Origin of the sequence: Streptomyces sp. NPDC001137, assembly GCF_040298885.1 — a bacterium.
GTDB lineage: Bacteria > Actinomycetota > Actinomycetes > Streptomycetales > Streptomycetaceae > Streptomyces.
Window position 1 is genome coordinate 1 of record NZ_JBEPBA010000012.1, and the last position, 57671, is coordinate 57671.

The following is a 57671-nucleotide window of genomic DNA, read 5'->3' on the forward strand; positions in this document are numbered from 1 at the left end:
TCCGCGCGCCGCCCGCCCGCCCCCCCCCGCCCCGCCGGCGCCGGGGGGCCGCCCCCCCCCCCCCGCCGCGGGCCGCCATGACCGGACCTCCCGGGGCCCGCTCAGCGGATCGTCCGGCCGGCGTCCGCGTGCACGGTGGCTCCGACGACCGCGGAGGCCCGGTGGCTGAGGAGCCAGGCCGCCGTCTCGGCGATCTCCGCCGGGTCCGCCGTCCGCGGCGACGACGCGGCGGCGCCGCGCAGCAGATCCTCGGCGCCGCGCAGCAGTTCACCGGTGCCGCCGCCCCGCTGGAGCCAGTCGTCGATCATCTCGGCGCGCATGGAGCCGGGGACGACCGCGTTGATACGGACACCCCGCGGGGCGTACTCGGCCGCCGCCGACATGGTCAGTCCGAGGACGGCATGGTCGGCGGCCCTGGCGATCGCCGGTGCGGGAGCACCGGCCGGCTCGGCGGGGCTGACGCTGTTCACGATGGCGCCGCCGTGCGGCAGCATCGCGCGGATCTGGTGCCGCACGCAGTTCCACACCCCGCGCACGTTGGCGTCCATGACCAGGTCGTAGAGCTCGTCCGCCATCACGTGCAGTGCGGTGGGGGCGGCGGCGGCACCGTTGACGTTGAAGGCGACATCCAGCCGCCCGAAGGCGGAGAGCGTATGGTCCACCGCGTCGGCCACCTCGGCACTGTGCGCAACATCGACCGCCAGGTACTCGGCCGCGAACCCCTCCTCCTGCAACTCGCGGGCGAGCGCGTCCAGTTTGTCCTGGTGCCGGCCCACCAGCATGACCGTCGCACCTTCGCGACAGAACACGCGTGCGGCCGCGGTTCCTATAGCAGTTCCCGCCCCACTGATGAAGGCACATTTGCCTGCGAGAAGGCCTTGCTGCGTCATGATCTCAAACTACCGGAGGAGTGCATTCCATTAATGTCCCGGACCCTCACTGGCCTGTTCCCTCCCTGGTCATCCAGGTTTTTCACCGGAATTTCGCCGACCGGACGCCTTTCCCGGTCGGACCCTCGACTTGATGCACGTGGCCGAAAAAGCATGCCCGCTTCTCGCCGGAAAAGGATGAACACATGACACCGAGCCGCGTTCTGATCACCGGCGCCACCGGCTTCATCGGCTCCCGGGTGACCGGGGCGCTCGCGTCCGGCGACGGCTCCCCTCCCCGGCTCGCGCTGCGGCTGCTCGTCCACCGTTCCCGGCCCGAACTGCCCGGCGCCGACCGGGTGGAGGTGCGCCGGGGCAGCCTGAGCGACCCCGCCTCGCTGCACGGCCTGTGCGACGGTGTCGACACCGTGCTGCACCTGGCCGCACAGATCGGCGGCGGCCCCGAGCAGTGCCGCGCGGTCAACGACACCGGCACCGCGGCGCTGCTCGCCGAGGCCGAACGCAGCGGCACGGTACGGCGGTTCGTCCAGCTGGGCACCACGGCGGTGTACCGCGACGGCGCCCACCGGGGCGCGGCGGAAGGCGAGCTGCCGCTCGGCCCGGCCTCCCCCACCAGCATCGCCCGCCTCGCCGGCGAGGAGCGGGTGCTGGCCGCGGGCGGGCTGGTGCTGCGCCCGCATCTGGTGTACGGCCGCGGTGACGCGTGGGTGGTACCGGCCGTGGCCCGGTTCATGAACCGGCTGCCGCACTGGGTGGACGGCGGCCGGGCCCGCATGTCGGTGATCGGCGTCCACGACCTGGCCCGGGTGATCGCCGCCCTCGCCCTGCGGCCGAGCCTCCCGCGCGGCCAGGTCCTCCATGCAGCCCGCCCCGAACCGGTCACCGGGAAGGAGCTGTTCACCGCCACCGCCCGAGCGATAGGCCTGCCGCTCCCGGCCGGCGAGGTGTCGTACGCCGAGGCCCTCGCCTGGGCCGGCACGGAGCGGGACCCCGGCTGGCGGCGGTGTCTGTCGCTGCTGACGGTGGATCACTGGTACGACAGCTCCCGGCTCTGGCGGCTGCTGGACGCGCCTCCCGAGAGGGCCTTCGCCGACGACTTCGCCGCGGACGCCGACTGGTACCGCGCCCGCCTCGCCGGGATCAGTGGCCCCACACGTACTGTCTCCGGGGCGCGATCCGCAGGATGACGCGCGGCGAGCCGATGTCCTCGGGCGGGTAGGGACGGCCGGTGTACCGCACGGCGAGCTCGTCGATATGGGCGCGGGCCGCGTCGCCCGTCGTCTCGCCCACCACCCGGCCGCGGACCTCCACGTACCGGTAGGGGTTGTCGCGCTGCCAGATCATCAGCGTGGCCCGCGGGTCGCGGCGCAGGTTGCGTACCTTCTGCCGCTCCACCTCGCTGTTGACGAGCAGATGGTCGCCGTCGGCGGCCACCCAGACGATCTGCGTCTGCGGGGTGCCGTCCGGCATCAGCGTGGTGAGCGCCGCGAAGTGGGGCCCGTCCGCCAGTGCGCGGACCTCCTCACGCAGGACGGCGGTGTCGGTGGTCAACGTGGTGCTCCTTCCGTCTGTTCGGGGTGGGACGGTGCGTCAGCCGCATGCCGTGCGTGCTCCTCGGAGAAACGCGCACGCAGCTGCGCGCGCTTCGGCTTGCCGGTGGGGGTGCGGGGAATGTCCGCGGGATCGAGCGGTACGACGTGGTGGACGTCGAGCCCGAACCGCGCGCCGACCGCCGTACGAATGCGTCGTACGGCCGCGGCGGTGTCGGTCCCGTCGGCGAGCGCGCAGAAGACGGCGAGGGCCCCGCCCTCGACGATGCACGCCACGGCCGACGAGGCCGCGACGCCCGCCGTCCCCTCGACGAGCAGCTCGATCTCGTGCCCGTGGCACACCAGGTCGCCCTGCCGGATCAGGTCGTCGGAGCTGCCGGTGACGGTGAGCACGCGGTCCTCGACGAAGGCCATGTCACCGGTCCGGAACCAGCCGTCCGCGGTGAACGCCTGCCGGGTCGGCTCCTCTTCGCCTGCGTACCCGCGGCTCACCGTGGGCCCGCTGACCTGCAGATGGCCGAGCCGGCCCACGGGTAGCACCCGGTCCTGCTCGTCGACCACCCGCACCGCGACCCCGGGATGGGGCACACCCACCGGCACGTAGCGGGCGTCCTCGTCGAGCAGCCGGGCGTCGAGGCGGTGGTCGACGACGCCCGAGGACGTCTCCGACATGCCCCAGCCGGGCCGCATCACGGTCGCCGCCAGTCCGTGCGGGGCCAGGTTCGCCACGAACCGCCGAATCGTGCGTGCCTTCACGGGGGCGCCGCCGTTCATGACGTACGCCACGCAGCCCAGGTCCCAGCTGCGCCCCGACTCGGCCTCGACCCGTGAACTGACCAGGTCGAAGGCGGAGTTGGCGGCCCAGACGGCATTCACCCGGTGCCGGTCGATGACATCCAGCCAGCGCAGCGGGTCGGCGAGGACCCACTCCTTGTCCGCGTGGATCTGGGTGGCCGCCGCGAACACGTCCCGCACATGGAACATCACCAGCCCGCTGACGTGGTCCAGCGGCATCCAGTTGAGCGTGACGCACCGCTCGCCCACCCCGTTGGCCAGCGCCGTGCCCGCGGACCGACTCAGGATGTTGTCGTGGCTGAGCATCACGGCCTTGGGGGTGCCGGTACTGCCCGCGGTCAGGACGAGGACGGCGATGTCGTGGCGGCCACCGGGTGTGGGCGTGGCGTCGACGGGTCCGCCGCCAAGGGCGTCCACGGGGCCGATCCAGCGCGCCCGGGGAGCGCCCAGCAGGGCGCCCGTGGCCGCATCGGTGATGATCCACGGCCGGTGCATGGCCTCCCAGGCCGCCTCCAGGACACCCGGTCCTCCCTGCGCCGCGACCGGCACGGGCACGAACCCGCCCAGCACACAGGCCCAGAAGGCGGCCAGCAGTTCCCGCACCCGGCCCAGCTGCAACAGCACCCGCTCACCGGGACGCACTCCGGCCCGGCGCATTCCGCCGAGGACCCGTGAGGCCTCGTTGGACAACTCGCCGTAGGTGCACCAGGATTCGCGTCCGGCCGAGTCGATGTGACAGATCGCCGGATCACTGCGCCGCAGTGCGGCTCGTTGCAGGGCTTCTGCCAGATTGGCCAGTGAGGGCTCGGGCAGCGGCGCTCCGACAAGCACCGAGGCCTCACCGACCGGCTGACGGGACATGGTCTGCGGGAACCCCAACGGAGGTACTCCTTGGACTCGTACGGCGACTACTTGCGGAGTGCGCCCCGTACCGCTGACACGAAGGCGAACAGCATGGTGACCGCGGAGATGCCGGTGACGACGTACAGCCCGGAGTGGTAGCTGTCGAGCCGGTGCGCCGCGGACGCCCCGTCACCGGCCATCGTCGCCGTCACCGCGGCCAGCACGACCGCGGCACCGACCTGGTAGCCGGTCTGCAGGATCCCCGCCGCGGCACCCTGCTCGGACTCGTCGACCCCACTGGTCGCCTGCACATACGCACCGGTGAAGGAGAACGGGAACGCAACCCCGATCAGCAGCATGGTCGGCAGGATCACTCCGGCGTACCCGGACGCCGTACCGATCCGCCAGAACAGCAGATACGCCGCGGTGTAGGCGACGAAACCGGCGAAGATCATCCACGCGGGTCCGAAGCGCCCGACCAGCTTCCCGGCGCGCGGCGCGATCGTGGCGATGAGCAGCCCGCAGGGCAGGAAGGCCAGCGCCATCTGCAGCGGGGACCAGCCGCGCAGCGACTGCATGTACAGGGCGCCGATGAACTGGAAGCTCATGTACGTGCCCAGGATGGCCGCGGCCGCCAGGGCGGCGCCGACCAGGGCGCGGTTGGTGAGCAGCCCGAGCCGGATCAGCGGCTCGGCGGTGCGCTGCTCGATGCTCACGAACAGGGCGGCCAGGACGGCGGCCACGGCGAAGCCGCCGATGGTGCGGGCGCTGCTCCAGCCGGCTTCGGGCGCCTGGACGATGGTGAACACCAGCAGCAGCATGGCGAGGGTGACGGTGACGGCGCCCCCGACGTCGTACGTGCCCTTGCCACGGGCGCGGGCGGGGTCGCGGGGCACCAGGGCGAGCGCGCCGAACAGCACGCCGAGGGCCACGGGCACGGGGAGCAGGAAGGTCCAGCGCCAGCCGATCTCGGTGAGCAGGCCGCCGCAGACGAGACCCATGGAGAAGCCGGCCGCGCCGCACGCGGTGTAGATGCTGACGGCCCGGTTGCGCTGGGCGCCCTCCGGGAACGTCGACATGATGATCGCGAGGCCTGCCGGGGCGGTGAAGGCCGCGCTGACGCCCATCACGAAGCGTGCGGCGATGACCAGGGTGCCGTCGCTCGCGAGCCCGCCTGCCAGGGAGGCGGCGGCGAAGACGGTGACGGCGACGAGCAGCACCTTGCGCCGGCCGAGCAGGTCCGCCATCCGGCCGCCGAGCAGCAGGAAGCCGCCGAAGCCGAGTACGTAGGAGCTGACGACCCACTGCACGGCCGAGGTGGACATGCCCAGTGAGGACTGGATCGGCGGGACGGCGATGCCGACCATCGCGTTGTCGAGCGCGTCCAGGAACATCGCGCCGCACAGCACGATCAGCGTGCCCCAGAGGCGGGCGCCCCAGGCGGAGCCGGTCCGGGTGGGCGCCTGTGCGGCGACGGGTTCGGTGGTGTCGTCGTTGATGAGGGGTGGTTCGGTTGACGTAGCCATGAGAGCTGGTCCTCTTGATCGGTGGGGTGGGCAGTGGTGCGACGGCCGTCGGGAGCCCGGTCCTAGGCGACGACGCCCACGCTGTAGGCGTTGTGCGGTTCGCCGCCCAGCAGATGGGCGCCGGCGGACTGGACGACCTGGTCCTGGGCGATGACGTGCTGGCACATCGTGTTGAGGTCGCGCAGCGAGCGGTCGAGCACGGAGGGCCGGTAGACCGCGGCGGTCGCCACCAGGTCGAAGAGCGAGGCGACGACGGAGCGGGCGGTGCGGAAGGCGCCCACCCGGGCCAGCACGGTGGCCACCTGCTCGTCCCGGGTGGGGACGTCGCCGGCCTCGAGGATCTCCCACTGCTCACGCAGGCTGCCGTAGACGGCGTACCGGGCGGCGGACAGGTCCATCTCGGCCTGCGCGACGGTCGTCTGGACGCGGTAGCTGTCGCTCCACGGCGTCTGCGTGGTGCGGTCGATGCGGGTCGCGGCCAGCTGTCGTACGTGGTCGATCGCGGCGCGGGCGACCCCGAGCGGCACGCCGGGCATGTTGCGCAGGACGGCGTCGGGGGTGGCGGCGGCGCCGGTGACGCGGGGCGCGGCGAAGCTGAAGGTGTACTCCTCGGGGACGTACAGGTTCTCGGTGCGGTAGTCCCTGCTGCCGGAGCCGGCCAGCCCGGTGGTGTACCAGGTGTCCTGGATCTCGAAGTCCTCGACGGGCGCGACGACGATCCGCCAGTTGCCGGGTGCCCCGGGCGGGCCGGGCTCCAGTTCGCCGCCGCGGGTGACCAGGACGCCGCCGACGACCCAGGTGCTGTGCGTGATGCCGCTGCCGAAGTGCCACTGACCGGTGACCCGGTAGCCGCCGGGCACCCGCTCGGCGCGTCCCATCGGCATGATCGCCCCGGCGGTGACCGCGTCCGGGTCGGCCAGCAGCCGGCGGGCGACGTCCTCGGGGAGGAAGCCCGCGTAGATCGGGGTGTCCATGCCGATCATGGCGCACCAGGCGGCGGACGCGTCACCGGCGGCGAGAGCCTCGATGACCTCCGTCTGCTGCATGGGATCGAGGTCGGGACCTCCCCACGCCTTCGGGACGGCCATGCGGAAGACGCCGGTCCCGCGCAGCAGTTCGACGACGTCCGGCGGCAGCTGCCGGTTGTTCTCGATGTCCTCGGCGCGCTCCCGCAGCCGGGGCGCGACGGCGCGGGCTCGCGCCAGGATCTCCTCCGCGGTCGGGGAGTCGTCCTGCACCTTCCGTGTGACGGAGGTGGTTCCCAGGGCTTCTATCAGGGTCATGCGGTGCTCTCCCAGCGTCCGGTGTGTGCAGGCAGGGGCAAGGCGGGGGGGGTGGGGGGCGGGCTCAGGCGTAGCGGCCCGGGGCGATGACGTGGTGGGGGTCGACGGCGTCCTTCAGCAGCCGGGCGAAGGCCCGCGCCCCGGTGCCCGCCGACAGCCGGTCGGCCCAGTCGGCGTGCTCGATGCCGAGGCGGTAGGGAATGAATCCCTCGGCCACGAAGAGCTCGTGGAGCCGGTCCAGCGCCCGGTGCGCCCGCTCGGCCTCGTCCTCGGCGCGGGCGAACTTCATCGTCACCACGCAGTCGACGACGTCGGGGCCCAGTGCGTTGAGTGTGACCCCGCAGCGCACCCCGGTTTCGACGCGCACCTGCTCGACCAGCTCGTCGACCCGCGCCAGCGCCGGCCCGGTGAACGGCACCAGCGGCAGGAAGAACAGAAAGCCGCCTTCCTCGTCCAGCCGTGCGGCGGGCCGGCCCATCTTGGCCTCGAACAGCACGTCGGCCGGGTCCGGATCACCGCAGTACGCGCGCTCGACGCGGACGGCGATGTCATGGTTGGGGGCGTCCGGGTCCCGGGCGTCACGGTCCGAAACGGCGCTGAACAGCCCGGAGTTGGCGGCCTCGGTGGCCACGATGCCGCTGAGCGCGTCGACGGCCTCGGCGGTCCCGTCCACACAGACGTGGACCAGGTACTGTCCCGCCGGGCTGTCGTAGGCCTTGGCCGCGGCCTCGTTGTAGATCTTCACCACGCCACGGCTCAGCCCCTGGCTCACCCAGCGCTGCACCTCGGCGGTGGCCGCCTCCACCTTGTCCGGGGTGAAGTTGAGCCGGACCACGCGCAGCGCCTCCGGCCGCGGCAGCAGCCGCACGGTGGCGGCGGTGACCACGCCGAGGCTGGACTGCACGAACAGCTGCACCAGCGAGGGCCCGAGGCCGTGGGAGTAGACCGGGGTCCGCCGGTCCCGCTGCGGCCACCACCCCACCCGTATCAACTCACCGCTGGGCAGGACGACTTCGAGACCCGTCAGGTCCTCGACCCGCTGGTGACGCAGTCCCACACCGCGGTCCAGGGCGTTGCCGACGACGCTGGTGTGTGCGGAGGACACCGTCACGTTCAGCATCCGCTCGCTGCCCTCCAGGAGGTGGGCGAGCCGGGCCTGGGTGACGCCGGGCTCCAGGACGGCCCAGCCCTGCGCGACGTCGATGTCGCGGATCTGGTCGAGCCCGGACAGGTCGAGCACGACGGCGCCGTCCTGTGCGGGCTCACGGGAGCCGAGGCCCCAGTTGCCGCCGGTGCTGAAGGTGTGCAGCCGGGCCGAGGTCCGCCCGTCGGCGAAGAGCTCGACCACGCGCCGCACTTCCTCCGCGGTCTGCGGACGGACGACGCCGAAGACGGTCCGCGGGCGGTACAGGCTGACGTTCGGGCCGAGCGGGGTTCCCTCCGCGGCCTCGCCGGGGTACGTGACCCGGTCCGCGCCCACCACCTGGGCCGCCTTGTCCAGCACGGCCCCGAGGTCATCGGACACGAACACCTCGTGCCCGGCGGTCGCTTCGGGAAGGACGGTCATCGCAGCACCTCGAGTTCCTTCGTCAGGGGCGGTCTCTGGCGGCCCGGGCTCGGTGCTCGCCAGGCGCCGCTTCCAAGCTAGGAAGAAGGAGTCGTCCGCTTTCCCGCGATCGCGCACGCGCATTGCGCAGTTCGCGCACACCTGAGGCTCCGCCGGTCGCCGCCCGGCCCGCTCCCGCCGCAAAAGTCTGAGTTAACGCGGGTAACACCGCAGGTCAGCGTAGTAAGCGCATACCGACCGGCCAGTTTGGTGAAAACCCCGCGCGGCCGGAGACCGCCGAGTAGCGTGCGTGGCTCCGCACGCCCCCCAACCTCCCTGCGGTCCCCCGCACAGGACCCGAGCCACGCAAGGAGCACCGGGATGTCCTACGACCGGTCCCCGTCGTACCCGTACCGCCATGCACCGCAGAACACGTCCCAGCCGTACGAGGCCACCTACCCGTGGATGCCGCCCTCCCCGCCGCCCGAACCGGCCGGACGGCGCCGCCCTGCCGAGGCCCCTCTCGGCCACCACAGCGACCTGCGGATCCTGCGCAGCGCGCACCGCTGGCAGCGGCGCACCGCCACCCTCACCGCCCTCGGCTACTTCACGCTCTTCCTGATCCTGTCGGCGTTCGCCCCGTCGTTCATGACGACCACCGTCACCGACGGACTGCCGACCGGGCTGCTGCTCGCCCTGCTCCAGATACCCGTCACCTGGCTGGCGATCGCGCTGTACGAGCACACGGCCCGCCGCTACGTCGACCCGATCGCGGAACGCATCCGCAAGCAGGCCGAGCTGGACGCCAAGCGGGAGGCCGCACGATGACCGGGTTCAGCGGAAGCGCCCAGGCCATGTCCCTGGTCGCCTTCTCCACCGTCGCCGCGATCACCCTGCTGCTGTGCGTGATGACCGGCCCGGACGGCGACGACCTCGACGAGTTCTACACCGGCTACGGCTCCCTCTCCCCCATGCGCAACGGCCTCGCGATCGCCGGCGACTACATCTCCGCGGCGAGCGTGCTCGGCACGGGCGGCGTGATCGCCCTGTGCGGCTACGACGGGATCGCGCTCGCCCTGAGCACCGCCCTGTCGCTGATGCTGCTGATGTTCCTGCTGGCCGAACCCCTGCGCAACGCGGGCCGGTTCACCATGGGCGACGCGCTGACCCGCCGTATGCCGGGCCGCAGCGTCCGAATCGCCGCCTGTGTGGTGACCATCGCCGCGCTGCTGCCGCTGATGCTGGTCCAACTGGCGGGCACCGGGCAGCTGTTGGCGTTCATCCTCGGCTTCTCCGGCGACTCGCTGAAGACCGGCTGCATCATCGGGCTCGGCGCCCTGATGATCAGCTACGCGGCGATCGGCGGTATGAAGGGCACCGCCCTCATCCAGATCATGAAGATCGTGATGCTGCTCGGCTCCGGCGCCGTGGTCGCCCTGCTGGTGCTGCAGCGCTTCGACTGGGATCCGGGAGCGCTGTTCAACGCCGCGGCCGCCCAGAGCGGCGTCGGCACCGCCTTCCTGCACTCCGGCGTCGAGTTCGCGGGCAGCGCCAACCCCCGCCTGGACATGATCACTTCGGAGCTCACCATCGTCCTCGGCGGCGCCTGCCTGCCGCACGTCACCATGCGCATGTACACCGCGCGCAGCGCCCGTCAGGTGCGCCGCTCGATGTCCTGGGCGGTGTCGTCGGTGGTGCTGTTCGTCCTCATCATGACGGTCGTCGGATTCGGCGCCACGGCCCTGATCGGACGGGCGGCGATCGCGCAGGCCGACCCCCAGGGCAACACGGCGTACCTGCTCGGCTCACGGGCGGCGTTCGGCGCGAACGTGTCGACGTCGGAGACGTTCCTGTTCACCACGGTCACCACGGCGATCTTCCTGACCCTGCTCGCCTCGGTCGCCGGGATGATCCTCGCCTGCGCCAACTCCCTCGCCCACGACGTCTTCGCCACCCGTGTGCAGGAGATGTCGGAGCGCCGCGAGATGCTGCTGGCCCGCCTCTCCGCCCTCGCGGTGGGCGTCCCGGCGATCCTGCTGGCCACCCTGGTCCAGCACCACAGCCTGCAACCCCTGGTGACCCTGTCCTTCTGCGTGGGCGCCTCCGCGATCGCCCCCGCCCTGGTCTACAGCCTCTTCTGGCGCCGCTACACCCGCATGGGCCTGCTGTGCACGCTGATCGGCGGCACGCTCGCGGTCCTGCTGATCATGCCGGGCACCAACCTGGTCTCCGGCTCCCCCGTCTCCGCCTTCCCCGGCGCGGACTTCAACTGGTTCCCGTTCACCACCACCGGCCTGGTGACGATCCCCCTGGGCTTCGCCTTCGGCTGGCTCGGCACGGTGGCCTCCGGCCGCCGGGCCTCGGAGGAACAGCGCCGCCAGTACGAGGCGGTCGAGGGGTGGATCCTGGCGGGGGCGGTCCGCAGAAGCGGGTGACGGCCCGCGGCACGCGGGCGGCGCCGGCCGTGGTCGGCGGGACGGAGGCGCGGCCTGTGCCGGGCGCCCCCGTCCCGCCCGTCACTCCCCCGACGCCGAACCCGTCAACGCCGTAAGGCTGTTGCGTACGTTGTCCATCTGCACCTGCATCTCGTCCGACTGCTCGCTGTGCTGCTGGAGCACCTGCTCGGTCTCCCGGGCGATCTGCTCCTCCTGCCGGCGCGCCGCCGCGAGGATCTCCGCGACGCGCGCGTTCGCCTCCTCCTGGCAGCGGTGGGCGTACTCCTCCGCGTCCATGAACTCCCGCCGCGCCTCGGCCAGCTCGGCCTCCGCCCGGGCCATCAGCCCGGCGGCGTGCGCATCGATCGCCGCCGCACGCTCGGCCTCGTCCCGCTCCACCTCGTCCCACCGCTCGGCGAACTCCTTGGCCTGCTCGGCCAGTTTCACGGTGGCGCGCTGCCGTGCCTCCCTGAGCAGGGACAGCACCTCGCCCCGGCCCTCCTTCAGCGCCTGCCGGGCACCGATGCGGATCTCGTCGGCCTCGGCGCGCGCCACCAGCAGCCGCTGACCGGCGTGTTCCTCGGCGGCGGCGCGTACGGACTCCGCGTGCGCCTCGGCGGCACCGAGCACACTGCTCGCGTGCGCCCGGGCGGCCTCCACCAGGCGCTGCGCCTCCTGCCGGGCCCGCTCCCGCACGGCCGCCGCCTCGTCCTGCACATGCTGGAAGAGGTCCCGGGCGCCCTCCCCGAGCGCCTCGTACGTCTGCGGGGACAGCTGCGCCACGGTCTCCTTCAGCAGCGCGGCCTCCGCCTCCATGTCCTTGGCGAGGACGGTGAGCCGGGCCGCCCGCTCCCAGGCGGCATCCCGGTCCAGGGAGAGCGCCTCGGCGAACACCTCGACCTGTTCGGGACAGTAGCCACGCCCCCGTACGGCCCCGAAGCCATGGGGCGAGATCGGTGTGCTGCTCATCCTGGAACCCCTCTCCGCCGAACTCTCCGCCGTACGGGCGCGCAATGATGATTTCGCGCACATCTTGATATATCGGGCAGAAGTGTTCATAACGCGACACTCCGTAGGCGGATTGCGATCGGAGTACGAACGCAAAAGGGCCGGGCCGGTCACAACGACCGGCCCGGCCCCACAGCAAGCAGCCCGGGTTCTCAGCGGTGGCGCATCACAGCAGCCCGTCCCACATCTGCTCCAGCAGCACCGACCACCAGCTCTCCGGCGAACCGAGCGCCGCCGGGTCCAGGGAGGCCAGCTGAGCCTGGAAGTCGACGGTCCAACGGCCCGCCTGCTCCTGGTTCAGCCCGAACCGCAAGCGCCACATCCGGCCCAGCAGCGCCAGACACCGCTGGAACTCCGGCAGCCCCGTGTTCACGAACTGCGGCGGCACCGGCGCACCACCGGGCCCCGCCTCCACCGGCACGGCCACGATGTTCGCGGTGCCGTACTGCACACACACCGCCCGCCCGAAGTCGCTGCCCATGACGAGATACGAGCCCGCGTCCGAGGCCGGCTGCACACCGCGCTCCTGCGCGAGCTCGGCGAGCGTCGGCACCGGCCGCCCCGGCTGGGCCTGCGCCCAGAAGAACGGACCCATGTCCGTCGGCAGCCCCGCCGCCACCAGCGAGTGCGCCACCACCGGCGGCACACCCTGCCGGGACACGGCGGCCTGCTCGAACCGGAACACGCCCGGCCCGAACGCACCCGCCAGCTCCTGCCCCACCGCCTCCGGCGGAATCGGCGGCGCCGCCTGCACCGGCGGCAACGGCGCACGCACCGGCGCAGGACGGGCCGGCCCGTCCGCCACCTGATGCAACTCACCCTGGTGCGCCAGCAGTTGCTGCATGCCCTGCTGCCGGCTCGCGTGATCCGTCCCGTACGGCGCGATGGACGTGATCCGCGCCTGCGGCCACTGCTCCCGGATCATCCGCGCACAGTACGCACCCGGCAGCTCGCACGACTCCAGCTCCGTGTGCAGCTCCAGCACCTGGTCCGGCGGCACGTTCATCCCGCGCAGCTCATGGAAGATCTGCCACTCCGGATGCGGCACACCAGGCGCCGACCGCCGGATCAACTGCTGCTCGGACCCGTCCTGCGCCCGGTACCGAAGCACCGCCTGATAACCGGGACCGACCGTGGGCTGCCCCTGCGGCTGCGGATAGCCGTACGCGGGCGGCGGCGCGGTCGGCTGCGGGGCGCCCGGAGCCATACCGGGGCCACTGGGGGCCGGCGGCGGGGGCGCACCGGGTGCGCCCACCGGAGGCCCGGCCAGCACGGTCTCCGCATGGTGCACGGCACCTCGACCACCGGCAGAACCGGGAGCACCGGGGCCGCCGGGACCTCCCGGAGCGCCAGGGGGCGGCGGGGTGCCGGGGGCCACGGGTGCATTCGGAGCTCCCGGCGGCTGCGGGAAGCCGGGAGCACCGGGAGCACCGGGTGGCTGGGGGAAGCCGGGGCCGGCCGGAGCACCGGAAGGCTGAGAACCACCCGGACCACCAGGAGCACCGGGTGGCTGGGGGAAGCCGGGGCCACCCTGAGCACCGGGGCCCACCGGGGGCTGCCCGGCGCGAGAGCCACCCCCAGCGCCGGAAGGCTGAGAACCACCAGGAGCACCGGGAGGCTGCGGGAAGCCAGGGCCGCCCGGACCACCGGGGCCCACCGGAGGCTGCGGGGCACCCGAACCACCCGGAGCACCGGAAGGCTGGGAACCACTGGGGCCACCAGGAGCACCGGGGGGCTGGGGGAAGCCGGGGCCGCCCGGACCACCGGGGCCCACCGGGGGCTGCCCGGCGCCGGAAGGCTGAGAACCACCAGGAGCACCGGGAGGCTGCGGGAAGCCGGGGCCGCCCGGAGCGCCGGAAGGCTGCGGGAAACCAGGGGCCCCCGGAGCACCCGGAGGCTGGGGCACGCCAGGCCCCCCGGGAGCGCCGGCGGTACTTGGCGCCTGCGGAATACCAGGCGCACCGGGAGCACCCGGAGCCGCAGGAGGCTGGGGCGGGGCACTCATACCGGGAGCACCCGGAGGGAAGGGGGCGCCCGGAGGCTGCGGAGCGCCGGGAGGTCCCGGAGGCTGCGGCGCACCCGCGCCCGGAGCACCAGGTGCGCCCGGACGCTGTGGCGTCCCCGGCCCCATCCGGCTGGGGTCGGCGAGCATCGTGGCGGCTTGGTGGACGTCGGCCGAAGGTGTACCGCCGGGCGCGTTCGGCGCGCCGGGCGGGTGGGGGACGCCCGGAGGAGTCGGTGCGCCCGGCGGATTCGGGGCACCCCCCGGAGCCCCGGGCGCCGCACCCTCGGGCCCCTCGGGACCGAGCGCCGACACCAGCTGCGTCGGAACGTACCCGCCCGCACCGGGCCCCGGCGGAGGCGGAGGCGCGCTCGGCGGAGGCGGCGTGGACGAACCCCGGCGCGGCCCAGCCGCCTTGCTCGTCGCGGCGTCGGCAATGTCCCCGGCGTTCGGCGCGAGCGGCCGCCCGGGGGCACCCGGCGCCTGCGGATAGCCGTACGACGGAGGGGCCGGCGGCGGAGGCGGCGACGCTTGCGCCGCCGCAGCCTGCGGATAGCCGTACCCCGGCGCCCCCGGAGGCTGCGCGCCCGCGCCCTGCGGATACCCATAACCCGGAGGCGGCGGAGGCGTACCGTCCTGAGCCCCCGGCTCATCCAGCGCCCGCTCCTGCGTCGTCCGCGGAAGCCCGCTGCCGCCCGCCATCAGCGCCGTCTCGGCGTCCGGCGGTGTCTCCTCGCCCGCATCGTTCAACGGCGGCGCGAACACGGTCGCCGGCAGCGGGACGGAAAGATCCTCACCGCCACCGTTGGTGTCCGTCCCGGCCCAGGGAGTCGCCCCCGCGGGCGAACCCGCCGCACCCGACGCGTCACCCGCCCCGGCCTCCGGCCACCGAGCACCGTCACCCGACGAAACAGCCGCACCACCCCGCCGATCCGCGATCCCCAACTTGTCCGCCGCCTCCTGCAACCACTCCGGAGGACTCAGCAGAAACGACGTCTGATTCAGATCCACCCGCGCCGACGCCGCCGGCACCGGCTCCGCAGCCTCGTCCCGCCGCCCGTACTCCTCCTCGTACCGGCGAATCACCTCACCCACCGGCAACGACGGCCACAACGTCGCCTCACCGCTGTCCCGGGCGATCACCAGCCGCTGCAGACCCCCGTCCGAACGCGGCCCCTCCGCCCGGTCCTCGGCCCACACCACGAACCCGAGCCCGAACTCCCGCACCCGCACCTCACGATGCTGATACGCCGGCACATCCCCGTTGATCCACTCCTCGGCGCGCTCCTGCGCCTGCGCGAAGGTCACCATCGCAACGCTCACTCCCCCACCGAAGAGACGGAAGAGACCGGAACGGAATGCGCGAACCCGCCGTCCACCATCAGATTCGCCACCGTCTCCAACTCCGGCGGATTACCCGCAAGCCGCGCCAAGAACGCGTCGAAGTCCTCACCGCACGGCAGCAACAACCGCTCCACCCGATCCGCCGGCGCCCACGAAGGATCCACGTCCCGCGCGTCGTCATACGCACAGAACCACACCGAACCGAGCCGCTCGCCCTTCACCTTCACCGCCAGCAAACCGCCCTGCACAAACCCAACACCCAAGTAATCCTTGGTCAGATGGTCACGCAGACACTTGTTGACGTAGACCAGATCATTGACCGCCGCCTCGTCCCGCACCGTGAAGAACGGCTGGTCGACCAGCAACCCCAGCTCGGCATCCAGCGCCGCACCCACCGGCGCACACCCACCCGCAGCCTTCAGAAACGAACGGTACGCACCCGGCAGCCGATACCCGAGGTCCTCCTCGACCCCCTGCACCTGCGACTCCGTCACCGCCACACCCGACTTCGGCAACCCGAAATGCGCCGGCCGCGTCTCCTGCAACGGCCGCGTCCCCCGCTTGCCCTGATCCACCGCCGCCGTCGCGATCCCACCGTGATGCCGCAGCAACGCCTTCACCTCGACCGGCACCAACTCCAGCCGCCGCGAACCCACCACGTGATGCCACGTCCAGCCATGCGGCGTCGCCACCGCAGGCACCGTGTCCCACAGCTCATGACCCGAGGCGGCAAGAGCCGCGTTCGCCGACACGTAGTCCGTCAGCCGCAACTCGTCGACACCGAAACCCTCCGGCGGCTCCGCGATCTCCGCAGCAGCACGCGCGTAGGGCGAGAAATCGGGGTAACCACGCTCATCCACACGTACCCCTCTCGGGTGACGTGCCGCCCGGACCGGATCCGGGAAATGCACGACCTGCCCGGCATAGGCCGCGTTCGGCGGCGCGGCTTGCTGCCCGAGCCGACCTGTCGTCATGGCGCTTGCCCCCTGCGGCGTTCGTTACGGACCGCGATGACCGCCATCGGCCAACCCGCCCCGTATCTCCTGTACAACCCTCTCCACACGTCGGCCGCGTGGATCGCGGTGCCGACAGCCTATGCGGTACGACCGCACCGGTCACCGGGCACCGGCCAGCCGCCCTCCGCTTCCGTGACCAGCCGTCACCCCGCCGTGACAGCCCGCCCAAACCCGGGCGTGTCGCACCGCCCCAGCTTCCGCAGCAGCCACGGCATTTGGCACTCTGTGACCTCCGGGGAGGCTCGGGAGGGGATGACGATCATGAACGCCACGCAGGCCGGACCACACACGGCACCGCACACAGGGCCGTCCGGCGACCCCCGCATCGGCTGGAGCGCCACCGAAACCCCCCACGCCCCCACCCTCCTCCACCGCCGCGACGGCATACTCCCCACCATCGCCGCCGCCCTCTCCGTCCGCGGCGCCACCCTCACCGGCACCGCCGCCCGCGGCGACCAGCCCCCACCCCTGCACCCACTCGTCCAGGACTTCCTCGACACCCTCCCCAGCGCCGGGCGCGACCGCTTCACCGGCCGCTGCGCCGAAACCATCCTCATCTCCCGCCACATAGCCGCCGCCGACGCCGCCCGCAGCAAACGCGCCACCCGCAAACCCATGACCCACGGCGAAGCCCGCAAAGCCCTCAAACAGGCCAAACTCACCGCCCGCCGCATCCGCGAGGACGGCGACCCCCTCCACGGCAGCTTCGCCACCCCCTGCCGCGCCTGCACCGCCCTCAGCGCCCACTACGGCGTCCGCATCGTCGACCCCGCAGCAACAGACGACTGACCCCCACCACCACATGTAAAGACGCACAAGAAAAACGGCCCCGCGCCGAACCCCGACTTCAGCGAACTCGACGATCGAAGGGCAGATGCACCCCGACCGCACCTCCACCACCCGCTTCCCCGTCCCCGTCGACGCCGCCCTCCGCGCCGCCGGCTGGCAACCCGGACGCTGGGACATAAAACAGGCCGAGATCTGGGCCGACGCCCTCCGCGACCACACCTCACCCGCAGGCCACCGCCACGCCGTCTTCCCCGCCGCCGTAGAAGCCTGGGCAGAATTCGGCGGCCTCCACATCACCCCCACCGGACCCGGCCGCCAGATCGCCCCCGCAGCCCTCCACCTCGACCCCCTGCACGGCCTCCACATGGCCCGCACCCTCAGCGACCTCGGCCGCGCCCTCGACACCGAAGTCAGCCCCCTCGGCACCGAGACAGAGACCCACTCCCTCCTCGCCGTCGACACCGAAGGCCGCATCTACGCCCTCGATCACACAGGCGACTGGTACCTCGGCCCCGACATCGACCAAGCCCTCGGCGGCCTCATCTCAGGCATCGAACCAGTACGACTGACAGCGGGCTGAACCCGGAAACGCCCCGCAGCCGCTACGCCGCCGGAATCACCGCCGACACCCGGAAACCCCCCGCATCCGTCGGCCCCGACACAAACACCCCACCCAGCGCGGTCACCCGCTCCTTCATCCCCACAAGACCGTTCCCCCCGGACGGCAACCGCGCCGACGACGCCGAAGCCACCTCCGGCGGCGGCTCGTTCTCCACCTGCATCGCGATCTCCGACACCCGATGCGCAAGCCGCACATGCGTCTTCGCACCCGCCGCATGCTTGTGGACGTTCGTCAACGCCTCCTGCACCACGCGATACGCCGTCTGCTCCACCTCAGCGGCATACGACCGCACATCCCCCTCGACGGACAGATCCACCACCATCCCCGCAGCCGCCGACTGCCCGACGAGCTCCTCCAACTCCTCCAGACAGGGCCCCTCCCCCTCATCCACAGCCCTCGAAGCCGCCACAGCAGCAGCCACCCCCACCGCCACAAGCGGCACGGCCTGCTCACTCCGCCGCGCCCCGTCCCCGCTCCGCAGCACCCCGAGCATCTCCCGCAACTCGGTCAACGCCTGCCGCCCCATATCCCCCACCAGCGCCGCATTCCTGACGGCCTTCTCGGGGTCCTTACGGGCAACGGCCTGCAACGCAGCGGCATGCACAACCATCAGACTCACCCGGTGGGCGACCACATCATGCATCTCCCGCGCAATCCGAGTCCGCTCCTCGTTCCGCGCCCACTCGGCCCGCTCCTCAGCCCGCTCGGCCAGCAGCTGCAACTCACGCTCAAGACTGTCCGCCCGCTCCCGCAAGCTCTCCATCAGCCGCCGCCGAGCCCCCACGTAAAGCCCGAGCAGCAGAGGCGGCGCGGTCATCCCGATCGCCGTCGTGATCGCAGCGAACGGAACGAACCAGTCCCCCAGATCCCACGTCCCCCGCGCCATGTCCTGCCGCACCCGCACGAACATCACGATCAACATGCCGACGAGCGACATCCCCGCCAACGACCCGATGATCCGCCGCGGCAACTCGGAAGCGGCGAGCGTGTAGAGCCCGACGATCCCCATCAGATAGCCCATCTGGGCCGGGGTAATGGCGATCGACACCAGCACCACAGCAATCGGCCACTGCCGCCTCACCAGCAGCGCCGAGCCCGCCAACACCCCGAAAACAACCCCCGCGGCCACCGGAATCCCCGCGTCCCGAGCAAACCGAACACCCTCGAACGCACACTCCACCGCGGACGCCACCGCCAGGCCGACATCCAAGGCCGCACTACGCCACCTGGCCCACCACCACGGCCCTCCCCGGGCCGCCGCGTGCACTTCCCCCGTCGTGGTCATGCCTCCAGCCTACGGGCGTCCGCGCCCCGTTTTCCGGCGAGTTTTCGTGATGGGTCTACACCACACTCCGTAACCGAACGTAAGCGAAACAGACCGATATCCCTCGAACTGCTGAATCGCACATTGTTCGCCCCCGGAACCCCGGATTCCGCCCGGACGGTATGCCCATGGCACATTCACATGGCAAATACGCCGACTTCGAGGGACTGCGGGAGCGGGCGGTCGCGCTGCGGCGCGCAGGGCTCAGCCGCCGCCAGATCCGCGACCGCCTGCACGTCGACAACAACGACATCCTCAACCGCCTCCTGGAGGGCGAGCCCCCTCCGGAATGGACGAAGCGCCCGAACGCCAAGGACGACCTGCGGGACAGGGCACGGGAGCTCCGGCTCCAGGGCTGGACGTACGACCAGATCCAGGTTGAGTTGGGGTGCTCGAAGAGTTCGATCTCACTGTGGGTACGGGATCTGCCGAGGCCGGAGCGCAAGCGGACCCCCGAGGAGGCTTCAGCCATCGCCAGGCGCGGCTGGGAAGCAACGTTGCAACGACGCGACGAGGAGCGCCAACACGCGAAGGCGGCCGCTAAACAAGCCGTCGGTGACATGTCCGACCGGGAGGTGTTCCTGGCGGGCGTGACCCTCTACTGGGCGGAGGGCGCCAAGGACAAGTCATACAGTCGCCGCGAGCGGCTGCACTTCATCAACAGCGACCCGAACGTGATCACCTTCTTCATGCGCTGGCTCGACGTCCTCGGCGTGGAGCGCGAGCGCCTGCGCTTCAGAGTCAGCATCCACGAGTCGGCCAACACGACAGAGGCCGAGGAGTTCTGGGCCGCACTGGTGGGCGTGGAGCCTTCCACGTTCCAGACGGCCACCCTCAAGAAGCACAACCCGAAGACGAACCGAAAGAACACCTCGGAGGCATACCGCGGTTGCCTGATCATCTACGTGCTCCAGAGTGCTGACTTGTATCGTCGCATGGAGGGCGCCTGGTACGGCATAGTAGGAGCCGCCACTCGACGACCTGACTAAATGTCCGGTTTGGTCGAGAATGTTCCCCCGTGGTGTAATTGGCAGCACTGTGGCTTTTGGTGCCATCTGTCCGGGTTCGAGTCCTGGCGGGGGAGCTTAACCAAGTTCGGGTCCTGACTGGTGACAACACCGTCAGGGCCCGCTCCCATGTCCCCCAAGAAACGCCCCGGTATCCTGCGGATGTCCCCACTCACTCCACAGCCGAAGGGCAACCCCGTGAGCGCCATTCGCCCGGCAGCCGTCGTCGTTCTCGCAGCGGGTGAGGGCACCCGTATGAAGTCGGCCACACCCAAGGTCCTGCACGAGATCTGTGGCCGCAGCCTCGTGGGGCATGTGCTCGCCGCCGCCCGTGAGTTGGACCCGGAGAACCTCGTCGTCGTGGTCGGGCACGCCCGCGAGAAGGTCACCGCGCACCTCGCCGAGACCGACCCCGCCGTACGCACCACGGTGCAGGCCGAGCAGAACGGCACGGGGCACGCCGTACGCATCGCCCTGGAGGAGCTCGGCGGCAGTGTCGACGGCACGGTCGTCGTCGTGTGCGGCGACACCCCCCTGCTCACCGGTGAAACGCTCCGGCAGCTCACCGCGACCCACTCCGCCGACTCGAACGCCGTGACCGTGCTGACCGCCGAGGTCCCGGACGCCACCGGCTACGGCCGGATCATCCGCGACGAGGCGACAGGTGCCGTCACCGAGATCGTCGAGCACAAGGACGCCACCGAGACGCAGCGCGCGATCCGTGAGATCAACTCCGGTGTGTTCGCGTTCGACGGTCTGCTGCTGGCGGACGCTCTGAAGAAGGTGCGTACGGACAACAGCCAGGGCGAGGAGTACCTGACCGACGTCCTCGGGATCCTCCGCGAGGCGGGTCACCGTGTCGGGGCGTCCGTCGCGGGTGATCACCATGAGATCGCCGGGATCAACAACCGTGTGCAGCTGAGCGAGGCGCGTCGCATCCTCAACGACCGGCTGCTGACCAGCGCCATGCTCGCCGGCGTCACCGTGATCGACCCCGCGACCACCTGGGTCGACGTCACCGTCACGTTCGAGCAGGACGCCGTCGTCCACCCGGGTACGCAGCTGCACGGCTCCACGCATCTCGGTGAGGGTGCGGAGGTCGGGCCCAACACTCGTCTCACCGACACCCGGGTGGACGCCGGGGCGCGTGTCGACAACACGGTGGCCGACAGTGCTCACATCGGGCCGCAGGCGAAGGTGGGCCCGTTCGCCTATCTCCGTCCGGGGACCCGGCTGGGTGCGAAGGGCAAGATCGGTACGTACGTCGAGACGAAGAACGCCACCATCGGCGAGGGGACCAAGATCCCTCACCTCTCCTATGTCGGTGACGCGACGATCGGTGACTACACCAACATCGGTGCCGCCAGCGTGTTCGTGAACTACGACGGTCAGGAGAAGCACCACTCGACGGTCGGGTCGCATTGCAGGACGGGTGCGGACAATATGTTTGTGGCTCCTGTCACTGTCGGGGACGGCTCGTACACCGCTGCGGGGTCTGTGATCACGAAGGATGTGCCGCCCGGTTCGTTGGCTGTGGCCCGTGGTCAGCAGCGGAATATCGAGGGTTGGGTGGTTCGTAAGCGTCCGGGGAGCGCGGCGGCGCAGGCGGCTGAGGCGGCGTCTCGGCAGGTCGAGAGCGAAGGCTGACCGGAAACGGGTGCGCCGGAGTCGGCGTACCGTGATAAGTGCACACCCAGTTGAGACACCTCTGAGGAGACAGCTGTGACCGGGATCAAGACGACCGGCGAGAAGAAGATGATGTTCTTCTCCGGCCGCGCCCACCCCGAGCTTGCCGAGGAGGTCGCCCAGCAGCTGGGGGTCGGCGTCGTCCCGACGAAGGCATTCGACTTCGCGAACGGTGAGATCTACGTCCGCTATCAGGAGTCGGCGCGTGGCGCGGACTGCTTTGTGATCCAGAGCCACACGGCTCCGATCAACCAGTGGATCATGGAGCAGTTGATCATGATTGATGCGCTGAAGCGGGCTTCGGCGCGGTCCATCACGGTCATCGTGCCGTTCTACGGTTATGCGCGGCAGGACAAGAAGCACCGTGGTCGTGAGCCGATCTCGGCGCGGCTGGTGGCTGATCTGATGAAGACGGCGGGTGCGGACCGCATTCTGACCGTGGATCTGCACACGGACCAGATTCAGGGCTTCTTCGACGGGCCTGTGGACCACCTGTTCGCGCTTCCGCTGCTTGCGGACTATGTGGGTGAGAAGGTCGACCGGGCCAAGCTCACCGTGGTCTCGCCTGACGCCGGGCGTGTGCGCGTGGCTGACCGCTGGTGCGACCGACTGGGCGCTCCGCTCGCCATCGTGCACAAGCGCCGGGACAAGGACGTCGCGAACCAGGTCACCGTCCACGAGGTCGTGGGTGAGGTGAAGGGTCGGGTGTGTGTCCTGGTCGACGACATGATCGACACGGGTGGCACCATCTGTGCGGCCGCGGACGCGCTGTTCGCGCACGGTGCGGAGGATGTCATCGTGACCGCGACTCACGGTGTGCTGTCCGGGCCTGCGGCGGACCGTCTGAAGAACTCGCGGGTGAGTGAGTTCGTGTTCACGAACACGCTGCCGACGCCGGCTGAGCTGGGCCGGGATCTGGACAAGATCACGGTGTTGTCGATTGCGCCGACGATTGCGAGTGCGGTGCGTGAGGTGTTCGAGGATGGTTCGGTGACGAGCCTGTTCGACGAGCAGTAAGGGTTCTGCGTCGGCGGGTCCCGGCGGGTTCCGCCTCTGCCGTAGATCGTTTTGGGTGTGGCCTCCTTGGCCGAGTAGACTGCTGCAGTTGCTCGGCGAGGGAGGCCGTACCCGTTTTTGGCGGGGTATGGCGGTCCGTTATCGACGCGCTCTTCGTAGCAGGCCGTTCGTGGCCGGGTGACCACGTCCGTTCCTGTTTTCCACGAGGAGTGATCATGTCCGAGGTGAAGCTCACCGCCGAGACCCGTACCGAGTTCGGTAAGGGTGCTGCCCGTCGTATCCGTCGTGACAGCAAGGTTCCCGGTGTTCTGTACGGTCACGGTTCCGACCCGCTGCACCTGACCCTTCCGGGTCACGACCTGCTGCTCGCGCTGCGTACGCCGAACGTCCTGATCTCTCTGGACATCGACGGCAAGACCAACGAGCTGGCGATCCCGAAGTCGGTTCAGCGTGACCCGATCAAGGGTTTCCTGGAGCACGTGGACCTGCTGCTGGTCAAGCGCGGTGAGAAGGTCACGGTCGAGATCCCGGTGCACACCGAGGGCGAGCTGGCCCCGGGTGGCAACCTGCTGGAGCACGTCCTGAACGCGCTGCCGGTCGAGACCGAGGCCACGCACATCCCCGAGGCCGTCACCGTCTCCGTCGAGGGCCTGGAGGCCGGTGCCTCCATCCTCGCCAAGGACATCCCGCTGCCGAAGGGCACCACGCTGGCCGTCGAGGAGGACGCTGTCGTCCTTCAGGTGCTGGCCTCGCAGGCCGAGGAGGCCGCCGAGGGCGAGGGTGCCGAGGGCGAAGAGGTCGCCGAGGCCTGATCCTCGCCGTCGTCGTTTCGTTCAGCCGCTGCTTCCCTCGGGGGGCAGCGGCTGCCGCATAAGGAGACATGGACGTGACCACCCCTGCCAATGCCCCCTGGCTGATTGTCGGCCTCGGGAATCCCGGGCCCGAGTATGCGATGAACCGGCACAACGTCGGTTTCATGGTGGCGGATCTGCTGGCCGAGCGGATCGGGGGGAGGTTCAAGCGTGCGGGGAAGGCTCAGGCGCAGGTCGTGGAGGGGCGGATCGGGCCTGTCGGTCCGGCGAATCGGCGGGTGATTCTGGCGAAGCCGATGTCGTACATGAATCTCTCGGGCGGCCCGGTGAACGCGTTGCGGGATTTCTACAAGGTGCCGGTGGCGAACGTCGTGGCGGTGCATGACGAGCTGGACATCGATTACGGGACTCTTCGTCTGAAGCTGGGCGGTGGGGACAACGGGCACAACGGGTTGAAGTCGATGACGAAGGCGTTCGGGGCGGAGTATCACCGGGTGCGGTTCGGGATCGGGCGGCCTCCTGGCCGTATGCAGGTTGCCGATTTTGTGCTGAAGGATTTCTCGTCCGCCGAGCGCAAGGAGCTGGACTACTTCGTGGACCGGGCGGCGGATGCGGTGGAGTGTCTGGTGATCGAGGGGTTGGAGCGGGCGCAAAGCACGTACAACTCCTGACTTGTCCCCCACCGGAGTTGACCTGGTGTGGGGGCATGGCCAATGATCCCGGCCATGCCTGCCTCTGCCACCACCGCTCGTCAGGTTTCGCGCCAGGCCTCGGTTGCCGCTTTGCGGTTCGGGCGGTTTGCTGCGATGGGTGCGGTCGCGGTGCTGATTCTGATCGCCGGGGTGTGGGCGTCTTGGCGGACGGCTCCGTATGTGATGCTCACGAAGGGCCGGGAGCGCGGCACGATCGAGGTGTCGCGGTGCGGGGACGATTCATGCTGGGGTCGTTATACGCCGATTTCGCAGGGTTCTTCGGGTCGTGACCGGGTGGTCATCGAGAAGACGGTCGCGGTGCGCAAGGGGCAGACGTACACGGTGGTGGTGAAGCCGGACAGCGACGAGGTCGTGCGGTCGGGGCCGGCGGGGGTTCTGTACGCGTGGGTGCCGTTCGGTGGGGCGTTGCTGCTGGCTTCGGTGGTGGTGGCCGGGGGGTTGGGGCGGACGCGGGCCGGGTGGGTCATGGCGGGGTCGGGGGTCGTGTTGCTGACGGCGGCTTTCGTGACTATCTGACGTGTTCGCCGTTCTCCGTCTTGTGGAGAGTCTGAGTGTTGTGCGTTCGTGATTGACCTTGGGTCAGGTTTGGCTGGATGCTGAGCCGCCCCCTCCACATCTTCCCGTCCGTAACTCGAAGATGGACTTGCCCCATGCGTACCCTCACCCGCGCCGGCGCTCTGACCGCCGTCGCCGCGGCGGCGCTGTTCTCGGCGCCTGTTGCCGCTCACGCCACTGTTCCCGGTGACAACGGGACTGTGAAGATCCATGACGCCACCACCGGCGAGGAGTTGAAGCGGAACGAGCCGCACGTCTGCACGTTCTATCTGGACGCGTTCGGTTTCGACGCGGTCCAGCAGGTCGACTGGCACATCGAGGCCTGGGCTCCGACGGCCGGTGTGAAGGGCGAGACGGTGAAGACCGGTGCCATCACGCTGGACGCCGAGGGTCATGGCCGTACGGCGGACATGTCGCTGCCCGACGGGCACTACAAGCTGTTCTGGAACTTCGACGGTGAGAAGGGCGCCGCCAAGCACAAGGTGTTCTGGACGGACTGCGAGGACTCGGAGGGCGGCGGCGGTTCGACGCCTTCTCCGTCGGCATCGTCCTCGGCGTCTGCGTCTCCGTCCGCGTCTTCGTCGTCGTCTCCGTCGCCCGGGTCTTCGTCCTCGTCCGAGCCTTCGTCCGGGTCCGCGTCCGCTTCGGCCTCGCCGCAGGGTGGTTCCGGTGGTGACCTGGCCGAGACGGGTAACGGTGCTCCGGTGGGTCTGCTCTCGGGTGTCGCTGCCGCGCTGGTGGCCGGCGGCGGTTATCTGGTGGTGCGTCGGCGCAGGGCCTGATGTACGGCATGAGGGTGCCCCCCGGCTTCTTGGAAGCCGGGGGGCACCCTCATGTGCGGGGGGTCTCAGCCGGTGTTGCGCAGGCCGGCTGCCACTCCGTTGACGGTGAGCAGGAGGGCGCGGGAGAGCAGCGGGTCGGGCTGTTCGCCGGCGGCCACGGCGTCGCGCTGGCGCTTGAGGAGGGCGACCTGGAGGTAGGAGATCGGGTCCAGGTAGGCGTCGCGGATGCTGAAGGTCTGCTTCAGCACGGGGGCGGCGTCGAGGAGTTCCTTCTCTCCGGTCACCTTGAGCACCTCGCGCACGGTGAGTTCGTGCTCGGCCTTGATGGTGTCGAAGACGTGCTTGAGTTCGTCGGGGACGAGGGTGTCGACGTAGTGGGCGGCGATCCGCAGGTCGGTCTTGGCGAGGGTCATCTCGACGTTGGAGATGAAGTTGCGGAAGAAGTGCCACTGTTCGTGCATCTCGTCGAGCACGGTGTCGAGGCCCGCCTCGCGCAGTGCCTTCAGGCCGGAGCCGACGCCGAACCAGCCGGGGACGATCTGCCGGGACTGGGTCCAGCCGAAGACCCACGGGATGGCGCGGAGGCCGTCGAGCGAGACGCCGGAGCCGGGGCGGCGGGAGGGCCGTGAGCCGAGGTGCAGGTCGGCGAGCTGGTCGACCGGCGTGGAGGCGAGGAAGTACGTCGGCAGGTCGGGGTCCTCGACGAGTGCGCGGTAGGCGGCGTGGGCGGCGTCGGAGACGACGTCCATGGCGGCGTCCCAGCGGGCGAGGGCCTCGACGGACTGGCGGGGCGCGGTGTGCAGGGCGGAGGCCTGGAGGGTGGCCGCGACGGTGAGTTCGAGGTTCTCCCTGGCCAGGGAGGGCACGAGGTACTTGTCGGAGATGACCTCGCCCTGTTCGGTGACCTTGATCTCGCCTTCGAGGGTGCCCCAGGGCTGGGCGAGGATCGCGTCGTGGGAGGGGCCGCCGCCGCGGCCGACGGTGCCGCCGCGGCCGTGGAAGAGGCGCAGCCGTACGCCGTAACGGTGGGCGACGTCGCGCAGTCGGCGCTGGGCGCGGTGGATCTCCCACTGGCTGGTGGTGATGCCGCCGAACTTGGAGGAGTCGGAGTAGCCGAGCATGACCTCCTGGACGTCGCCCCTCAGCGCGACGAGGCGCCGGTAGGACGGGTCGGAGAGCATGTCCTCGAGGATGGTGTCGGCGGCCTTGAGCTCGTCGGTGGTCTCCAGGAGGGGCACGATGCCGATCTTGGCCCAGCCGGCGTGCAGGTCGATGAGGCCGGCCTCGCGGGCGAGGACGGCGGCGGCGAAGACGTCGTCGGCGCCCTGGCACATGGAGATGATGTACGACTCGACGACCTCGGGGCCGAAGACCTCCAGGGCCCGCTTGACGGTCTGGAAGACGCCGAGGGTCTTCTCGCCGGGCGCGTCGACGGGGGCCGGGGTGGGGGCGAGGGGCCTTCTGGACCTGAGTTCCTTGGCGAGGAGCTTGGCCCGGTAGTCGCGGGGCATGTCGGCGTAGCGCCAGGACTCCTCGCCGAGGCGGTCGAAGAGCTGGCCGAGGGCGTGGTGATGGGCGTCCGCGTGTTCGCGTACGTCCATGGTGGCGAGCTGGAGGCCGAAGGCGGCGAGGGTGCGGATGGTGCGGTTCATGCGGCCGTCGGCGAAGAGGCCGCCGCGGTGTTCGCGCAGGGAGGTCTGGATGAGGGTGAGGTCCGTCAGGAGCTCGCTGGTGCCGAGGTAGTCGCGGCCCGTCTCGTGCGGGGTGCCCTTGGCGAGGCGCTGCTTGGTGTTCTCCAGCTTCTGCCGGATGCAGGTGGCCTTGAGGCGGTAGGGCTCCTCGGCGTTGAGGCGCTTGTAGCGGGGGCTGATCTCGGGGAGGCGTTCCAGGTCGGCCTGGAGGGAGTCGAGGAGTTCCTGGGTGGCGCCGGTGTAGCGGATGGAGTTCGACAGGAAGCCGCGGAGTTCGTCGATGAGTTCCAGGGCGTCGTTGATGCCGTGTTCGTGCTGGAGGATCAGGACGTCCCAGGTGACCTGGGGGGTGACGTTGGGGTTGCCGTCGCGGTCGCCGCCGATCCAGGTGCCGAAGGTGAGGGGGCGGGTGTCGTCGGGGAGCTTGACGCCGACGCGTTCCAGTTCGGCGGTCAGGTCCTCCAGGACGTCGCCGACGGCGCCGGCGTGGAGCTCGTCGAGGTAGTAGATGGCGTTGCGGGCCTCGTCGGCGGGCTCGGGGCGGACGACGCGGAGTTCGTCGGTCTGCCATACGAGGTCGATGTTCTCGGCCAGACGGGTGTCGTGGCGGCGGCGGTCGGCCTCGATGACCGGGGTCTCCAGGAGTGCGGCGATGCGCCGGAGCTTGTTGAGGACCGACCGGCGCGCGGCCTCGGTGGGGTGCGCCGTGAACACGGGGCGCACGTTGAGGTGGCGGACCGTCTGGCGCAGGTGCTCGGGGTCGGCGTCCTTCAGCCGGTCGGCGGTACGGGCCAGCAGGCCGCCCTCGGCGGCGCGCTTGGCGCGCAGTTCGCGGCCGCGGTGGACCTGTTCGGTGACGTTGGCGAGGTGGAAGTAGGTGGAGAAGGCGCGGACCAGCTTGGCGGCGGTCGTAAGTTCGGTGCCGCGCAGCAGTTCGGCGGCGGCCTCTCCGTCCTCGCGGGTGAGGTGGCGGACCTTTTCGACGAGTTCCAGCAGCTCGGGGCCCTCCTGCCTCACGAGGGTCTCGCCGAGGAGGTCTCCCAGCCGCCGGATGTCGGCGCGCAGTTCGCTGCTCGTCGGGGTGGTCTGGTCGTCGGCACTGCTCACAGGTGCGGCTCCTTGCAGTGTTGAAGCTCGTCCGGGAGGGGAACCCGGCGCCTGGGCCGCGCGGCGGGCGCCGCATACGGCCCTGACATCCGGGAAAGGAATCAGAGCGGACCGCGCTGTCCGACCGACTCCAGGATAGGTGTCCATGCGGACGCGCATGATTTCGGGCTCTTGCCGCCGGGCGACTCGCTGCCATACTTACGACGCCGTAGGTTACGGAACCGTAGGGACCGTCGTAAGGGAACCCGGGCACGGTTCCGATGGCCTACCCCGGCATCACACCCTCAACCCTCGACCCCACAGGGGACGCCCATGACCACAAGCTCCGATGTGATCGAAGACGCCCCGAAGGCGACCGGCGACACGTCCGTCTCCGCCACGCTGGGCGGGGAGCAGAAGCGCTCGATCGAGCAGATCACGCTGCTGCTCTTCATCACCGTCCCGTTCCTCGCGCTGGTCGCCGCGGTGCCGCTGGCGTGGGGATGGGGGGTGAGCTGGCTGGACCTCGGCATGCTGGTCTTCTTCTACTACCTGGGCTGCCACGGCATCACGATCGGTTTCCACCGGTACTTCACGCACGGCTCCTTCAAGGCCAAGCGTCCTCTGCGGATCGCGCTCGCGATCATGGGGTCGATGGCGGTGGAGGGGCCCCTGGTCCGCTGGGTGGCGGACCATCGCAAGCACCACAAGTTCTCGGACGCGGAGGGCGATCCGCATTCCCCGTGGCGGTTCGGGGAGACGGTCCCGGCGCTGATGAAGGGCCTGTGGTGGGCGCACATCGCCTGGATGTTCGACGAGGAGCAGACGCCGCAGGACAAGTACGCGCCGGATCTGATCAAGGACCCGGCGATCCGTGCGATCTCCCGCCAGTTCGTGTTCTGGACCGCGCTGTCGCTGGCTCTGCCGCCGCTGATCGGTGGTCTGGCGACGATGTCCTGGTGGGGTGCGTTCACCGGGTTCTTCTGGGGCTCACTCGTTCGGGTGGCTCTGCTGCACCATGTGACCTGGTCGATCAACTCGATCTGCCATGCGGTCGGCAAGCGGCCGTTCAAGTCGCGTGACCGTTCGGGCAACGTGTGGTGGCTCGCGGTGCTGTCCTGCGGCGAGTCCTGGCACAACCTGCATCACGCCGATCCGACTTCCGCGCGGCACGGTGTGATGCGCGGCCAGCTGGACTCCTCGGCGCGGATCATCCGCTGGTTCGAGGCGTTCGGCTGGGCGTACGACGTGCGCTGGCCGTCACGCTCACGTATCGATTCACGCCGTAACACGGGCGAGGACGGCTCCGAGCCCCGGAAGGAGTCGGCGAAGGCGGCATGATTGACGCCGTGGCGACCGACTCCAGCAGTACCCCGACGAATGAGAAGCCGCGGCGAGCGCGGCGCACCCGGATGACGGGGGCCGAGCGCCGTCAGCAGCTGCTCGAGATCGGTCGCACCCTGTTTGCCGCCAAGGGCTTCGAGGGCACGTCGGTGGAGGAGATCGCGGCGAAGGCCGGGGTGTCCAAGCCGGTGGTGTACGAGCACTTCGGCGGCAAGGAGGGGCTGTACGCGGTGGTGGTGGACCGTGAGATGCGCCGCCTGCTGGACATGGTGACCAGTTCCCTGACGGCCGGGCATCCCCGCGAGCTGTGCGAGCAGGCGGCCTTCGCGCTCCTGGACTACATCGAGGAGTACACGGACGGTTTCCGCATCCTGGTCCGTGACTCGCCCATCCCGCAGTCCACGGGTTCCTTCGCCTCGTTGATCTCGGACATCGCCACCCAGGTGGAGGACATCCTGGGCCGGGAGTTCAAGTCGCGCGGCTTCGACCCGAAGCTGGCCCCGCTGTACGCGCAGGCGCTGGTCGGCATGGTCGCCCTGACCGGTCAGTGGTGGCTGGACGTGCGCCGTCCGAAGAAGGCGGAGGTCGCAGCGCATCTGGTGAACCTGGCGTGGCACGGCCTGGACGGGCTGGAGGCGAAGCCGCACCTGATCGGGCGCCGGAAGAGCTGACTCCCGGCGCCCTGGGTGTGCCCCGCTCAGTGCTTGAAGGTGTCCTTGCCCTTCTCCTTCGCCTGGCGTGCGTCGCCCTTGACCTGGTCGGCCTTGCCTTCGGCCGTCATCCGTTCGTTGCCGACGGCGCGGCCCACTGCCTCCTTGGCCTTGCCCTTCATCTGCTCCTTCTTGGCCCTGCTCTTTTCTTCCTTCGCCATGTCTGTCACCCCCTGCAGGGATCGGCGTCGGTGTCACCTCAGCGGGTGACCTCCGCGGGGGCCCTCAAACAGCTGTTTCCGGCTCCAGGAACTCCAGCCGGTTGCCGACGGGGTCCTCGGAGTAGAAGCGGCGGTGGCCGGGCAGGTTGTCGTCCCACTCCACGTGCGCCCCGTGCGCCCGCAGCCGGGCGGCGTACTGCTCGATGCCGGTGACCCGCAGCCCCGGGTGGGCCTTGTGCGCGGGCCGGAAGGCGGCCTCGATCCCCAGGTGCAGCTGCACGGCGCCCGCCCGGAACCAGCATCCTCCCCGCGCCGCGAGCACAGGCGGCTTGGGCAGCTCGGTCATCCCGAGGACGTCGACGTAGTACGCGCGCAGCCGGTCCTCGGAGCCGGGCGGCGCGGCGAGCTGGACGTGGTCGACGGCGGTGATCACGTTCACGCCTGCTTGCGGGCCACGGCGAAGATCCGGCGGAAGGGGAAGGCCGTGCCGTGCTCACCGGCCGGATATGCCTCCCGCAGGGCCGTCCGGTACTCGTCCAGGAAGGCATCCCGGGCCGCCGGGTCGTCGGCGAGGGCGGTGAGGACGGGGCGCAGGCCGGTGCCCTTCACCCAGTCGAGGACCGCGTCCTCGCCGCTGAGGAGATGGACGTACGTCGTCTCCCAGACGTCCGTCGTGCAGCCGAGGGCGGTCAGCTGCTCCAGGTAGGTCTCGGGCGCGAGGACGGCGTCCTCGTGGCGGAGGGTGTCGGCGAGGCGCTCCTTCCAGCGGGCGGAGCCGGCGAGTTCGCGCATCAGCCGGTGGCTGGGGGCGCCGAAGTTGCCGGGGACCTGGAAGGCGAAGGTGCCGCCGGGCTTCAGGCCCGCGATCCACTCCTCGAAGCGCTGCGGGTGGCCGGGGACCCACTGGAGGGTGGCATTGCTGACGATCAGGTCGTACGGCTGTGCCGGCGCCCAGGTGCGGACGTCGGCGGGGGCGAAGTCGAGGTGGCCGCCGCCGGGAGTGGGGCCGGCGTGGTCGACGTGCGCCTTGTCGAGCATCTCGGGTGAGTTGTCGTAACCGGTGATGTGGGCGGCGGGCCAGCGGTCGGCCAGGAACACGGTGACGTTGCCGGGGCCGCAGCCGAGGTCGGCGATGCGCGGCGGGTCGGTGGGCAGGGCCGGGACACGGGCGAGGAGGTCGGCGAAGGGGCGGGCGCGGTGGCCGGCGTGGCGGAGGTACTGGGTGGGGTCCCAGGTGGGGGTGCTCATGTCTCCTACCTTCCCCGCCGACTTCTCTCGATGTCAAGAGACTCGATGTCAAGAGACTTCACATCGACACAACCACTACACTGATCGTCATGGAGGACGAGGTCGATCGACTGGTCGCAGCGTGGCGCCGGGAGCGTCCGGACCTCGACGTGGAACCGCTCGAGGTGCTCAGCCGGGTGAGCAGACTGGCCCGGCATCTGGACCGGGCGCGCCGGCTGGCCTTCGCCGAGCACAGCCTGGAGCCCTGGGAGTTCGACGTGCTGACGGCGCTCAGGCGCGCGGGCACGCCGTATCAGCTCTCGCCGGGGCAGCTGCTGACGCAGACCCTGGTCACCTCGGGCACGATGACGAACCGCATCGACCGCCTGGCGAAGAAGGGCCTGGTGGAGCGGCTGCCCGACCCGAGCGACCGCCGCGGTGTGCTGGTGCGGCTGACGCACGAGGGCCGGGACCGCGCGGACCAGGCCCTCGCGGGACTGCTCGACCAGGAGCGCGCGATCCTCGCCGAGCTGTCGCGCGCCCAGCGCGGTGAACTGGCGGGGCTGCTGCGGCAGCTGACGGCACCGTTCGACAACATCCCTGGCTAGGCGCTCCGCTGGGAGAGCCGTTTGGGTAGTGCCGCCATGGGATGTCGTTCGGCTGCGGATTCGTTGTGGCTTGTCGCGCCCGCGCGGCGGAGCCGCATGTCAGATGCGGCCCCGCGCCCCTTCAGGGGCGCTCCCGTTCACGGTGCTGATCAGGCGCTGCTGCTCTCCTCCACCCGGCCGGCCGGCCCCAGGTCGACGGGTCCGACCCCCGCCCGCCGTGCCAGCGCGACCGCGGCCAGGGTGGAGTGGACGCCCAGTTTGCCGAGGACGTTCTGCATATGGGTGCGGACGGTGTGCGGGGAGAGGAACAGGCGCTCGGCGACGGCCTTGCGGCCCAGCCCGGCGACCATGCACCGCAGCACTTCCCGCTCCCTCGGCGTGAGGGACTCCACCAGCCGCTCGCTCTCGGTGCGGTGCTTGCGCGCGGCCGTCAGCTCCCTGAGGACGCCCGTGAGCAGGGCGGGCGGCAGATGCGTCTCGTCGCGCAGGACACCCCGGATGACATTGAGCAGCCGGGACAGCGAGCAGTCCTTGGCGACCCAGCCGGAGGCCCCGGCCTGCAGGGCGAGCGCGGCACGCCGTGGATCGTCCTTCTCGGCGAGGACGACGATCCTGACGCCCGGCTGCCCGGACCGCACACCGGCGACCAGCGAGATCCCGTCGACCAGCCCCTCCTCATTGCCCTCCTGGACGGGTACGGCGGGCCGTACGCCCGGCACGTTGCCGCCCAGGTCGGAGTCGACGAGCAGCACGTCGAAGCGGCGGCCCTCGGCTGCCGCGCGCTCCAGGCTGCGCAGCGCGGCGGGGCCGCTGCCGGCGGCGGAGACGTCGACGTCGGGCTCGGCCGCAAGGGCGGCGGCGAGCGACTCGGCGAAGATGCGATGGTCGTCGACGACCAGGACTCGGATGCGAACCACGAAACCCCCTTCCCCAAGCTCTCGAAGAGCAGGGGATACCCCATTGTCGGGAGACGGCACGGGCGCAGGTACGGCACCCGAAGCATCCCAGGTCGTCCGCTGTGACCACCTGGGACCGGAACGGCACACCGCACGGCCGCCGCCGTGCGGAAACTGCTACCCCCACTTCGGGTGTCGTACCCGACTGTCTCGCCCCCTGATCGGCACCGGCCCCCACCGGTGCTGTTCATCAGGGTACGGCCGGGGGCCAGGAGCGGAAGGTAATTTGCAGAACTGGCTGGCCGGCGCGTTTATGGTGAGCCGCATGTTTCGTCTTGAGGCAGAAGTCGACAGGACCCGGCGCGATCTTCTCCGTTCCCGGCTGCGCGACACCAACACCAAGGCCTCCCCCGTGCTGCGCGCCCTGCGCGGCACCCCGGCCGAACGTGAACGTCCGCTCCACGTCTGGGTGTTGGACGAGCGGGACGAGCTGGCCGCGGGCCTGGTGGGCCACACCTGGACGACCTGGCTGCACGTCGCCCTCCTGTGGGTGGACGAGCGGTGGCGGGGCGCGGGCCTCGGCTCACGGCTGCTGGCGGAGGCGGAACGGATCGCGCGCGACGAGCGGGGCTGCGCCTCGGCCCGGCTGGAGACCTGGGACTTCCAGGCGCCGGAGTTCTACCGGAAGCAGGGGTACGAGGTGGTGTGCGTGATCCCCGACTATCCGCCGGGGATCACGGAATACACGCTGACGAAGCGGCTCAGCTGAGCCGGAGTGCTCCTGCCGCAGGTACCGCCTCGAACACCCTGGGAGCGGTGTAACCGCCGGAGGCGAACGCCTCCTCGACCGCCTTGGTGATGGTGTCCACGTCGGCCGCCTCCGCCAGGACGATGGCCGAGCCGCCGAAGCCGCCGCCGGTCATGCGGGCGCCGAGCGCGCCGGAGGCGAGGGCCGTCTCGACGACCAGGTCAAGCTCCGGGCAGGAGATGCGGAAGTCGTCGCGCAGGGAGGCGTGGCCGGCGATCAGGACCGGGCCGATCGCCCGGGTCTCGCCCGCCTCCAGCAGGGCGACGACCTTCTCCACCCGCTCGTCCTCCGTGACGATGTGGCGGACCAGGCGGACCGCCTCCTCGTCGTCGCCCAACCGTTCCAGCGCGGTGTCGAGTTCCGCGTACGGGACGTCCCGCAGCGCGTCGACGCCCAGCAGGGCCGCGCCCCGCTCGCAGCCCGCGCGCCGCTTGCCGTACTCACCGTCGCTGTGGGCGTGCTTGACGCGGGTGTCCACCACCAGCAGCCGCATGCCCTCCGCCGCCAGGTCGAAGGGGATCTGCTTCTGGGAGAGGTCCCGGGTGTCGAGGAAGAGCGCGTGGCCCTCCTCGCAGCAGGCGGAGGCCGTCTGGTCCATGATGCCGGTGGGCGCGCCGACGTAGACGTTCTCGGCGCGCTGGCACAGTCGGGCCAACTGCCAGCGCTGCAGGCCCAGTTCGAAGAGGTCGTTCAGGGCCAGGGCCACGACCACTTCCAGCGCCGCCGAGGAGGACAGGCCCGCGCCGGACGGGACCGTGGACGACAGGTGGATGTCCGCGCCGGTCACCGCGTGGCCGGCCTCGCGCAGGGCCCAGACGACACCCGCCGGGTAGGCGGTCCAGTTGCGGTCCGACTCCGGGGCCAGCTCGTCCAGCCGGAGTTCCACGACCCCGCCCTCGACGTCCGCCGAGTGCAGGCGAAGGACGCCGTCCGTGCGACGGGAGACCGCCGCCACCGCCGTGTGCGGCAGCGCGAAGGGCATCACGAAGCCGTCGTTGTAGTCGGTGTGCTCACCGATGAGGTTGACGCGGCCCGGCGCCGACCAGACACCTTCGGGCGCGGATCCGTAGAGCTCCACGAAACCGTCCCGCACCTGCACTGCGCCCACTACTGCTCCCTAGCGATGTACTGCGCGAACTCCCACGCGTCCGCCACGATCCCCGCGAGGTCCGCGCGGGACGGGTTCCAGCCCAGTTTCTCGCGGGCCGCGGCGGCCGAGGCCACCAGGACCGCCGGGTCACCGCCGCGGCGCGGGGCCACGACCTCCGGGATCGGGTGGCCGGTGACCTGCCGGACGGTCTCGATGACCTGACGGACCGAGAAGCCCTCGCCGTTGCCCAGGTTGCAGATGAGGTGCTCGCCGGGGGTGGCGGCCTTCAGTGCGAGCAGGTGGGCGTCGGCGAGGTCCGCGACATGGATGTAGTCGCGGACGCAGGTGCCGTCCGGGGTCGGGTAGTCGTCGCCGAAGACGGAGATCGCGTCCCGCCTGCCCTGCGCGACCTGCAGCACCAGCGGGATCAGGTGCGACTCGGGGTCGTGGCGCTCGCCCTGCCTGCCGTAGGCGCCCGCCACGTTGAAGTAGCGCAGCGAGACCGCGCCCAGGCCGTGCGCCGCCGCCTCGCCGGTGATCATGTGGTCGACGGCCAGCTTCGTGGCGCCGTAGGGGTTGGTCGGCGAGGTGGGCGCCGACTCGACGATCGGGACCTCCTTCGGCTCGCCGTACGTGGCGGCCGTGGAGGAGAAGACCAGCTTGCGGACGCCGGCCTCGCGCATCGCGCCGAGCAGCGCCATCGTGCCGGCGACATTGTTGTCCCAGTACTTCTCGGGCTTCACGACCGACTCGCCGACCTGCGAGAACGCGGCGAAGTGCAGCACCGCGTCATAGGAGGAGTCCAGCCATTTGGCGGCGTCGCGGATGTCGCCCTCGATGAAGGCGGCGCCCGCTGGGACCCCCTCGCGGAAGCCGGTCGTCAGGTTGTCGAGGACCGTGACCTCGTGGCCCGCCTCCAGCAAATGCTGGGCGACCACGCTGCCCACATAGCCCGCACCACCGGTGACCAGGTACTTACCGCTCATCAACTCGCTACCTCTCGCAGTCGCTCGGCCGCGCGCTCCGGCGGCACGTCGTTGATGAACACACTCATGCCGGACTCGGAACCCGCGAGGAACTTCAGCTTGCCGGAGGTTCGGCGGATGGTGAAAAGCTCGAGGTGGAGCGCGAAGTCGTCACGGCCCACGCCCTCGAAGTCCGCGAGCTGACCGAACGGGGCCTGGTGCCAGGCCGCGATGTACGGCGTCGGCGGCTCGTTCTCACCGAAGATCCGGTCGAAGCGCCTCAAGAGTTCCAGATAGACCTTGGGGAACTCTGTGCGTGCCTCCTCGTCCAGGCCGAGCAGGTCGGGCACGCGGCGCTTGGGGTACAGGTGCGCCTCGTACGGCCAGTGCGCCGCGTACGGCACGAACGCCAGCCAGTGTTCACTCTCCAGGACGACCCGCTCACCGGCGAGTTCGCTCTGCAGGACGTGGTCGAAGAGGTTCTCCCCGCCCGTCGCCTCCTTGTGCTGGGCGACCTGGCGCAGCATCAGGGCGGTGCGGGGCGTCGTGAACGGGTACGCGTAGATCTGGCCGTGCGGATGTCCGAGCGTCACGCCGATCTCCGCGCCCCGGTTCTCGAAGCAGAACACCTGCTCCACGGAGGGGAGATGCGACAGCTCGGACGTACGGTCCGTCCATGCCTCCAGGACCAGCGCCGCCTGCTCCTCGGTGAGGTCGGCGAAGGACGCGTTGTGGTCGGAGGTGAAGCAGACGACCTCGCAGCGGCCCGAGTCGCCGGCCAGGGAGGGGAAGCGGTTCTCGAAGACGACCACGTCGTACGACGAGTCCGGGATCTCGCTCAGTCTGCCGTCCCGGGAGGGGCACAGCGGGCACTCGTCGGCCGGCGGGTGGTAGGTGCGGCCCTGGCGGTGCGAGGCGACGGCGATCGCGTCGCCGAGCAGCGGGTCACGGCGGATCTCGGAGGTCGTGACGGTCCGCTCCAGCGGCCGCTGGTCCACCGCGTCGCGCACGTTGTCGTCGCGCAGGTCGTAGTAGATCAACTCGCGACCGTCGGCCAGGCGGGTCGAGGTCTTCTTCACTGCGGACTCCCTATTCGAGCCACATCAATCATCAAACAGAACCAAACACATTGGAACATCGCCCCCTCACATCCGTCAACATCACAATCCAACAAAGAGCATCAACAAAACTGTTTGGACACTGAACACGGAGGCATAGGTTCCGCTCTGTATCAGTTCACGCGACGAAGCGAGTTCTTATGCAAACCCCCACATACCAGGTCATGGACCTGGCCGCCGAGCTACGACTCCCCACGAACGGGCTCGACTACACGATCCTCGCCATCTACTTCGCCGTCGTCCTCGGCATCGGCTTCGCCGCCCGCAGATCGGTGAGGACCAGCCTCGACTTCTTCCTCTCCGGGCGCTCCCTGCCCGCCTGGATCACCGGTCTCGCGTTCATCTCGGCCAACCTGGCCGCCACCGAGATCCTGGGCATGGCCGCGAACAGCGCCCAGTACGGCGCCTACACCGTGCACTGGTACTGGATCGGCGCCATCCCCGCCATGGTCTTCCTCGGCCTGGTGATGATGCCCTTCTACTACGGGAGCAAGGTCCGCTCGGTCCCCGAGATGCTGCTGCTCCGCTTCGACAAGTGGGCACATCTGCTGAGTTCGATCCTGTTCGCGTTCGCCGCCGTGCTGATCGCCGGTGTGAACCTCTACGCCCTCGCCATCGTCGTCGAGGCGCTGCTGGGCTGGCCGCAGTGGGTGGCGATCGTGGTCGCCGGCGCCTTCGTGCTGGCGTACATCACGCTCGGCGGGCTCTCCTCCGCGATCTACAACGAGGTGCTTCAGTTCTTCGTGATCCTCGCCGCCCTGATCCCGATCGTGGTGCTGGGCCTGAAGAAGGTCGGCGGCTGGGGCGGGCTGACCGACAAGCTCACCGCGAGCCACGGCGCGAACTTCACCACCGCCTGGGGCGGCACCGGAATCGGCAGCAGCAACCCGCTCGGCGCGAACTGGCTGACCATCGTGCTCGGCCTCGGCTTCGTGCTGTCCTTCGGCTACTGGACGACGAACTTCGCCGAGGTGCAGCGCGCCCTGTCCGCCAAGAACCTCTCGGCCGGGCAGCGCACCCCGCTGATCGCCGCGTACCCGAAGATCTTCATCGTGTTCCTGGTGATGATCCCGGGCCTGGTCGCCGCCGCGATCGTCCCCGGCTTCGGCACCTCCAAGTCGGGCTACCAGTACAACGACGCCATCCCCTACCTGATGCAGGAACTGCTGCCCAACGGCGTCCTCGGCATCGCCGTGACCGGACTGCTCGCGGCCTTCATGGCGGGCATGGCGGCCAACGTGTCGTCCTTCAACACGGTGTTCACCAACGACATCTGGGCCCGGTACGTCGTCAAGGGCCGCGAGGACGGCTACTACGTCCGCTTCGGCCGCCTGATCACCGTGATCGGCGTCTGCGCCTCGGTCGGCACGGCCTTCCTCGCCTCGTCGTTCTCGAACATCATGAGCTACCTCCAGACGCTGTTCTCCTTCTTCAACGTGCCGATGTTCGTCGTCTTCATCGTCGGCATGTTCTGGAAGCGCGCGTCCGCCAAGTCCGGCTTCTGGGGCCTGCTCGCCGGCACCGTGGCCGCGATGGTGAACTACTTCGTGATCTACAAGAGGGGCATCATCGACATCCCCTCCGACCAGGGCGCCAACTTCGTCTCCGCGATCGTCGGCTTCGTGGCGGGCGCGGTGGTGATGGTGGCCGTGTCCCTGTTCACCAGGCCGAAGCCGGCCGAGGAACTCCAGGGCCTGGTCTACGGCACCACCTCACCCGGCATGTCCGAACCGCCCGCCGCCGGCGACGACGCCTGGTACCGCCGGCCGGCCCTGCTGGGCTGGGGTGCGGTCGTCCTTGCCGCCGCCTGCTACATCCCGTTCTCGTTCTGATCGAGGGAGGATCGATTCACCATGACTGATCAGCACGGGTACTCAGAGCATGACGTGCAGCGCGAGGTCACCGAGCTCCAGGAGAAGTCGGCGACGGCGGCTCGCATCTTCGATCTGCGGCGCATCATCGGCGGGTTGTTCGTGGTCTACGGCCTGATCGTCATGATCGCCGGGATCACCGACGACCAGGCCGCGATCGACAAGGCGCAGGGGGTGAACATCAATCTGTGGACCGGGATCGCGATGTTGGTTCTGGGGGTGTTCTTCCTGGTGTGGCTGAAGTTGCGTCCGACTCCGCCGCCGGTTCCTCCGGAGGAGGGCGGGGCGGAGTAGCGCCGTTGGTCCCGCTGTTGTGTGCCGAGTGCGGGTGTGCGGGGGCTGATCGCGCAGTTCCTCGCGCCCCTTTTCGCCCCTACGGGGCGCCTCTATGCCTCCGCACCGTCCGACGGCACCGCGTGCTGCACCGGGCCCGCCCGGTCCAGCAGCCCCGTTCGTGCCGCCAGGGCCGCTGCCTCCAGGCGGGAGCCCACGCCCAGTTTCATCAGCACCCTCTGCACATGGGTGCGGGCGGTGCTCGGGGCTATGCCCATGCCGGCCGCGATCAGGCGGGTGTCCTCGCCGTCGGCGACCCTGACCAGGACCTCGACCTCCCTCGGGGTGAGCATCTGGAGCAGGCGCTGGCCCTCGTCGTCCGGCTGGGCCGCCGGGTTCAGCAACTCGCTGAAGGCGCTTTGCAGCAGCTGCGGGGCCACCGCCGCCTCGCCCGCCCTCGCCTTCATGATGGCGCGCTCGACGCCCTCTATGCGCTCGTCATGACGTACGTAGCCCGAGGCGCCGGCGGCGAAGGCGGCGGCTATGCCGCGTGGGCTCGGTACCGGGCCCAGGACCAGGACCGCCACCTGCGGACGCTCCCGTTTGATCTTCACCACCGGGTCGAAGATGCCCGGCTCGGCCGGAGTCGCCGTACCCAGCAGGCACACCTCCGGCGCACGGGTGATCACCAGCTCCGCCGCGCCCGCGGCAGGCGCCGCCGCGGCGAGCACCCGGTGCCCGCGCAGCTTCAACGCCGAGGCCAGCGCCTCGGCGAGCAGTCGGTGGTCGTCGACCACCATGAGCCGCACTCCCATCGAGCAACCCCCCAGTCCCCCCGATGGATCCCCATGGATGCCGCACTATGGATGCCCACCGGCCCGCGCGGACAGGAGCCCCCTCCCGGCTCCCCCGCTCTTCATGCCCCCGGAAGCTACACGCTTGTTCGACATTGCGCTCCCCCTACCGGTGAGAACTGCCCCTGATCGACGGAATTTCTGGCTTTCCGCGTATACGAGGGTGATGGGCGGTACGCGCACAGCCCCGCCCCTGAGCAGGGACGGGGCCGCAGCGGTCGAGCAGTGGTTCAGCCGCCGGCGCCGAGCGCGAGCACCAGGACCTTCTCCCCGGAGACCGAACTCGACAGCTTGTCGGCGAACCGGCCGGCCAGGTACAGGCGGCCCTGCGAGTAGAGGACCTCGGAGTAGTCGGGCGACATGGTGCCCTCGAGATCCCGGACCGACCCCGTCGCCGGGTTCTCCAGCAGCTCGGTCTCCTTGAAGGAGCCGCCGTCGATGCTGACGACCTGGCCGCCCTTGTCGTACGGCGGGTGCTTGTACGCGATCACATTGCCGCCGTCCATGCGCAGCGGGGTGATCGTGTAGCCGTCGCCGGCGTCGGCGCGCTGGCCGTTCTGCTTGCCGGTGGCCAGGTCGAACGCGACGATCTCGTTGGTCCGGCTGTAGTCCCCGGAGCCGTCGTGCTCCTCGGTCGGCAGATACAGCCGTCCGTTGCCGACCGCGACCCCGGTGCAGTGCTCCAGCTCGGAGATCGCGTCGCATTTGGCCGCGTACTCCTTGCCGGGCGCCGAGATCCGGGTGATCAGCTTGCCGGTCTTGTTGTCGATGGAGAAGAAGTCGGAGATCTCACTGCCGTCGCCCGCGCTGTGGCCGACGTCGGCCGCCACGACCAGCGGGTTCGTCGACACGACGGCGGCGTACTCGATACCGGTGGCCAGCTTGTACTCCGAGATCGGCTGCCCGGAGTGCGGGTCGATGGTCTGGATGTGCAGCTGCGGATCGGTGAACGAGCCGCACTTGAGCACCGCGACCAGCTTCTCGCCGCCGCCGTACCCGGCGTCGACGCAGGTGTCCTTCGGCTTGGGGGCCCACAGCTGCCTGCCGCCGGCGAGGTCGAAGGCGACGCCTCCGTAGTCGCCGCCCGCGGCGACCGTGTTCGCGCTGACGGTGACGTTCTCGAAGGTCATCGCCCGGCCGCCGGAGCCGAGCGACTTCGTCCACAGCTTCTTGCCCGCGTCCAGATCGATCGCGGCGACCTGGCTGCACCCCTCGGACCTGCCCTTCGCCGGCATCCTGGGCTGGAAGACGACGGCCGTCCGGTCGTCGTCGGTGGTGTGCGTGCTGACCGTGCAGACCGGGCCGGGCAGCTTGATCGTCCACAGCTTGCCGCCCTTGTCGCGGTCGTACGCGTTGATCTCGGCGACGCCGCTCTTCACATACGCCTTGTCCGTGAGCCACGAACCGGCGACGACGGTGGTGTCGTCGACCTGGGGCACCGGCACCTTGAACAGCAACTGCGAGGCGGTGTGGGCGGGCACCTTCTCCGCACCCTTGGCCGTGCTGCCACCGGTGCCTCCGGTGCCGCCGCCGCTGGAGCTCGCCTTGTCGTCCTTCTTGCCGTCGTCCTTGCCGGACGAGGCGTACCAGACGCCGCCGGCCACGAGCAGCGCGACGGCGACGACCGCCGCGATGATGATCGCCGCCTGTCCGCCGCCCTTGCGGCCACCGCCGGGCTGCCCCGGCTGCGCGTACGGCGGCGCGGGCGGCTGCGGGTAGCCGTAACCGGCCTGCGGGCCGTAGGGGTTCGGCGGCTGCCCGTAGGGCGGTGCGGGCTGGGCGTAGGGCGGTGCGGGCTGGGCGTAGGGCGGCGTGGGCTGGGCGTAGGGATTGGGCTGCTGCGGAGCCTGCGGTGCCTGGGGGTAGCCGTATCCCGGCTGCTGCGGGGGTGGCTGGGGCGGACGCTGGTCCTGGGGCGGCCCGAATCCGCCCTGCGGCGGCTGGTGGGGCGGTGGGGGCGGGGGCTGGGTCATGGCGTGGGTACCTCGTGAGCGGACGGCGGGGACGACGGGGCCTGGGGAGAGGTCACTTGCCGTAGGCGAGCATCAACTTGCCCTTCGAGTTGTCGTCTCCGCTGATCCGGGTGGGCGAGAGGTAGAAGCGCCCGTCGACCCAGTCGAAGGCCTTGGTGAAGAGGGCGCTCTCCAGGGCCGCCGTGCTCCGCGGGTTCTGCAGCAGCTTCACCGGCGTGTGGCCGGCGCCGCTCGTCGCGATCGACACGACCTGGCCGCCCGCGTCGTACGAGGGCTGCACATAGGCGATGAGCCTGCCGCCCTCGACCTTCACCGGCAGCATCGACTCGTCCGCCGGGGACTTGACGCGCCACTTCTCCTTGCCGTTCGCGAGGTTGATCGCGACGATCTCGTTCGGCCCGGTGGTGGCGTCGGTCGGCAGGTAGAGGGTGTTCGCGTCGGCGGTCACGCCCTTGCAGCCCTGCAGGTCACGTTCGAGGAGCGCCCAGCCGCACTGGGGAGCGAAGTTCTCGTCGAAGCCGACCTGGGAGCGGAACCTGCCCTTCGAGTCGAAGGTCGAGATGTTCCAGGCCTTCTTGTCCTGGTTGGTGCTGTAGACGATCAGCGGGTCGACGGAGTAGGTCCGCGCGACCGACCAGCCCTTGTCGAACTTCTGGGTCCACCTGGCCCTGCCGGTCGCCGGGTCGAGCTCCTGGATCTCGTCGTGCTCGTTCGGCTCGCTGGCGTTGCAGGTGGCGACAGAGATCAGCCTGCTGCCGCCGGCGAAGGCGGTCGGGAAGCAGGCGCTGCCGTACTTCTTCTTGTCGAACAGCTTCTTCCCGCTGTCGATGTCGTACGCCACCGCGGACTGCGAGCGGCCCACCAGCACCGTCCGGCCGCTGATGGACAGGGAGATGTTGAGGGTGCTGTCGAACAGCGCGCCCTCGGGGAGCGTGCCGCTCCAGCCCTTGGCGCCGGTGCCCAGGTCGAGTTGCTGGAGCTGGTTGCACTTGGCGCGCTGGCCGGTGCCGCTCTCGTAGGCCACCACGATCTTGTCGTCGGCCGACTTCTGCGGGGTGACCGCGCAGATCTTCTGCGGGAAGGTGATGGTGTCCCAGGCCGGACTGCCGTCGGCCACGTCGTAGGCGAAGACCTGCTTGTACGCCGCCTTCACGGCCGCCTTGTCGGTGATCCACATGCCGGGGGCCTCGGCGCCCGCACCGGGCGCGTCCGGGGGCGACTTGTACCAGAGCACCTTCGCCTCGCCCGCCTTGCGGCCCGAGTTGAAGCCCTGCGGGTCGGAACCGCCGCCGCTGCCACCGGAGCCGGACGCGGTGGGCTTCGCGTCGTCGCTCTGCCCGGCGACCGGCTTCTTGTCGTCGCCGCCCCCGCTGGTCACTGCGTAGACCGTGCCGCCGATGACGGCCAGCGCGGCGACGGCCGCCGCGATCACCAGGCCCGGCCTGCCCTTGAAGGGGTTGCCGGAGCCGGGCGGAGGGGTGCCGGGCGCGCCGGGGTACTGGGGCTGCGGCGGATAGCCGTAACCGGGCTGCGCGCCGTACGGGCCGGGCTGCTGCGGCTGGCCGTACGGGCCCGGTTGGCCGTAGGGGCCGGGCTGCCCGGGGTACTGGCCCGGCTGCTGCGGGGGCTGCTGCGGTGGGAGCGGGGGCGGTGGTCCGAAACCGCCCTGCGGTGCTCCGAAACCGCCGTACGGCGGCTGGTCGGGCGGCTGGGTCATCAGCGCGTTCCCCCGTTCAGTCACTGATTTTTAGCCAAGTCCTCTTTGTATCACTCGCCACTGACAGCACAGCGGGCCGATTCAGCCCCTGTTCCCAAGGGAGAACCAGCCCGTGATGCCGTCGTTATGCGCCGTCACTCAGCCTTCATGTGAACTTCACGCGTCTTCGGCGAGTTCCAGCCAGCGCAGTTCCAGGTCCTCGCGCTCCCCCGCCAAGTCCCGCAGCTGGGCGTCGAGTTCGGCCACCTTGGCGAAGTCGGTGGCGTTCTCGGCGATCTGGGCGTGCAGCTTGGTCTCTTTCTCGGAGACCTTGTCCAACTGCCGCTCGATCTTCTGGAGTTCCTTCTTCGCCGCACGCTGGTCGGCGGCGCTCTTCTCGGGGGCGGGCCTGGCCGCGACGGGCGAGGCGGCCGCGACCGCCTCCTCCATCTTCCGGCGCCGCTCCAGGTACTCGTCGATGCCGCGCGGCAGCATCCGCAGGGTGGCGTCGCCGAGCAGCGCGAACACGCGGTCGGTGGTGCGCTCGACGAAGAACCGGTCGTGGGAGATGACGATCATCGAGCCCGGCCAGCCGTCGAGGAGGTCCTCCAGCTGGGTCAGGGTCTCGATGTCGAGGTCGTTGGTGGGCTCGTCGAGGAAGAGGACGTTGGGCTCGTCCATGAGCAGGCGCAGCAGCTGGAGGCGGCGGCGCTCACCGCCGGACAGGTCGCCGACGGGCGTCCACTGCTTCTCCTTGCTGAAGCCGAACGTCTCGCACAGCTGCCCGGCGGTCATCTCCCGCCCCTTGCCGAGGTCGACGCGCTCGCGCACCTGCTGCACGGCCTCCAGGACCCGCAGCTGAGGGTTGAGTTCGGCGACCTCCTGGGAGAGGTAGGCCAGCTTGACGGTCTTGCCGACGACGACCCGCCCGCCGGCGGGCTGCGCCTCGCCCTCGGTGCGCGCGGCCTGGGCCATGGCCCGCAGCAGGGAGGTCTTGCCGGCGCCGTTGACGCCGACCAGGCCGATGCGGTCGCCGGGGCCGAGCTGCCAGGTGACGTGCTTGAGCAGCACCTTGGGTCCGGCCTGCACGGTGACGTCTTCCAAGTCGAAGACGGTCTTCCCGAGCCGCGAGGAGGCGAACTTCATCAGCTCGCTGCTGTCCCGGGGCGGCGGTACGTCCTTGATGAGCTCGTTGGCGGCCTCCACACGGAAGCGGGGCTTCGACGTACGGGCGGGCGCACCGCGCCGCAGCCAGGCCAGCTCCTTGCGGACGAGGTTCTGGCGCTTGACCTCCTCGGTGGCGGCGATGCGCTCGCGCTCGGCGCGCGCGAAGACGTAGTCGGAGTAGCCGCCCTCGTACTCGTGGACGACGCCCCGCTGCACGTCCCACATGCGGGTGCAGACCTGGTCGAGGAACCAGCGGTCGTGCGTCACGCACACGAGGGCGGAGCGGCGCTCGCGCAGATGGCGGGCGAGCCAGGCGATGCCCTCGACGTCGAGGTGGTTCGTCGGCTCGTCGAGGACGATCAGGTCCTGTTCCTCGATGAGCAGCTTCGCGAGCGCGATACGGCGCCGCTCGCCGCCGGAGAGCGGCGCGATGACGGTGTCCAGCCCCTGCGGGAAGCCGGGCAGGTCGAGCCCGCCGAACAAGCCCGTCAGCACGTCCCGGATCTTGGCGTTGCCCGCCCACTCGTGGTCCTCCATGTCCCGGATGACCTCGTGCCGGACGGTGGCCTGCGGGTCGAGGGAGTCGTGCTGGGTGAGTACGCCGAGGCGGAGCCCGCCGGAGTGGGTGACCCGCCCGGTGTCGGCGTCCTCCAGCTTGGCCAGCATGCGGATCAAGGTGGTCTTGCCGTCGCCGTTGCGACCGACCACCCCGATCCGGTCGCCTTCGGAGACGCCGAGGGAGACGCCGTCGAGGAGGGCACGAGTGCCGTACACCTTGCTGACGTTCTCGACATTGACCAGGTTGACGGCCATTACGCTCCTGCCCAGGGGGCTGTGTTTCGACATGCGGCTGGGCCGCGGGGGTCAGCCTCCCAGCCTAATGTGCGCCGGTCGATGACCGATCCCGCGGCAGATCACCGCAGGTCAGCGGGAAGCGGCCGCGCGGATCTCGCCGAGCAGGTCGTACATCACCTGGCCGGGGCACTCGGTGGCGAAGTAGTCGCGGTGGCCGCCGATGGTGTTCGTGTCCTTCTTCGCGCCGTTGACGGGGTTCACGTAGGTGACCCTCGCCTGGGGGTCGAGGCCCTTGAACCGGCAGATCACCTTGATCAGCCGGATCAGGGACGCCTTGGCCTCGTCCGTGGGGCCGTTCTCCGTAAGGGTGCCGATGAGGGCGATGCCGAGTGCGCCGGAGTTGTAGCCCACGGAGTGGAAGCCGGTGACGAGGTCGCCGTCCGGGTTGAAGGCGGGGATGCCGTCGTCGCCGGAGTACCGGCCCTCGTAGACGGTGCCGGACTCGTCGATGAGGAAGTGGTAGCCGATGTCGCCCCAGTCGTTGGTGATCGCGTGGAGTTCGTAGATCGCGCGTACCGTCGCGGCGGGGTCGGGGTCGTTGTTCGGCGTGGCGGTGTGGTGGACCGTGATGATCTGCAACGGGTAGTACTTCTCGGGCGAGTTGACCTTGCCGTCCTTGTACCGCTTGGACTCGTCGGCGCCCCACGCCGGGCGGGAGAGGTAGCGCACGCCACGTACGCGTGTCGGCTCGCTGGGTACGTGGAAGGTGCGGCCGGGGCCGTCGGTGACGTCGATCGCCAGCGAGGCCACGTCGGACACTCCGCCCGACGCCTTCACCGCATAGGCGGTGGCGTTCTGGGCCGCCACCAGCGCGCTGCCCCCGTCCTCGAGGGCCGAGCAGCCCGCGGTCACGGTCTGCCAGTCACCGTCCGCGAGGCGGATCGCGGCGCCGTCCTGCGCGCCGGACCAGCGCAGACCGACGTAGGAGGCGGCGAAGGCGGTGGTGGCCTCGCCGGTGCCGGTGGCGGCCTCGGTCCGGGTGGCGGGGAACTTCTCCGGACTCGTACCGGAGGAGCCGGAAGCGGTGCCGTCTCCGTCACCGGAGCCGGAGTCGGTGGCCGCGAAGACCGCCGGGGTCACGGCGGCCGCGCCGGCCACGGCCGCGGCGGCACCGATCACGCCACGACGGGACAGAGAGCGCTTCCTACGATGGGCAGGGGAGGGCGTGGGGGATTCGGACACGTGCGTGACCCTTCGGCTGTGCAGTTCGACCTGGGCGCGCCACACGGGCGCTTGAAAGCTCAACCGACCCTATTGGCCCCACCCGCCCCACCAGTACTGCGATTGCCGTACATCCGCGTGGAAATCCGGCACGTTCGTGTGGAGATGGGGCGAAGATCGCGTACGGCGCCACGGTGTCGCGCGGGGGCCCCCGCCCCTCTGCGTCCTGCTTCGGTGCAGCCCGTCTACCGGCACATGATCGGCGGAGAGCCGGCGGGGGCGGCCCGACGGCCCGACCCCGGCGCCGCACGCCCGCCCGCCCGCCGGGCATACGGGCCCGCATCCGGCGGGTCACACGTCCCATCGGCCGGGTCCCGGACGAGCCTCGATCGGCGGTCAGCCGCCCAGCACCGTCGCACCGGCCGCCGGGCCGGACGCCGTGCGCACTGTGCGGCAGGTGCCCGAACCGCGCAGTGACTCGGCCACTCCGGCCGCCGACTCCGCGTCCCGGGCGAGGAAGGCCGTTGTCGGGCCCGAGCCGGAGACCAGGGCGGCGAGGGCGCCCGCGGTGCGGCCCGCGGCGAGGGTGTCGGCGAGTTCCGGGAAGAGGGAGAGGGCGGCGGGCTGCAGGTCGTTGGAGACGGCCGCGGCGAGCGCGTCCGGGTCGCCCTTCGCGAGGGCGCGCAGGAGCTCCTCGGAGGCGACGGGCTCGGGGATGTCGAGCCCCTCCGCCAGCCGGTCGAACTCGCGGAAGACGGCCGGGGTGGAAAGACCGCGGCCTGCCATCGCGAACACCCAGTGGAAGGTGCCGCCGACCTCCAGCGCACGCAGCTGCTCGCCGCGGCCGGTGCCCAGCGCCGCCCCGCCCACCAGACTGAAGGGCACATCGCTGCCCAACTCGGCGCAGATGGCGAGGAGTTCGGCCCGCGATGCGCCCGCCTGCCACAGCGTGTTGCAGGCCAGCAGCGCGCCCGCGCCGTCCGCGCTGCCGCCCGCCATGCCGCCGGCGACCGGGATGTCCTTGGCGATGTGGATGTGCACGGCCGGTTCGATGCCCCGCCGCCGGGCGAGTTCGAGGGCCGCGCGCGCCGCGAGATTCGTACGGTCCAGGGGCACCTGGTCGGCGTCCGGCCCCTCGCACGTGATGCGCAGCTCGTCGGCGGGCGTCACGGTGACCTCGTCGTAGAGACCGACCGCCAGGAAGACGTTGGCCAGGTCGTGGAAGCCGTCAGGGCGGGGCGCACCCACCGCGAGCTGGACGTTGACCTTGGCGGGGACGCGTACGGTGACGCTCACTTCTGACCCGGCTCCTTGTTTTCTGCGATACGGGCGAACTCCTCGACCGTCAGCGCCTCTCCGCGCGCCTGCGGCGACACCCCGGCGGCGACGAGGGCCGCCTCCGCGGCCGCGGGCGACCCCGCCCATCCGGCGAGCGCGGCCCGCAGTGTCTTGCGCCGCTGGGCGAAGGCCGCGTCCACCACGGCGAACACCTCGCGCCGTGAGGCGGTGGTCTTCAGCGGCTCGGTGCGGCGGACCAGCGAGACGAGGCCGCTGTCGACGTTCGGCGCGGGCCAGAAGACGTTGCGGCCGATGGCGCCGGCCCGCTTGACCTCGGCGTACCAGTTGGCCTTCACGGACGGGACGCCGTACACCTTCGAGCCGGGCGCGGCGGCGAGTCGGTCGGCGACCTCCGACTGGACCATGACCAGGGTGCGTTCGATGCTCGGGAAGGTCTCGAGCATGTGCAGGAGGACGGGGACGGCGACGTTGTAGGGGAGGTTCGCGACGAGTGCGGTGGGGGCGGGGCCCGGCAGCTCGGTCACGTGCATCGCGTCCGAGTGGACGAGCGCGAAACGGTCGGCGCGGTCGGGCATCCGGGCCGCGACGGTGGCGGGCAGCGCCGCGGCCAGTACGTCGTCGATCTCGACGGCGGTGACGCGGTCGGCGACCTCCAGGAGGGCGAGGGTGAGGGAGCCGAGCCCCGGGCCGACCTCGACGACCACGTCGTCCGGGCGGACGTCGGCGGTGCGGACGATACGCCGGACCGTGTTCGCGTCGATCACGAAGTTCTGGCCGCGCTGCTTGGTGGGGCGGACGCCGAGGGCTGCCGCCAGTTCGCGGATGTCGGCGGGGCCCAGGAGGGCGTCGGGGGTGCTGCTCACCCGACAAGGGTACGGGGGGGTGGGTGCGGGGGGTGCCAGGTGCCCTGCGCTGCGGCTGGTGGGGGCGGGTGGGTTCGCTTGCCCGCGCTTGCGGGTGCCGCTCTCTTTGGGTCGGGTGCCGCCCTTAGCGGCACGACTGCCCGCAGCTGGGGCGGCTTGAGGGGCGCGGGGAGCTGCGCGATCAGCCCCCACCGGCCCGCAGCCAAATACGGCCCTCAGCCGTGCAGCCGTGCCCCGCAATGGGGCCAAGGGCTCGCCCCCCGCCGTACGTACAGCTTCTTCGCGCGGGCCGTCTGTTCCGCCGGGGACGCGTCCTGGGGGCGGCCGGTGCCGCCGAGGCTCTGCCAGGTGCGGGATTCCAGCTGGTAGAGGCCGCCGTAGGTTCCCGAGGGGTCGACGGCGTGCGGGCGGCCGCCCGACTCGCAGGCCGCGAGGCCCTTCCAGTTGAGGTCGTCGGCGCCGCGCACGGACGTCGGGAGGGGCTTCGTGCCCACCTTCACGATCTGCGGCTGCGGTTCGCGCACCACCTCGGTGCCGGTCAGGCGCGGCTTCTGCCGGACCCCGTTGACGATCCGCAGGGAGTACGTGATCCGCCGCAGCCCCGGCTGTCCCACCCGGTCGACGACCTCCGTCCCCTTGAACAGCCCGGGGTCCTCCTCCCGCTGCACCGCGAACGGGATCTCCTCCTCGCGGACCTCCTTGGTCCCGGTGACCCTCAGCACGGTGACGGTCTGCCCGTCGCGCGGGAAGCTGTCCGCCGGGACGGAGGTGGTGTCCTCGCCGCGCAGGGTGATCCCGGCCTCCTCGACGACCTCCTGCACGGTCGCCGCGTTCGTGCGGACCGTGCGCGCGTGGCCGTCGGCCATGACCGTGACGGAGCGCTCGGTGCGCACGTCGAGCGAGAGCCCGGCGCGTCCGATGTGCCGGGAGCGCGCAGCCGACAGATACGCGCCCTGCGCCCGCACCCCCATCTCCTCCAGCGCCTCCTGCACGGTGTCCGCCGTCGTCCACACCTCGCGCCGGTGCCCGTCGATGGTGAGCCGCACGGGGCGCCCGTACTGCACCACGATCTCGTCACCGTCGCTGAGCGCCGTGCCGGGGGCGGGCGCGATCACGTCGTGCGCCCCCACGTCGACGCTCTCCTGTGCGAGCAGTTCGGTCACGTCGTCGGCGAAGGTGTGCAGGGTGCGCGGCTTGCCGTCGACGTTCAGCTCGACCGCCTTGTCCTTGGCGACGAACGCGGTGGTGCCGCCGGCCAGGAAGGCGACGACCAGCGCCTGCGGCAGCAGCCGGCGCATCGAGCCGTCCGGGAGCTCGATGGGCCGCGCCCGGCGCCGGCGTGCGGCCCGGCGTCTGCGTCCCGTTCCGGCGCGCGCGGCGGGCGCGGGCAATTCCTCGCCCGCCGCGCTCCCCACCTGCCGCGGAAGCGGCGGCTCGGGTACCAGGGCCGCCTCGTAGGCGGGCCGGTACGTGTCCTCGTACGCCCCGGGCACGCCGTAGGCCAGGGTCTGCGCGCTGTGCACGTCGTAGGCGTACGCCGGCGGATACGCCGGGTCGTACGCCTCATACGTCCCGTACTGCGAGTACTGCCAGTACTGCGAGTTGCTCACGCCGACACGCTCCAGGGGCCGTGGGGTCCAGAGGGGTCCGGATCGGGCACCAGAACCTAGCGGAGCCCGTATCACTCTCCAAAGCGGCGTGATCACTGAGAGTTACGGCTACGACGAAGGCGCGTCCGTTCGGGCCTTATCGTAAGGTTATGGACGACTACTCTCAGTAGTCGAAGGCGCGGGCCGTGTTCGCCGCGAGGGCCGTCGCCAGCGCGTCCTCGTCGATGCCGCGCACGGCGGCCATGGCGCGCACCGTGACCGGAATGAGATACGGCGCATTGGGCCGTCCGCGGTACGGCGCCGGTGTCAGGAAGGGCGCGTCCGTCTCCACCAGGACCAGCTCCAGGGGCGCCACGGCGAGGGCGTCCCGCAGATGCTGGGCGTTCTTGAAGGTGACGTTGCCGGCGAAGGACATGAAGTACCCGGCGCGGGCGCACACCTGAGCCATCTCCGCGTCCCCGGAGTAGCAGTGGAACACCGTCCGCTCCGGAGCGCCCTCCTCCTTGAGGATGCGCAGCACATCGGCGTGGGCGTCGCGGTCGTGGATGACGAGGGCCTTGCCGTGCCGCTTGGCGATCTCGATGTGGGCGCGGAAGGAGGCCTCCTGCGCCTCCTTGCCCTCGGGGCCGGTACGGAAGTAGTCGAGGCCCGTCTCCCCGACGCCCTTGACCTGGGCAAGCCCGGCCAGCGCGTCGATCCGTTCGAGCGCCTCGTCGAGCGCCACCGCGCCCCCCGCCTCGCGCGCCCCCTGCCTCGACCAGCCGTCGGGGTCGCCGTGGACGATGCGCGGCGCCTCGTTGGGGTGCAGGGCGACGGTCGCGTGGACGGCCGCGTACCGTCCCGCCGTCTCGGCGGCCCACTGCGAGCCCCGAACGTCGCAGCCGACCTGCACGACCGTCGTCACGCCCACCGAAGCGGCCTTCGCGAGGCCCTCCTCGACCGTGCCCTTCTGCATGTCGAGGTGGGTGTGGGAGTCGGCGACGGCCACCCGGAGGGGTTCCGGGAGCGGCGGCGCCGCGTTCTTCTCGACGGTCTTCTCGCCGGTGCTGGAGGAGGGCATGCTCCGATCCTACGAAAGGGGCATGCCCGCCCCGCCGCCGGAGCGGTCAGCTCGCCTTGCGGTGGAAGGGGTGCAGGAGATCGGAGAGGTGCCAGTGGTGGTCGCGCTCGCCGGACTCGGCGCCCTCGGCGGCCGCCTCCTGGGCCTCGGTCTGCGGTGTGCGCCGCTGCTGCTTGTGCACCGCGTCGCGCACCGACGAGACCTGCCCGGGTCGCATGATCCGTACGACGTGACTGTCGCAGTTGTGGCAGGTGGGCTTGGACAGCGGAGACGGCACGACCTGCCCCTCGGCCACGTACATCACGAACTCGTGGCCCTCGGCGTCGTTGTGGTGCTCTATCTCGTACGACTGCTCCCAGCCGTGCCCGCAGCGCATGCAGGCGAAGGAGTACGACTCGTGGACGACTGCGGTGGCCGCGCCGCGGAGGCCGGACTGCCCTGAGATCTCGCTCATGCCAGCTCCTCTTGATCTGCTGGACCAAGGGACGGGTGCGTCCCTTCACCCAGTGGACGCTTCTGGCGGAGCGAATGCATCAGCCCTGTCGACTGTTGGAGGCGATTTGGATTTTCCTTGCCATACCCCCCTCGCTCAGGGGGTCTGGGCTTTGCTTTTCACCACCTTGCTTTGCCTGTTTGTGGGGCGCATGCTCAGGCGAGATGCGCCCTGCTCAGAGGGGGTGTGGCCGAGTTCACGAAAGCCTCACGAACCACCGGCCGATTGGGCATTCTTCGCGGCGACAACGGCGTCGAACACTTCCCTTTTCGGCAGCCCGGCCTCTGCCGCAACCGCCGCAATGGCTTCTTTTCGCCGCTCCCCCGCCTCTTCCCGCACCCGCACCCTGCGCACCAGCTCGGCGGCGTCGAGTTCCCCGGGACCCTTCTCCGGCGCGCCCTCGACCACGACGGTGATCTCCCCGCGCACACCCTCGGCGGCCCAGGCGGCCAGCTCGCCGAGCCCGCCCCGCCTGACCTCCTCGTACGTCTTGGTCAGCTCCCGGCAGACGGCGGCGCGCCGCTCGGCCCCGAAGACCTCGGCCATGGCGGCGAGGGTGTCGTCGAGGCGGTGCGGGGCCTCGAAGTAGACGAGGGTCCGGCGCTCCTCGGCGACCTCCTTCAGACGCGTCAGCCGCTCCCCCGCCTTGCGCGGCAGGAACCCCTCGAAGCAGAACCGGTCGACGGGCAGCCCGGACAGCGCGAGCGCGGTGAGCACGGCGGAGGGGCCGGGCACGGCGGTGACCCGGACGTCCTTCTCCACGGCGGCGGCGACCAGCCGGTACCCGGGGTCGGACACGGAGGGCATCCCGGCGTCGGTGACGAGCAGCACATGCGCACCGCCGACGAGTTCCTCGACGAGTTCGGGCGTACGGGCGCTCTCGTTGCCCTCGAAGTACGACACGATCCGCCCCTTGGGCGTGACGCCCAGGGCCTGCGTCAGCCGCCTGAGCCGCCGGGTGTCCTCGGCGGCGACGACATCGGCCCCCGCCAGCTCCTCGGCCAGCCGGGGCGGCGCGTCCGCGATGTCGCCGATGGGGGTGCCTGCGAGTACGAGGGTTCCGGTCACACCCCCATCCTCCCAGGGCCGAGTGGACGGGGACGCATCCGAGCCCTTACCGCCCATGCACGGGACTCACACAGAACGGTTCCCTACGATGGCGCGGTGACCAGTACCGCGTCCTCCCCGGACACCCGGCAAGGCCAGAGCCCGCAGGACCAGCGGCCGTCGTGGCAGCAGCGGCTGCGCCGTTTCGGCTACACGGCCGGGCCGAGAAGCGACGTCCGCGAGCGTCTGGTGCCGCCGTACGTGCAGCCCAGCCCGCGGATGTGGCAGGTCCTCGGGGTGCCGCCGGCGCTCATCGAGCGGATCACGCGCTGGTCGGCCTGGGGCGGCCCGCTGCTGGTCACGCTGATGGCGGGCGTGATGCGCTTCTGGCACCTGGGCAGCCCGAAGGCGGTGATATTCGACGAGACGTACTACGCCAAGGACGCCTGGGCACTCGTCCACCGCGGCTTCGAGGTCAACTGGGACAAGAACGCCAACGACCAGATCCTGGCGCTGAACGGGCACGTCAGGATCCCGACGGACGCGGCGTACGTCGTGCATCCGCCGGTCGGCAAGTACGTCATCGGGCTCGGGGAGCTGCTCTTCGGGTTCAACCCGTTCGGCTGGCGGTTCATGACCGCGCTGCTCGGCACCCTGTCGGTCCTGATGCTGTGCCGCATCGGCCGCCGTATCTTCCGCTCGACCTTCCTCGGCTGCCTCGCGGGCGCGCTGATGGCCGTGGACGGGCTGGCCTTCGTGATGGCCCGCACCTCGCTGCTCGACGGCGTGCTGATGTTCTTCGTGCTGGCCGCGTTCGGCTGCCTGGTCATCGACCGCGACAAGGCGCGCGAGAAACTCGCCGCCGCGCTCCAGCCGGATGCCGACGGCCCCCTCAGCCCCGGCGGACGCCCCGACGCGCACATCGCCGAAACGACCCGCCTCGGGTGGCGCCCGTGGCGCTGGCTGGCGGGCCTGATGCTGGGCCTGGCCATCGGCACCAAGTGGAACGGCCTGTACATCATGGTCGCGTTCTTCCTGATGGCGGTCCTGTGGGACATCGGCGCCCGCAAGGTGGCCGGCGCCGGGAACCCGTACAAGGCGGTGCTCCCGGACGCGGCGATCACGTTCGTGGCCACGGTCCCGGTCGCGATCGTCACCTACCTGGTCTCATGGACCGGCTGGATCCTCTCCGCGACCAACGGCAAGGGCGGCTACTTCCGCAACTGGGCCGCCACCGACGGCAAAGGCGGCAACTGGACCTGGCTGTTCCCCGACTGGTGGCGCAGCCTGTGGCACTACGAGCACGAGGTCTACGAGTTCCACCGCAACCTGCACTCGCCGCACACGTACATGTCCAACCCCTGGAGCTGGATCGTCGACGGCCGCCCGGTCTCGTACTTCTACGAGTCCCCCTCGCCCGGCAAGGACGGCTGCCCCGTCGACGCGGGCCAGAAGTGCGCCCGCGAGGTCCTGGCGATCGGCACCCCGATGCTGTGGTGGGTGGCCTGCTTCGCGGTCCTGTACATCCTGTGGCGCTGGCTGCTGCGCCGCGACTGGCGGGCGGGCGCCATCGCCTGCGGCATCGCGGCCGGTTATCTGCCCTGGTTCCTGTACCAGGAGCGGACGATCTTCTTCTTCTACGCCGTCGTCTTCCTGCCGTTCCTCTGTCTGGCGGTGGCGATGCTGCTGGGCGCGATCATCGGACCACCCGGCTCCAGTGACACCCGCCGGGTGGCGGGCGCGACGGGGGCGGGCGTGCTGGTCCTCCTGATCGCCTGGAACTTCATCTACTTCTGGCCGCTGTACACCGGGACCGCCATCCCGATCGACGACTGGCGTTCACGTATGTGGCTGGATACCTGGGTATAGCGGACCTCCTCAGCCCTTCCTGGGTACCCCTGAGTATCCGAACGGACACAACATGGGTAAACACCCCTCACAGCTCCCCCTCGGGCCACATACAGTGCGAGGGACCAACGGGGAACGGGGAGGGAGCCCTTCATGGGCAAGGGGGTCAAGATCACCGTCATCAGCAGCGTCTTCGCTGTCATGGTGGGCGGCGCCGGATACGGCGCGTACAACATCGTGTCCGCGCTGAACGGCGACGGAGGCTCGGACGGAGCGTCCGTGAAGACCGGTCCGCCGAGCGCCGACGAGATCAAGGAGACCTCGGCGAAGTTCTTCGCGGCCTGGGAGAAGGGCCGGTCGGCCCAGGCGGCGACGTACACGAACAACGACGCCGCGGCCGAACCGCTGCTGGCCTCCTACAGCGACGCCGCGCACATCACCGGCGTGAAGATCACGCCGGGTACGGCGCACGGGGCGACGGTCCCCTACAGCGTCAGCGCGACGGTGTCCTACGCGGGCAGGTCCAAGCCCCTGACCTACAAGAGCGAGCTGACCGTCGTGCGCGGGAAGACCACCGGGCGGGCGCTGGTCGACTGGCAGCCGTCCGTGGTCCATCCGCAGCTGCGGAAGGGCGACACCCTGTTCACCGGTGAGGCGGCGAACCCGCCGATCGAAGCCGTGGACCGGAACGGGGCCGTACTGACGAAGGAGAAGTACCCCTCGCTCGGCCCGGTCCTGGACACCCTGCGGGAGCGGTACGGCGACAAGGCGGGCGGCACCCCCGGCATCGAGCTGGCGATCAAGCACCAGTCCCCGGACGCGGGCGACACCTCGCTGCTCACCCTCGCCAAGGGGAGGGCGGGCCGGCTGCAGACCACGATCAGCGCGAGCGCGCAGGCGGCGGCCGAAACCGCGGTGAAGAGGTTCGCGCAGTCGTCGGTGGTGGCCGTCAAGCCCAGCACCGGCGAGGTCCTCGCGGTCGCCAACCACCGCAGGGACCAGTTCAACGCGGCCTTCCAGGGCGAGGTGGCACCCGGCTCCACCATGAAGATCATCACCGCCGCGATGCTCATCGACAACGGCGTGACCTCGATGAACGGCCCGGCACCCTGCCCGCCGGAGGCCGTGTGGCAGGGGCAGACCTTCAAAAACCTCAAGAACATGGAGCCCAACGAGAAGGCCACCCTCGCAGGCAGCTTCCTGCGCTCCTGCAACACCGCCTTCATCAAGCTCATCGACGAGAAGCCGCTCGACGACTCCTCCCTCACGAGGGAGGCCCAGGACCGGTTCGGGCTCGGCCGGGACAACTGGAAGACCGGCATCGTCTCCTTCGACGGCAAGGTCCCCGCGGTCAGCGGCCCGGACCGGGCGGCGAACGCCATCGGCCAGGGCCAGGTCCAGATGAGCCCGCTGAACATGGCGTCGGTCACCGCGACCGCCATCACCGGCACGTTCCGGCAGCCGTATCTGGTCTCGCCGAAGCTGGACGACCGTCAACTGGCCACCGCGAAGGGTCTGCGCGCGAGCACCGCCGCACAGCTGAAGCAGATGATGCGTCTCACCGCGACCCAGGGCACCGCGATGGAGGCGATGGCCGGGCTGAGCGGGGACATCGGCGCGAAGACCGGTTCCGCGGAGGTCGACGGCCAGGCCGTGTCCAACAGCTGGTTCACGGGCTTCAGGGGTGACCTCGCGGCGGCGGCCATGACCGAGGAGGGCGGCCACGGCGGCACGGCGGCCGGGCCGATTGTCGCAGCTGTGCTACGGACCGCCTCCTGAAGTCACCCGTTGAGGACGGGACTCTAGGCTGTTGCCGTCGTTGGTTGGGATGGATGTGGGCAACGGGGACCCTGGGGATCTCTCGGAGGAACGGGAACAGTGGGCAACAGAAGGCGCGTCGCCGAGCGACGGAAGACCAAACCCGCCGTGGTCGGCGGGATGATCGCCGTGGTGGTCGTCGGCGCCGGCGTCGGCGTCTACGCGCTGACGGGCGGCTCGGCGGCCGACGACCGGACGTCGGCGACTTCCTCGTCCACCGACGACAAGCCCAAGGTCAAGACCGGCCCGCTGTCGGCGACCGAGGTACAGACGACGGCCGAGAAGTTCCTCACGTCCTGGCAGCAGGGCAAGGCGACGCAGGCCGCCGCCGCCACCAACGACCCGACGGCGGCCACCGCCCTGCTCACCGGCTTCACCAAGGACGCCCACATCACGGGCGCCACCCTCACCGAGGGCACCCGCACCGGCGACAAGGTCCCCTTCACCGTCAAGGGCACGGTCTCCTACAAGGGCACCAAGATGCCGCTCTCGTACCAGAGCGCGCTGACGGTCGTCCGCAAGAAGGAGGACGGC

General features: G+C 70.5%; 50 protein-coding genes and 1 tRNA gene (1 of these 51 running past the window's edge). 22 read left to right on the forward strand and 29 right to left on the reverse strand.

Annotated elements, in window-relative coordinates:
• Positions 1-101: 101 nt before the first annotated feature.
• Positions 102-890: an SDR family NAD(P)-dependent oxidoreductase gene (locus ABT254_RS23990; protein WP_351473585.1), complete on the reverse strand. Its 789-nt coding sequence runs from the start codon at positions 888-890 to the stop codon at positions 102-104.
• Positions 891-1075: 185 nt separating this feature from the next.
• On the opposite strand from ABT254_RS23990, the gene ABT254_RS23995 reads away from it, so the two are divergent.
• The gene (locus ABT254_RS23995) at positions 1076-2077 is read left to right on the forward strand and encodes an NAD-dependent epimerase/dehydratase family protein (RefSeq protein ID WP_351473586.1); all 1002 of its coding nucleotides are present in this window, start codon (positions 1076-1078) and stop codon (positions 2075-2077) included.
• Here ABT254_RS23995 and ABT254_RS24000 read toward each other — a convergent pair.
• The 5 genes from ABT254_RS24000 to ABT254_RS24020 all read right to left on the reverse strand — a co-directional run bounded on the left by ABT254_RS24000 (position 2031) and on the right by ABT254_RS24020 (position 8454).
• Positions 2031-2441: a PPOX class F420-dependent oxidoreductase gene (locus tag ABT254_RS24000; protein WP_351473589.1), complete on the reverse strand. Its 411-nt coding sequence runs from the start codon at positions 2439-2441 to the stop codon at positions 2031-2033. The genes ABT254_RS23995 and ABT254_RS24000 overlap by 47 nt on opposite strands.
• Complete coding sequence (locus ABT254_RS24005) at positions 2438-4114, reverse strand: AMP-binding protein (protein WP_351473590.1); 1677 nt, start codon at positions 4112-4114, stop codon at positions 2438-2440. Before ABT254_RS24005 ends, ABT254_RS24000 begins: the two co-directional genes overlap by 4 nt.
• Before the next feature lie 29 nt (positions 4115-4143).
• Positions 4144-5604, reverse strand: a complete 1461-nt coding sequence (locus tag ABT254_RS24010; protein ID WP_351473593.1) for an MFS transporter — start codon at positions 5602-5604, stop codon at positions 4144-4146.
• A gap of 62 nt (positions 5605-5666) precedes the next feature.
• Positions 5667-6887, reverse strand: coding sequence for an acyl-CoA dehydrogenase family protein (locus ABT254_RS24015; protein ID WP_351473596.1), 1221 nt, complete (start codon positions 6885-6887; stop codon positions 5667-5669).
• A 64-nt stretch (positions 6888-6951) separates the two neighbouring features.
• The gene (locus ABT254_RS24020; protein WP_351473599.1) at positions 6952-8454 is read right to left on the reverse strand and encodes an FAD-binding oxidoreductase; all 1503 of its coding nucleotides are present in this window, start codon (positions 8452-8454) and stop codon (positions 6952-6954) included.
• 360 nt (positions 8455-8814) lie between these two features.
• On the opposite strand from ABT254_RS24020, the gene ABT254_RS24025 reads away from it, so the two are divergent.
• Positions 8815-9261: a DUF485 domain-containing protein gene (locus ABT254_RS24025; RefSeq protein WP_351473602.1), complete on the forward strand. Its 447-nt coding sequence runs from the start codon at positions 8815-8817 to the stop codon at positions 9259-9261.
• Positions 9258-10868, forward strand: coding sequence for a sodium/solute symporter (locus tag ABT254_RS24030; RefSeq protein ID WP_351473605.1), 1611 nt, complete (start codon positions 9258-9260; stop codon positions 10866-10868). Before ABT254_RS24025 ends, ABT254_RS24030 begins: the two co-directional genes overlap by 4 nt.
• An 81-nt stretch (positions 10869-10949) precedes the next feature.
• Here ABT254_RS24030 and ABT254_RS24035 read toward each other — a convergent pair whose 3' ends face one another.
• The 3 genes from ABT254_RS24035 to ABT254_RS24045 all read right to left on the reverse strand — a co-directional run bounded on the left by ABT254_RS24035 (position 10950) and on the right by ABT254_RS24045 (position 16196).
• The gene (locus tag ABT254_RS24035; protein ID WP_351473608.1) at positions 10950-11837 is read right to left on the reverse strand and encodes a coiled-coil domain-containing protein; all 888 of its coding nucleotides are present in this window, start codon (positions 11835-11837) and stop codon (positions 10950-10952) included.
• A gap of 205 nt (positions 11838-12042) precedes the next feature.
• Positions 12043-15189: an SUKH-4 family immunity protein gene (locus tag ABT254_RS24040; protein ID WP_351474103.1), complete on the reverse strand. Its 3147-nt coding sequence runs from the start codon at positions 15187-15189 to the stop codon at positions 12043-12045.
• A gap of 8 nt (positions 15190-15197) precedes the next feature.
• Complete coding sequence (locus tag ABT254_RS24045) at positions 15198-16196, reverse strand: SMI1/KNR4 family protein (protein WP_351473611.1); 999 nt, start codon at positions 16194-16196, stop codon at positions 15198-15200.
• A gap of 294 nt (positions 16197-16490) precedes the next feature.
• Between ABT254_RS24045 and ABT254_RS24050 the strand changes: the two genes are divergently transcribed.
• Entirely contained in the window at positions 16491-17027 is a 537-nt protein-coding gene (locus ABT254_RS24050) for a YwqJ-related putative deaminase (RefSeq protein ID WP_351473614.1), read from the forward strand.
• 85 nt (positions 17028-17112) lie between these two features.
• Positions 17113-17607 carry an SUKH-3 domain-containing protein gene (locus ABT254_RS24055; protein WP_351473617.1) on the forward strand — a complete coding sequence of 165 codons (495 nt, stop codon included), beginning with the start codon at positions 17113-17115 and terminating at the stop codon, positions 17605-17607.
• A gap of 22 nt (positions 17608-17629) precedes the next feature.
• On the opposite strand, the gene ABT254_RS24060 is transcribed toward ABT254_RS24055, so the two are convergent.
• On the reverse strand, positions 17630-18934 hold the full coding sequence (locus tag ABT254_RS24060) for a sensor histidine kinase (protein WP_351473620.1): 1305 nt from the start codon (positions 18932-18934) through the stop codon (positions 17630-17632).
• Positions 18935-19101: 167 nt separating this feature from the next.
• On the opposite strand from ABT254_RS24060, the gene ABT254_RS24065 reads away from it, so the two are divergent.
• From ABT254_RS24065 to ABT254_RS24100, 8 genes are all read left to right on the forward strand, one after another.
• Positions 19102-19962 carry a hypothetical protein gene (locus ABT254_RS24065; protein ID WP_351473623.1) on the forward strand — a complete coding sequence of 287 codons (861 nt, stop codon included), beginning with the start codon at positions 19102-19104 and terminating at the stop codon, positions 19960-19962.
• Between the two features lie 23 nt (positions 19963-19985).
• A tRNA-Gln gene (locus tag ABT254_RS24070) sits at positions 19986-20057 on the forward strand.
• 121 nt (positions 20058-20178) lie between these two features.
• Positions 20179-21627: a bifunctional UDP-N-acetylglucosamine diphosphorylase/glucosamine-1-phosphate N-acetyltransferase GlmU gene (gene glmU / locus ABT254_RS24075; protein ID WP_351473626.1), complete on the forward strand. Its 1449-nt coding sequence runs from the start codon at positions 20179-20181 to the stop codon at positions 21625-21627.
• Positions 21628-21702: 75 nt separating this feature from the next.
• Positions 21703-22683, forward strand: coding sequence for a ribose-phosphate diphosphokinase (locus tag ABT254_RS24080; protein WP_351473629.1), 981 nt, complete (start codon positions 21703-21705; stop codon positions 22681-22683).
• Positions 22684-22898: 215 nt separating this feature from the next.
• Complete coding sequence (locus tag ABT254_RS24085; protein WP_351473632.1) at positions 22899-23495, forward strand: 50S ribosomal protein L25/general stress protein Ctc; 597 nt, start codon at positions 22899-22901, stop codon at positions 23493-23495.
• A gap of 68 nt (positions 23496-23563) precedes the next feature.
• A complete protein-coding gene (gene pth / locus ABT254_RS24090; protein WP_115907713.1) occupies positions 23564-24166 on the forward strand; it encodes an aminoacyl-tRNA hydrolase in 603 nt (200 codons plus the stop codon).
• A 42-nt stretch (positions 24167-24208) separates the two neighbouring features.
• Positions 24209-24724, forward strand: a complete 516-nt coding sequence (locus ABT254_RS24095; RefSeq protein ID WP_351473636.1) for a hypothetical protein — start codon at positions 24209-24211, stop codon at positions 24722-24724.
• A 134-nt stretch (positions 24725-24858) separates the two neighbouring features.
• A complete protein-coding gene (locus ABT254_RS24100) occupies positions 24859-25545 on the forward strand; it encodes an LPXTG cell wall anchor domain-containing protein (RefSeq protein WP_351473639.1) in 687 nt (228 codons plus the stop codon).
• 65 nt (positions 25546-25610) lie between these two features.
• Here ABT254_RS24100 and ppc read toward each other — a convergent pair whose 3' ends face one another.
• Complete coding sequence (gene ppc / locus ABT254_RS24105) at positions 25611-28343, reverse strand: phosphoenolpyruvate carboxylase (RefSeq protein ID WP_351473642.1); 2733 nt, start codon at positions 28341-28343, stop codon at positions 25611-25613.
• 312 nt (positions 28344-28655) lie between these two features.
• Here ppc and ABT254_RS24110 point away from each other — a divergent pair, with 312 nt between their 5' ends.
• Together ABT254_RS24110 and ABT254_RS24115 are read left to right on the forward strand one after the other, a co-directional pair.
• A complete protein-coding gene (locus ABT254_RS24110) occupies positions 28656-29663 on the forward strand; it encodes an acyl-CoA desaturase (RefSeq protein ID WP_351473645.1) in 1008 nt (335 codons plus the stop codon).
• A complete protein-coding gene (locus ABT254_RS24115; protein WP_030941872.1) occupies positions 29660-30337 on the forward strand; it encodes a TetR/AcrR family transcriptional regulator in 678 nt (225 codons plus the stop codon). The genes ABT254_RS24110 and ABT254_RS24115 overlap by 4 nt, the downstream gene beginning before the upstream one ends.
• A 26-nt stretch (positions 30338-30363) precedes the next feature.
• Here the strand turns inward: ABT254_RS24115 and ABT254_RS24120 are convergent, their stop codons facing one another.
• From ABT254_RS24120 to ABT254_RS24130, 3 genes are all read right to left on the reverse strand, one after another.
• A complete protein-coding gene (locus ABT254_RS24120) occupies positions 30364-30537 on the reverse strand; it encodes a CsbD family protein (protein ID WP_351473648.1) in 174 nt (57 codons plus the stop codon).
• A 64-nt stretch (positions 30538-30601) separates the two neighbouring features.
• Positions 30602-30970 (reverse strand): VOC family protein, encoded by a 369-nt coding sequence (locus tag ABT254_RS24125; protein WP_351474106.1) that lies wholly within the window; start codon positions 30968-30970, stop codon positions 30602-30604.
• Between the two features lie 2 nt (positions 30971-30972).
• Positions 30973-31785 carry a trans-aconitate 2-methyltransferase gene (locus tag ABT254_RS24130; RefSeq protein WP_351473650.1) on the reverse strand — a complete coding sequence of 271 codons (813 nt, stop codon included), beginning with the start codon at positions 31783-31785 and terminating at the stop codon, positions 30973-30975.
• Positions 31786-31874: 89 nt separating this feature from the next.
• On the opposite strand from ABT254_RS24130, the gene tamR reads away from it, so the two are divergent.
• Positions 31875-32372 (forward strand): MarR family transcriptional regulator TamR, encoded by a 498-nt coding sequence (gene tamR, locus ABT254_RS24135; protein WP_351473653.1) that lies wholly within the window; start codon positions 31875-31877, stop codon positions 32370-32372.
• Positions 32373-32521: 149 nt separating this feature from the next.
• On the opposite strand, the gene ABT254_RS24140 is transcribed toward tamR, so the two are convergent.
• Positions 32522-33289: a LuxR C-terminal-related transcriptional regulator gene (locus tag ABT254_RS24140; RefSeq protein WP_351473656.1), complete on the reverse strand. Its 768-nt coding sequence runs from the start codon at positions 33287-33289 to the stop codon at positions 32522-32524.
• A gap of 292 nt (positions 33290-33581) precedes the next feature.
• Between ABT254_RS24140 and ABT254_RS24145 the strand changes: the two genes are divergently transcribed.
• Positions 33582-34037 carry a GNAT family N-acetyltransferase gene (locus ABT254_RS24145; RefSeq protein ID WP_351474109.1) on the forward strand — a complete coding sequence of 152 codons (456 nt, stop codon included), beginning with the start codon at positions 33582-33584 and terminating at the stop codon, positions 34035-34037.
• Here the strand turns inward: ABT254_RS24145 and galK are convergent.
• From galK to galT, 3 genes are read right to left on the reverse strand one after another with little or no spacing between them, the layout of a single operon-like run.
• The gene (gene galK / locus ABT254_RS24150; protein WP_351473658.1) at positions 34030-35184 is read right to left on the reverse strand and encodes a galactokinase; all 1155 of its coding nucleotides are present in this window, start codon (positions 35182-35184) and stop codon (positions 34030-34032) included. The genes ABT254_RS24145 and galK overlap by 8 nt on opposite strands.
• Complete coding sequence (galE, locus tag ABT254_RS24155) at positions 35184-36152, reverse strand: UDP-glucose 4-epimerase GalE (RefSeq protein WP_351473661.1); 969 nt, start codon at positions 36150-36152, stop codon at positions 35184-35186. The genes galK and galE overlap by 1 nt, the downstream gene beginning before the upstream one ends.
• A complete protein-coding gene (gene galT, locus ABT254_RS24160) occupies positions 36152-37210 on the reverse strand; it encodes a galactose-1-phosphate uridylyltransferase (RefSeq protein ID WP_351473663.1) in 1059 nt (352 codons plus the stop codon). The genes galE and galT overlap by 1 nt, the downstream gene beginning before the upstream one ends.
• A gap of 179 nt (positions 37211-37389) precedes the next feature.
• Between galT and ABT254_RS24165 the strand changes: the two genes are divergently transcribed.
• Complete coding sequence (locus ABT254_RS24165) at positions 37390-39081, forward strand: sodium:solute symporter family protein (RefSeq protein WP_351473666.1); 1692 nt, start codon at positions 37390-37392, stop codon at positions 39079-39081.
• Between the two features lie 21 nt (positions 39082-39102).
• Complete coding sequence (locus ABT254_RS24170) at positions 39103-39414, forward strand: hypothetical protein (RefSeq protein WP_351473669.1); 312 nt, start codon at positions 39103-39105, stop codon at positions 39412-39414.
• Between the two features lie 92 nt (positions 39415-39506).
• On the opposite strand, the gene ABT254_RS24175 is transcribed toward ABT254_RS24170, so the two are convergent.
• The 11 genes from ABT254_RS24175 to rsmI all read right to left on the reverse strand — a co-directional run bounded on the left by ABT254_RS24175 (position 39507) and on the right by rsmI (position 53492).
• A complete protein-coding gene (locus ABT254_RS24175) occupies positions 39507-40193 on the reverse strand; it encodes a helix-turn-helix transcriptional regulator (RefSeq protein WP_351473672.1) in 687 nt (228 codons plus the stop codon).
• Between the two features lie 284 nt (positions 40194-40477).
• Positions 40478-42220: an outer membrane protein assembly factor BamB family protein gene (locus ABT254_RS24180; RefSeq protein ID WP_351473675.1), complete on the reverse strand. Its 1743-nt coding sequence runs from the start codon at positions 42218-42220 to the stop codon at positions 40478-40480.
• Positions 42221-42272: 52 nt separating this feature from the next.
• Positions 42273-43937 carry an outer membrane protein assembly factor BamB family protein gene (locus ABT254_RS24185; protein ID WP_351473678.1) on the reverse strand — a complete coding sequence of 555 codons (1665 nt, stop codon included), beginning with the start codon at positions 43935-43937 and terminating at the stop codon, positions 42273-42275.
• Between the two features lie 156 nt (positions 43938-44093).
• Entirely contained in the window at positions 44094-45896 is a 1803-nt protein-coding gene (locus ABT254_RS24190) for an ABC-F family ATP-binding cassette domain-containing protein (protein ID WP_351473681.1), read from the reverse strand.
• Between the two features lie 111 nt (positions 45897-46007).
• Positions 46008-47057, reverse strand: a complete 1050-nt coding sequence (locus ABT254_RS24195; protein WP_351473684.1) for a peptidoglycan recognition protein family protein — start codon at positions 47055-47057, stop codon at positions 46008-46010.
• Between the two features lie 438 nt (positions 47058-47495).
• A complete protein-coding gene (locus ABT254_RS24200) occupies positions 47496-48395 on the reverse strand; it encodes a 4-(cytidine 5'-diphospho)-2-C-methyl-D-erythritol kinase (RefSeq protein ID WP_351473687.1) in 900 nt (299 codons plus the stop codon).
• On the reverse strand, positions 48392-49261 hold the full coding sequence (gene rsmA, locus ABT254_RS24205; RefSeq protein WP_351473689.1) for a 16S rRNA (adenine(1518)-N(6)/adenine(1519)-N(6))-dimethyltransferase RsmA: 870 nt from the start codon (positions 49259-49261) through the stop codon (positions 48392-48394). Before rsmA ends, ABT254_RS24200 begins: the two co-directional genes overlap by 4 nt.
• 215 nt (positions 49262-49476) lie before the next feature.
• Positions 49477-50871 (reverse strand): resuscitation-promoting factor, encoded by a 1395-nt coding sequence (locus ABT254_RS24210; protein WP_351473692.1) that lies wholly within the window; start codon positions 50869-50871, stop codon positions 49477-49479.
• 163 nt (positions 50872-51034) lie between these two features.
• Complete coding sequence (locus ABT254_RS24215; protein ID WP_351473695.1) at positions 51035-51931, reverse strand: TatD family hydrolase; 897 nt, start codon at positions 51929-51931, stop codon at positions 51035-51037.
• Positions 51932-51977: 46 nt separating this feature from the next.
• Positions 51978-52385 (reverse strand): hypothetical protein, encoded by a 408-nt coding sequence (locus ABT254_RS24220; RefSeq protein ID WP_351473698.1) that lies wholly within the window; start codon positions 52383-52385, stop codon positions 51978-51980.
• 246 nt (positions 52386-52631) lie between these two features.
• Complete coding sequence (gene rsmI, locus ABT254_RS24225) at positions 52632-53492, reverse strand: 16S rRNA (cytidine(1402)-2'-O)-methyltransferase (RefSeq protein WP_351473701.1); 861 nt, start codon at positions 53490-53492, stop codon at positions 52632-52634.
• A gap of 96 nt (positions 53493-53588) precedes the next feature.
• Between rsmI and ABT254_RS24230 the strand changes: the two genes are divergently transcribed.
• The 3 genes from ABT254_RS24230 to ABT254_RS24240 all read left to right on the forward strand — a co-directional run.
• A complete protein-coding gene (locus ABT254_RS24230; protein WP_351473704.1) occupies positions 53589-55340 on the forward strand; it encodes a dolichyl-phosphate-mannose--protein mannosyltransferase in 1752 nt (583 codons plus the stop codon).
• 132 nt (positions 55341-55472) lie between these two features.
• The gene (locus tag ABT254_RS24235) at positions 55473-57098 is read left to right on the forward strand and encodes a penicillin-binding transpeptidase domain-containing protein (RefSeq protein WP_351473707.1); all 1626 of its coding nucleotides are present in this window, start codon (positions 55473-55475) and stop codon (positions 57096-57098) included.
• A 99-nt stretch (positions 57099-57197) separates the two neighbouring features.
• Positions 57198-57671: the beginning of a penicillin-binding transpeptidase domain-containing protein gene (locus ABT254_RS24240; protein ID WP_351473710.1), read on the forward strand. It continues 1200 nt past the right edge of the window; 474 of the gene's 1674 nt are visible here — the first part of the coding sequence; it begins with the start codon at positions 57198-57200; its stop codon lies off the right edge, out of view.

Excerpts from the sequence above, each read along its gene's own strand:
- ABT254_RS24220 (WP_351473698.1), bottom strand. The coding sequence starts at position 52,385 with ATGAGCGAGATCTCAGGGCAGTCCGGCCTCCGCGGCGCGGCCACCGCA.
- ABT254_RS24130 (WP_351473650.1), bottom strand. The coding sequence starts at position 31,785 with ATGAGCACCCCCACCTGGGACCCCACCCAGTACCTCCGCCACGCCGGC.
- ABT254_RS24190 (WP_351473681.1), bottom strand. The coding sequence starts at position 45,896 with ATGGCCGTCAACCTGGTCAATGTCGAGAACGTCAGCAAGGTGTACGGC.
- ABT254_RS24175 (WP_351473672.1), bottom strand. The coding sequence starts at position 40,193 with ATGGTGGTCGACGACCACCGACTGCTCGCCGAGGCGCTGGCCTCGGCG.
- ABT254_RS24110 (WP_351473645.1), top strand. The coding sequence starts at position 28,656 with ATGACCACAAGCTCCGATGTGATCGAAGACGCCCCGAAGGCGACCGGC.
- ABT254_RS24180 (WP_351473675.1), bottom strand. The coding sequence starts at position 42,220 with ATGACCCAGCCCCCGCCCCCACCGCCCCACCAGCCGCCGCAGGGCGGA.
- ABT254_RS24170 (WP_351473669.1), top strand. The coding sequence starts at position 39,103 with ATGACTGATCAGCACGGGTACTCAGAGCATGACGTGCAGCGCGAGGTC.
- ABT254_RS24035 (WP_351473608.1), bottom strand. The coding sequence starts at position 11,837 with ATGAGCAGCACACCGATCTCGCCCCATGGCTTCGGGGCCGTACGGGGG.
- ABT254_RS24120 (WP_351473648.1), bottom strand. The coding sequence starts at position 30,537 with ATGGCGAAGGAAGAAAAGAGCAGGGCCAAGAAGGAGCAGATGAAGGGC.
- ABT254_RS24040 (WP_351474103.1), bottom strand. The coding sequence starts at position 15,189 with ATGGTGACCTTCGCGCAGGCGCAGGAGCGCGCCGAGGAGTGGATCAAC.
- ABT254_RS24095 (WP_351473636.1), top strand. The coding sequence starts at position 24,209 with ATGATCCCGGCCATGCCTGCCTCTGCCACCACCGCTCGTCAGGTTTCG.
- ABT254_RS24235 (WP_351473707.1), top strand. The coding sequence starts at position 55,473 with ATGGGCAAGGGGGTCAAGATCACCGTCATCAGCAGCGTCTTCGCTGTC.
- ABT254_RS24025 (WP_351473602.1), top strand. The coding sequence starts at position 8,815 with ATGTCCTACGACCGGTCCCCGTCGTACCCGTACCGCCATGCACCGCAG.
- galE (WP_351473661.1), bottom strand. The coding sequence starts at position 36,152 with ATGAGCGGTAAGTACCTGGTCACCGGTGGTGCGGGCTATGTGGGCAGC.
- ABT254_RS24100 (WP_351473639.1), top strand. The coding sequence starts at position 24,859 with ATGCGTACCCTCACCCGCGCCGGCGCTCTGACCGCCGTCGCCGCGGCG.
- ABT254_RS24185 (WP_351473678.1), bottom strand. The coding sequence starts at position 43,937 with ATGACCCAGCCGCCCGACCAGCCGCCGTACGGCGGTTTCGGAGCACCG.
- ABT254_RS24030 (WP_351473605.1), top strand. The coding sequence starts at position 9,258 with ATGACCGGGTTCAGCGGAAGCGCCCAGGCCATGTCCCTGGTCGCCTTC.
- ABT254_RS24215 (WP_351473695.1), bottom strand. The coding sequence starts at position 51,931 with ATGCCCTCCTCCAGCACCGGCGAGAAGACCGTCGAGAAGAACGCGGCG.
- ABT254_RS24165 (WP_351473666.1), top strand. The coding sequence starts at position 37,390 with ATGCAAACCCCCACATACCAGGTCATGGACCTGGCCGCCGAGCTACGA.
- tamR (WP_351473653.1), top strand. The coding sequence starts at position 31,875 with ATGGAGGACGAGGTCGATCGACTGGTCGCAGCGTGGCGCCGGGAGCGT.
- ABT254_RS24085 (WP_351473632.1), top strand. The coding sequence starts at position 22,899 with ATGTCCGAGGTGAAGCTCACCGCCGAGACCCGTACCGAGTTCGGTAAG.
- ABT254_RS24050 (WP_351473614.1), top strand. The coding sequence starts at position 16,491 with ATGACGATCATGAACGCCACGCAGGCCGGACCACACACGGCACCGCAC.
- ABT254_RS24060 (WP_351473620.1), bottom strand. The coding sequence starts at position 18,934 with ATGACCACGACGGGGGAAGTGCACGCGGCGGCCCGGGGAGGGCCGTGG.
- ABT254_RS24145 (WP_351474109.1), top strand. The coding sequence starts at position 33,582 with ATGGTGAGCCGCATGTTTCGTCTTGAGGCAGAAGTCGACAGGACCCGG.
- ABT254_RS24045 (WP_351473611.1), bottom strand. The coding sequence starts at position 16,196 with ATGACGACAGGTCGGCTCGGGCAGCAAGCCGCGCCGCCGAACGCGGCC.
- ABT254_RS24015 (WP_351473596.1), bottom strand. The coding sequence starts at position 6,887 with ATGACCCTGATAGAAGCCCTGGGAACCACCTCCGTCACACGGAAGGTG.
- ABT254_RS24065 (WP_351473623.1), top strand. The coding sequence starts at position 19,102 with ATGGCACATTCACATGGCAAATACGCCGACTTCGAGGGACTGCGGGAG.
- ABT254_RS24115 (WP_030941872.1), top strand. The coding sequence starts at position 29,660 with ATGATTGACGCCGTGGCGACCGACTCCAGCAGTACCCCGACGAATGAG.
- ABT254_RS23995 (WP_351473586.1), top strand. The coding sequence starts at position 1,076 with ATGACACCGAGCCGCGTTCTGATCACCGGCGCCACCGGCTTCATCGGC.
- ABT254_RS23990 (WP_351473585.1), bottom strand. The coding sequence starts at position 890 with ATGACGCAGCAAGGCCTTCTCGCAGGCAAATGTGCCTTCATCAGTGGG.
- ABT254_RS24020 (WP_351473599.1), bottom strand. The coding sequence starts at position 8,454 with ATGACCGTCCTTCCCGAAGCGACCGCCGGGCACGAGGTGTTCGTGTCC.
- pth (WP_115907713.1), top strand. The coding sequence starts at position 23,564 with ATGGACGTGACCACCCCTGCCAATGCCCCCTGGCTGATTGTCGGCCTC.
- ABT254_RS24055 (WP_351473617.1), top strand. The coding sequence starts at position 17,113 with ATGCACCCCGACCGCACCTCCACCACCCGCTTCCCCGTCCCCGTCGAC.
- ABT254_RS24010 (WP_351473593.1), bottom strand. The coding sequence starts at position 5,604 with ATGGCTACGTCAACCGAACCACCCCTCATCAACGACGACACCACCGAA.